This window comes from Streptomyces sp. NPDC002055, from assembly GCF_040296705.1.
Taxonomy (GTDB): domain Bacteria; phylum Actinomycetota; class Actinomycetes; order Streptomycetales; family Streptomycetaceae; genus Streptomyces.
In genome coordinates this window covers 1-57,521 of record NZ_JBEOXS010000006.1, presented here as the reverse complement: position 1 = coordinate 57,521, position 57,521 = coordinate 1, and the positions used below count along the sequence as shown (strand labels likewise).

Genomic DNA, 57,521 nt, shown 5'->3' with positions numbered 1-57,521 from the left:
GACCGGACAGCTGAGCGGGCACGCCGCGCCGGTCCGGTGAGCGCCGCCCGGACCCGTGAGGGTCCTTGCCCGATGAGCGCCCGGTGAGCGCACGACCTGGGCGGGCATCGTGCAAGGACCCCTGAGGACACCCGGCCGGTGCCGCGCATGCGAACGGCGCCGCCGCTCCCGAGGAGCGGCGGCGCCGTTGCGAACCGGCCGGAAGGTCAGCCCTTCCGGTGAAGCCGGACCGGTCAGGCCACGTCGAAGGTGGCCGGGTCCGGGCCGAGGCGCTGACCGGCGTCCAGGCCCGCGATGGCGTTCAGATCGGCGTCGTCCAGCTCGAAGCCGAAGAGGTCGATGTTCTCCTTGATCCGGGACGGGGTCACGGACTTCGGGATCACGACATTGCCGAGCTGGAGGTGCCAGCGCAGCACGATCTGGGCCGGGGAGCGGCCGTGCTTGCGGGCGATCTCCCCGAGCTTCGGGTCGTCCAGCAGGCCCTTGCCCGACCCGATCGGCGACCACGCCTCGGTGGCGATGCCGTGCTGCGCGTGGAGTGCGCGGGCCTCGGCCTGCGGGAACTGCGGGTGCAGCTCGATCTGGTTGACCGCGGGCACCACGGAGGTCTCGTCCAGCAGACGCCGCAGATGCTCGGGCTGGAAGTTCGACACGCCGATGGCCTTGGCGCGGCCGTCGGCGAGGACGGTCTCCAGCGCCTTCCACGTCTCGATGTACAGGTCGCGCGACGGCAGCGGCCAGTGGATCAGGTAGAGATCCACGTAGTCCAGGCCGAGCCGGGACAGCGATGTGTCGAACGCCTTGAGGGCCGACTCGTAGCCGTGGTCGGCGTTCCACAGCTTGGTCGTGACGAAGAGGTCCTCACGGGGCAGTCCCGAGCCGGCGATCGCCTTCCCGGTGCCTTCTTCGTTCTGGTAGGCGGCGGCCGTGTCGATGCTGCGGTAGCCCGCCTCCAGCGCGAGGCCCACGGCGCTCTCCGCCTCGTCGTTCGGCACCTGCCAGACCCCGTAGCCGAGCTGCGGCATCCGGACGCCGTTGTTCAGGGTGGTGAAGGGGACCTTGCTCACGCGTCGATCCTTAGAAAGTAGACGGTCGGATACCACTGTCAACGATCTTCGGGGTCCGCCGCATTCCCGGTGAGCCGACCGGATGTGCCGGTCCGCCGTTCCGGATGGCTCGGATCAGGCGCCGTGGGGCGTGGCCTCAGGCGTGATAGGACCTGGCCTCAGGCGTGATAGAGGGCGTCGACCTCCGTGGCGTACGCCTTCTCGATCACCTTCCGCTTGAGCTTGAGCGATGGCGTGAGCATGCCGTGCTCCTCGGAGAACTGTGCCGCCAGGATCCGGAAGGTCCGGATGGACTCGGCCTGGGACACCAAGGTGTTCGCCGCGACCACCGCCCGCCGGATCTCCGTCTCCAGGTCCTTGTCCCGCACCAGATCGGCGGGCCGCAGCTTGGGCTTGCCGCGCATCTGCAGCCAGTGCTCCACGGCGTCGGGATCGAGGGTGACCAGCGCGGCGACGTACGGGCGGTCGTTGCCCACGACGATGGCCTGCGAGACCAGCGGGTGTGCCCGCACCCGCTCCTCCAGCGGGATGGGCGACACGCTCTTGCCGCCCGAGGTCACCAGGATCTCCTTCTTCCGGCCGGTGATCGTCAGATAGCCGTCCTCGTCCAGCGCGCCGAGGTCCCCGGTCGCCAGCCAGCCGTCCTTGAGCACGGCCTCGGTGGCCTTCGGCTCGTTGAGGTACCCCTGGAACACCTGACCGCCGCGCAGCCACACCTCACCGTCGTCCGCGATGTGCACGGTGGTGCCGGGGATGGGCCGGCCGACCGTGCCGTAGCGGGTGCGCCGCGGGGGATTGGCGGTGGCCGCGGCCGTCGACTCGGTGAGCCCGTAGCCCTCGTAGACGGTGATCCCGGCACCGGCGAAGAACAGCCCCAGCCGGCGTTCCATCGCCGAGCCGCCCGACATCGCCGTCCGGATCCGGCCGCCCATGGCTTCGCGGACCTTGCTGTAGACGACCTTCTCGAAGAACTGGTGCTGCATGCGCAGACCGGCACCGGGGGCCGAACCGGTACCGAACGCCTTGTGCTCCTGCGCCTCCGCGTACCGCACCGCGACCTCGACCGCCTTGTCGAACGGCCCCTCGCGCCCCTCCGCCTCGGCCTTCCGGCGGGCGGCGTTGAAGACCTTCTCGAAGACGTACGGCACGGCCAGGATGAAGGTGGGCCGGAAGGCGGCCAGGTCCGGCAGCAGTTCCTTGGCGCCGAGGCTCGGCTGGTGGCCCAGCTTCACCCGGCCGCGGATCGCCGTGACCTCCACCATCCGCCCGAAGACATGGGCCAGCGGCAGGAACAGCAGCGTGGACGCCTCGTCACCGGGCTTGGAGTGGAACACCGGCTCCCAGCGGGCGATCAGGGTGTCCGACTCGAACATCAGGTTCGCGTGGCTGATCACACAGCCCTTGGGGCGGCCCGTGGTGCCGGAGGTGTAGATGACGGTGGCGGGGGAGTCGGGGGTGACCGCCAGCCGGTGCCGGTGCACCACCTCGTCGTCGATGTGCTCCCCGGCCGCCGTCAGCTCGCCCACCGCGTCGGCGTCGAGCTGCCACAGCCGGGTCAGCGTCGGCAGCCGGTCGATCACCGAGCCCACCGTCATGGCGTGGTCCTCGGTCTCGACGATCGCCGCGGAGACGCCCGCGTCGTACATCATCCAGTAGACCTGCTCGGCCGAGGACGTCGGATAGACCGGCACGGGCTGCGCGCCGATCGACCAGAGCGCGAAGTCGAACAGCGTCCACTCGTAGCGCGTACGGCACATGATCGCGACGCGGTCGTTGAACCGGACTCCCTGGGCCAGCAGCCCCTTGGCGATCGCGAGGACCTCCGCGCAGAACTCCCCCGAGGTCACATCCCGCCATTGCCCGTCGACCTTCCGGCCGAGTGCGACCCGGTCCGGGTCGTCGGAGGCATGGTCGAAAACGGCGTCCGCCAGGCCTCCGACCAGGGGCGCCGCCTCAACGGGAGGGACGGTGAACTCGCGCAATGACTGCTCCTAGCGTGCTCAGCACAGCGCCGCGACGGTACCCGATCCGGCCCCCGGTGGGGAGAGGCGTCCCGGAATCGGAAATGGCGACATCTGCGCTGGTCAGGCCGCGATGTGCGGTCCTGTGCGGGACAGCTTGGGTGAAACCTGACTCCGGAGTAAGGAGAGGGCGCGGCAATCTCCACCGAATCCGCCCGCGGACGTCACGGACGCTTTACAGTGCGTGCCCTCGTGGGGCAGATGGGCCGGTTACCGCCGGTCGGGGCGGCCCGCGGGGCGCGGAGTGCGGCTCGGAGCGAAATCTTCCGCTTCAGCTCTCCGCGGGGCGTGCGCTCCGGTACCGGCTCCCGGGGGTGTGTTCCGGTACCGGCTTCCGGGGTGTGCGGGTGTCGCGGCGGGTGGCCGTGGACGGTCGCTCCACCCGGGACGGGAGTGCCGGTGCGGGCCGTACGGGGAGACGGCGTCGGAGGCTCGGGGGTTGCTCCGGTCACCCGGAAATCTCGCGCGCCGCGGACCGCCGCGCCAGCAGCAGCGGACGGCGCCCCGGTGGCTCGATGGGTGGCCGACGGGAGGTCGACCGCAGGCGACGGCGGTCGACAGTCCGGGACTTCTGCCACATGCCCGGCATTCGGTGCTATCTGGTACTCCATTGGACGTCCGGCGGGGTCCACATGCCGGGTAAATGCGATGATCGGCCTGTTACTGGGTTCGTCCGATTCCGAGCGGTGGCCGTCGTGCAGCAGCGGCCGCCGTCGCTCCGTACACAGAGGAGAACCCGTGAAGTTCACCCGACTGTGCCTGGCTCCCGCCGGGGCCGCGCTGATGCTGGGGGCACTGGCCGTGCCCGCCGACGCGGCCACCACCGCCGTACCGTGCGACACCGCCCAGCTGATCGCGGCGATCAACGCCGCCAACAGCGGCGACGGCGCCACGCTCGCGTTGGCCGCCGGCTGTGCCTACCACCTGACCACCCCGGCCGACGGGGAGAGCGGGCTGCCGGTGATCGTCAAGCCGATCACGCTCGAGGGCAACGGCGTCACGATCAGCCGCGACGTGGACGCCGACGAGGCGTTCCGCATCTTCACCGTCGGCGCGGGCGGTGAACTCACCCTGGAGGCGCTCACCGTCGAGGGCGGCCTGACCACCGCCGACGGCGGGGGCATCCTCGTCCAGAACGACGGGGCCCTCACCGTGGACACCAGCCTCATCACCGGCAACACCGCCGCCGGGGACGGTGGCGGCATCGCCGTCGACGCCGGTGGCACGGCGGCCCTCACCAACACCTCCGTCACCGAGAACTCCGTGGCCGACGCCTCGGCAGCGGCCCCGTCGGCCGCCAGTAGCCCCGCCGCCGTCCCGTCGGCCGCCGCCAGTGCCGCGGCCGCCGCACCGTCGGCTGCCGCCACTCCGGCGGCCAAGGAGTCCGCCGCCAGCGCCGCCGCTGACGCGTCCGCCGCCACCCCGGCCGCCAGTGCCTCGGCCGCCGGCACCGTGGCCGCAGATGCTTCGGCCACCACCGGCGGCATGGCCGGTGGCATCCTCAACAACGGCGAGATGACCATCGACGGGGGCGTCAAGGCCGACGGCACCCGCAGCGCGTCCGCCCTGCGTGATGTGCCGAGCAGCACGAACGACGAGGACGAGAACTCGGTGACCTACCGGGACAGCCACAACAACGTCACCAGCAACGTCACCGGCAACAGCACCACGACCACCACCCCGGGCACCGGCACGCAGACGGTCTGGAACTTCGGCGTCCCGGACCTCTTCCGGGCCGACGGGCAGACGTCCCGCACCGCGACGAGCCTGCCCGAGGGGTACACGAACGTCTCCGGCTCCGTCGCGCTGGACCGCCGTCAGGTGACCACCACCACGGGTGGCACGGAGGGCGGCAGGCTCGCCCTCGGCCTCCCGCTCCCCGGGGTCGGGACCACCATCAGCGCCAACAGCCCGGCCAACTGCACGGGCAGCGCCACCGTCCCCGCCGGCTGCGTCGGCTGACCCTGCGCCCCGGCCCGTCCCCGCCCGTACCGCCCGCCCGCTGGAACAGGCGTCACGCCGGGCGGCGTCGGGCGCCGGACGGGCGGCTCCGGGGGCGGCATCACCGCCGCTCCCGGAGCCGTGGCCGCAGCCTGTCCCGCAGCCGTGCCCGCGGCCTGTCCCGGCGCCGTGCCCGCGGCCGGCTGCTCCCGGAGCCGTGCCCGGGGCCCGCCGCTCCCGAGGCCGCCGCCGCAGCCTGTTGCTCCCGAAGTCGTGGCCGGGGCCCGGCTCCCCTCCGCGCGGCCGGGCACTTCCTCCACTCGACCCGGCCCCGGTCCGCACATCGCCGCGCGTCACCTGTCCCCTCAGCCGTTTCCCCCTCAGTCCTCAGCCGTGTCCCCCTCAGTCCTCCGCCGGACGCACCCGGTCCAGCGGCAGCCACAGCACTGGGAGCCCGCCGAGGGGGCCGCCCCAGGTGCGGAGGCGTTCCAACTCCTTGCCGGAGAGCGCCCGGTCGTAGACCCGCACGTCGTCGAGCGCGCCGGTGAGCCAGGTGCGGCTGTCCGCGGACTGGCCGAGATGGACGCCGAAGGTGGAGGACCGGCTCACCGTGCCCGGCACGTCCGGCGCGGTCACCTCCGCACCGTCGACGGCGAGCAGCAGCCGGCCGCCGGTCCGGCGCAGCGCGAGATGGTGCCACGCGCCGTCGTTGTGCGCGCCCGGCGTGCTCACCGTGGCCGTCGCCGCGGGCCGCGCTCCGTCGGCCGTGGTGATGAGCCCGGTGATCCGCCCGCGGGACGGCTCGCCGCGGAGCCAGACCTGCGGATTCCGGATCCCCACGCCGCCCATCCACAGGAACGGCTGGTCGCCGGCGGTCGCGGCGTACCGGAACCATAGGCTCGCGGTGAAGTCACCGGCCCCGAGGCGCAGCGACTCCCGGAAGGGCAGCCGCACCGCGTCGTCGCCGCCGTCGAACGACAGCGCCCCCTTGAACCGGCCCGCCACCTCCGCCGCCCCGCCGAGCACGGACGCCCCGCGGGCCCACAGGGCCCGGTCCGCCGTGGTCGGGTCGGGGGCGCGGCGCGGGCCCAGCCACTCCTCGGTGAACCGGGCGAAGCGGATCTCGTCCCGGGCATCCGCCGTGCCGCCCTCGTAGAGGAGGCCGACCTCGTCGTCGGAGAGGGCCACCAGGTCGGAGTAGCCCGACCAGTCGGCGGTGACCCGCTTGCCCCGGTCGGCGCTCTCCCAGGTGCGCCCCTCGTCGTAGGACGAACGGATCGTCATGGTCCGGCGGCGGTCGGGGTCGGCGGGCGCGGAGAACAGCAGCCTGCTGTACCCGTCCCGGTCCCGGCTCCGCAGCCGCAGCGCGGCGCCCTGCACCATCGGCGTGGTGAGGTCGGGAAGGGCACGGAAGGGCGCGGCGAAGCTCTCGCCGCCGTCCCGGCTGACGGCGTACGTCCGGTGGCCCAGGTCCGTGCCGTCCTGCTCCCGCCCGTTGACGTGGACCGCGCCGTCGCTCCGCTCCAGGAGCGTCATCTCGGACGGCTTCTGACGGAACGTTCCGTCGGGGGCCACGGGCCAGGTGTCCACGGCGCCCACCCGCCAGGTCCGGCCGCCGTCGTCGCTGTGCACCAGCGCCGCGTGGTTCGCGGTGATCCGGGTCCCGTCGTGGCTCTCGGCGTTGACCCCGAACACCAGCCGTCCGGCGTGCCGTCCGCGCGTCAGCTGGATGCCGTGCACCGGGCCCGTGGCGTACCAGGAGTTCCAGGCCGGGGGCCGGATCGCCTCGGTCAGGTCCCGGGGCGGCGACCAGGTCGCGCCGTCGTCGTCGCTGTACTGGAGGTGCGGGGTGCGGTCGCAGGGCACGGCGCAGCTCAGCGAGTCGGCCCGGCCCTTGTTGTAGGTGGTCGCGACGAGGATCCGGCCGGTGCGGGTGTCCACGACCGGTGCGGGGTTGCCATGGGTGTCGCCGGCGCCGTCGTCCACGACCTGGAGCGGGCCCCAGGTGCGTCCGCCGTCCGTGGAGCGCTTGAGGACGAGGTCTATGTCGGCGGCGTCACCGCAGTTCAGCACCCGGCCCTCGGCGAAGGCGAGCAGGGTGCCTCGGACGGTCCGCACGACCGCCGGGATCCGGAAGCAGGCGTACCCGGGGTCCTGCGAGGCCTTGAACAGCACCTGCTGCTCGAAGCCGCTGCGGGCCGCGGCCGGGGAGCCCTCCGCGGCCGCGGCCCGCACGGAGACCGCGGGCGGGACGAGCAGGGCGGCAGCCAGTAAGACCCACAGCCGGTGCCACCGGAGCGGGCGTGGACGGGGTCCGGGGCGTGGACGGAGAACTGACGGCATGGCGCGTCCCTTCAGCCGATAATCCGGACATCCCACGTCCCATGTCCGGGCGTCGACGGTACGTGCCGGGCATTCCCCCTCACAAGCACCGTGCGCCCATCAGCTCGTCCGGAGTAGCCGAGGCCCGTCGGGCACGGGGGAGGCGGTGCGGCCGGGCCGGTGGACAGTTCGGCGAAGGCGCGGGTGAAGGCGCGGGTGAAGGCGAGCCCGGTGACCGGGCCCGACGGAGAGCCCGTCACGCCGGTGCAGAGCGCGGCGACGGTCCCCGCCACATCCCCGCCGAGCACCCCGGGCAGCGGCGCGCCGCCGCGCACCCGCCGCACGGACGGCAGGGGTACCCCGATGGCCTCGGTGCGATCAGCGGCTCGCCGACCTGCCGGGGCGGCTGATCCCGGGTTCGATGACGGGGGTTCCTGACGACGCTCGAAGCGGTAGCGTTCGATGACGCCCAGCGTGGTCGATCCGCCTCAACTGCACCGTCCCTACCAACTCCACAGTGGCATCAATATATTGACGCCGCATCATGCCGAGGAGCCGAACGGCCGTCGGGATGTGCGGGCTGCGGGGCGCGTGGCCCGCGGCGCGGCCGCCGTAGCGGGACCGTCCGTCCCGGGCGGTCGCGTATCGGCCTCCGCGCCCCCTCCGCTACGACGTGACCGCCGCTCCGTACCGCTGACGCGCCCGGCCGGGCCCGGCCTCCCGCCGCAGCCCGCTGTCCCAGCCGCCCTCACCCACCGAAGGGACCCCATGGACACCGCGCCCCGCAAGACCGGAGCCGCCTGCCCGCTCGGTTTCGACCAGCACGCCGACAACGCCCGGCTCCGGGACACCGGCGCCGCGGCCCTCGTGGAACTCCCGGGACAGGTGCAGGCATGGGCCCTGGCCCGGCACGACGCACTGCAACAGGCCCTCGCCGACCCCCGCTTCGTCAAATCCCCCGAGCACTGGAGCGCGCTCACCGAAGGCCGGGTTCCGCCGGGCTGGCCCCTGATGACCTTCATCATGAACAAGGGCATGACCACGGCCGACGGCGACGAGCACCGCCGGCTGCGCGGCCTGGTCTCGAAGGCGTTCACCCCGCGCCGCACCGCCGCGCTGCGCCCGCGCATCGAGGAGCTGACCGACTCTCTGCTCGACTCCCTCGCCGACGCGGCCCCCGGCCCCGTCGACCTGCGCGCGCACTTCGCCTATCCGCTGCCGATCGGTGTCATCTCCGAACTCCTCGGCATCCCGGAGGACCGCCGGGACACCCTGCACGGGCTCTGCGAGATCCTGGTCAGCAGCACCACGCCGCCCGCCGAGGCGATCGCCAACGTCCGCGCCCTGCACGCCGCACTCGGGGAGATCATCGCCCGTAAACGGCAGCACCCCGGCGACGATCTCACCTCGGCCCTCATCGCCGCCCGGGAGGACGGCGACCGGCTCAGCGAGGAGGAACTCGTCGGCACCCTGCTGCTGATGTTCCTGGCCGGGCACGCCACCACGCTCAATCTCATCTGCAACGCCGTACGGGCCCTGCTCACCCACCCCGACCAGCTCGCCCTGGTCCGGGCCGGCGAGCAGACCTGGAGCGCGGTCGTGGAGGAGGCCCTGCGCTGGGACAGCCCCGTCGGCCAGTTCCCCATGCGCTACGCCGCCGAGGACATCGAGATCGACGGCACAATCATCGCCAAGGGCGAGGCGGTCCTGGCCTCGTACGCCGCCGCCGGGCGCGACCCCCGGGCGCACGGCCGGAACGCCGAGCGGTTCGACATCACCCGCGGCCCCACCCGGCACCTCTCCTTCGGGCACGGCGCCCACTTCTGCCTCGGCGCCCCGCTGGCCCGGATGGAAGCGGAGACCGCACTGCAACGCCTCTTCCACCGCTTCCCCGCCCTGCAACTCGCCGCCGCCCCGGAGGACCTCCAGCCCCTGCCGTCCATCGTCTCCAACGGCATCCGGACGCTGCCGGTGACGTTGGGCTGAGCCGTAGGGCCCCGGGCTCTGCCTAACCGCTGATCAGGTCCGACGGTCGGCGCTTCCCCAAAGGGGCGTACCTTCCTGTGTTCCGTCGTGCCCCACGCGGAGAGGGCTACGGTGGGCGAGACCGACGCCAGACCCGTGAAGGGGGACACGCCATGGCCCGCAGGCTCCGCATGGTCGGTACGAACTCAGGAAACAACGGATGCCCCACGCTCTACGAGATCGAGGGGACGGCCGAATATCTGGTGCAGGGAGATGCGGTGACCGACCCCGCCGAGCTTGCCCAGCTCCGCAACATCAAGGACGGGGAAGCCGCTGTCACCGTGCCGCGTGAGCTGCTCGCGAACTTCGGGCCGAAGGAGGCCGTGCACGTACCGCAGGCCATCGGCTTCGAAGAGTTCGACGGCATGTTCGAGATCTTCGAGCACGCCGCATGGCGCCTGGAGTCCCGCCGGCGCTATGCCTCGGACGAGGACACCGAGACCTACCAGCAGTTCGCCCGCGGTCAGGCCGTGGCGTGGGACCTCGAGGACCCCTGGTGCGTCTCGCGCCGGGAGCAGTCCGCACAGGGCAAGCGGTTCGAGCGGGTGCGCATCGTGGACACTCCAGCAACCACGGGCCAGCTGTACCTTCTCGACAACGCCCGCCGGAACGCGGCCGTGGGCGAGGACATCCGCAACCTCTCGCGCGACACTGCGGACGGTCTTTCCCTGCCCACCGAAGACTTCTGGATCTTCGACTCCCGGGTTGTGGCGCTGCTCCGCTTCGACGACGCCGACACGATGACCGGCGTCGAGTTGATCACCAACCCTGTGGACGTCCTCCGGTACTGCCAGATCCGCGACGCAGCCTGGCACCACGCGAAGCCTCACAGCGACTTTGCGGCGCAGGTAACTTCGACCGCGTGACCACCGACTTCCAGCAGGCTCGGGCCTCCCTCGGCGCGCGGCTGCGTGAGCTGCGCACCGAGGCGGGACTCACCGGCCGCGATCTCGCCGCGCTGCTGGGCTGGACGCAGTCCAAGGTGTCGAAGCTGGAAACCGGCAGGCAGACTGCCACCGCAGAGGATCTGCGCGCGTGGGCCGAAGGCGTCGGACACCCCGAAGCCACCCCGGAGCTGAACGCCCGGGTGCAGGGGCTCGAATCACGCTCTCGGTCCTGGCGCCGCCAGCTCGCCGCCGGCCACCGCCCGGTGCAAGACGCGCTGAGCGCCGAGTACGAGCGATCCACCGTCCTGCGGGCATGGGAAGGTGCCATGGTCGTCGGCATGCTCCAGACCGCCGACTACGCCCGGCATGTCTTCACGCGGTACGCCGACCTCCACGACTCCGTGAGGGACATCGACGATGCTGTACGTGCCCGTGTGCAGCGCCAAGACGCGCTGTACCGGCCCGGACGCACCTTCCACATCGTCATGGGTGAGGCAGCGCTGCACACGGCGATCTGCCCGCCGTCCGTTCTGGCCGCCCAGCTCGACCGGCTGTCCGGGGTCTTCGGGCTCGACACGGTGGCGCTGGGCATCGTGCCTTTCGGCGCGCCTGTGAGCATCCCCCCGGCCAACGGCTTCTGGATCTATGACGAGCGGCTCGTCATCGCGGAGGACTGGCACGCCGAACTCTGGCTCAACGACGCGGACAACATCGCGCTGTACCGCAAGGTGTGGGAACTGCTGAGCCGTTCGGCGGTGTATGGGCACAAGGCGCACCGCCTCATCACCCGGGCGAGGGCGCAGCTCGTCCTCTCGTGAGCACATCGGAGAATCACCGGCTCCGGCCGGAGAATATTCGAGAATCGGGCGCGCCAGTAATCCGAGGGCTTCCCTACGGTCCTGCTCATGGGCACAGAGACATGCAGTCTGCGGCCTGAATGGCTGCCACCCGGAAACGTCCTCGGCGCGGTCGGAGACATGAACGCCGCAGGCGCGGTTCGGCTCATCGACTCGGCACCGCGGCCCGCGGAGGCGGTCGGATGACCGACACGCCTCCCCCTGAGGCCGAGGGCGCCCTCGCCTCCACCGACGAGACCGCGATTCAGGACACCATCGTGCGGTCCTTGCGAACTGCCGCCGGCCGGATCGACATGGACGAGCTGCGCCACCTCGAACAGCAACTCCTCGCCCACATCGCCGTCCTCTACCCCGCCGTCGACGCGGCAACCGACAAGCTCTGGCGCGGCAGCATCGCGTGGTACACCCGTCGCGCCACGCTCGACAGCATCCGGCGGCAGGTCGAACAGGGCCTCGGTGGCGGTCCCCTCGCCGCGCACATTCAGGTCTCCGCCCTGGCCCGCGACTGCCAGTGGCTCCTCACTCAGCACCGGGGAGGCTGATGTGCAGTACTGCTCCGGGCACCCGGGCTGTAGCAATAAGCCCACCCTGATCGCCCCGGTCGAGACCGGCTCCGGCCCCGGCGCCATCCTGTACGTCTGCTCCGACTGCATGCGCATCTGCCGGCTCCGGCCCCTTGTCCCGGCCGCGAGCGGCGGCCCCGTCTACGAAAGCCGCCGCACCTGACCGGGCCGTCGGCGGCGTTCCCCCTCCGCCGGCGGCCCGCCCCCACACCTGCCCCTGCGCCACGCCGGGGCTCTCGCCACCCCGATCACAGTGGAGGCACGCCGTGAGCACCTACAGCGAGTACGAGGAGAAGGCCGGGAAACGAGGCCGGAAGAGGCCGGGACCGGGCGGAGACCAGGGCAACGGGCAGACGAGCGGCTGTATGGTCGTGGCGCCGGTGGCCGGCCTCTTACTCATCGCCGCTGCCATGATCAGCCGGAGGCAGAGATGAAGATCAGAACCGAACGCACCATCGAGGACAACGGCGAGGTGTACACAGACGGCGAAGGTACCCGCTTCTTCGGCATCCCCGCCTGGAGAATCTGTCTCGTCCTGTGCGCCGCGATGCCGGTAGCACTGCTCACGTACACCTACTCGGTCCGCTGATCCCCGGTTCTCCGTCCTCCGGCCGTCCGTTTGCCGCCCGTGGCGGATGGCCGGGGCCTCCTCACGTGAAGAGCCCATCGACGGACGTGAACTGGGGACTCTGCCTTGTTGGGGGCAGCGCTCCACCGCTGAACTCTGCGCTCCTGAAGCGAGCGACGGGCACGGACACACACCGCTGACGGTGCGCCGTGTGCTCAGCTCAGCGCCGTCGGTTGCCGACGGCGGTCTCGGACCGGGCCCCGGCCCGGTCCGCCTCCCCGTCGTTGTCGGCCTGCAGTGCGATCCGGTCCTCCCCGGCGTACACGTTCATCGAGCTGCCCCGCAGGAAGCCGACCAGGGTCAGCCCGGTCTCGGCGGCCAGGTCCACCGCAAGCGAGGACGGTGCCGACACCGCGGCGAGCATCGGGATGCCCGCCATGACCGCCTTCTGGGCCAGTTCGAACGACGCCCGGCCGGAGACCAGCAGAATCGTCTGTGACAGGGGCAGTTCGCCGGACTGCAGGGCGCGCCCGATCAGCTTGTCGACGGCGTTGTGGCGCCCCACGTCCTCCCGCAGGTCGAGGAGTTCGCCCGTCGGAGAGAACAGTCCGGCGGCGTGCAGGCCGCCCGTACGGTCGAACACCCGTTGTGCGGCACGCAGCCGGTCGGGGAGGGCGGAGAGCAGCGCGGGCGTCACCTTCAGCCGCGGGTCGTCGGCGACCGGCCAGCGCGCCGTGGAGCGTACGGCGTCCAGGCTGGCCTTTCCGCACAGACCGCAGGACGAGGTGGTGTACACGTTCCGTTCCAGCGTGATGTCCGGGACGGGCACCCCGGGGGCGAGCTGTACATCCACCACGTTGTAGGTGTTCGAGCCGTCCTCGGTCGCTCCGGCGCAGTAGACGATGGTCCGCAGCTCCTCCGCCGCGCCGAGCACCCCCTCGCTCACCAGGAAGCCGGCGGCCAGTGCGAAGTCGTCCCCGGGCGTGCGCATGGTGATGGCTAGCGGCTTGCCGTTGAGGCGGATCTCCAGGGGCTCCTCGGTGACGAGGGTGTCCGGGCGTGTGCTGACCGCGCCGTCGCGGATCCGCAGCACACGCCGCCTGTCGGTGACCCGTCCCATGTGATCAGTCCCGTGTCTCGGTCCCGGAGGCCGGTGCGGCCCCGGCGGTGTGGTTGCCGTGGGACACCGGGCCGGGTGACGGCGAGGTGGCCCGCGCTCTCATTGTCCTGCACCCGCGCCCGGGCCGGTTGCCCGGCACGGCCTGCTGCCCGGCAGGGCGGGAGGCCCCGCCGGTCCGCCGGTCCGCCCTTTCGCCGGTCCGCCGGTTCGGGAGAGGGGCGCCGGTCCGGGGGAAGGCTGCCGGTCCGGGAGACGGGTGCCGCCTGACGACCGGGCGACGGGGCCGACGGCGGCGGGGGCGACGGGGCCGACGGGGCCGACGGCGGCGGAGGGCCCGCGGGGCACGGCCCGGGCGGCGGGACCCGGCCGGGCCCGGGCGAGGGCCCGCAGCGTGTCCGCGTCCGCCCGGCGCGCGGGGCGGGCGTCAGGCGCGGGGCTCGCGCCACATGGGCCACAGCGAGGGCCCGCCCGGGAGGTCCACGGTCCGGCCGCAGAGGACGAAGCCGAGGCGCTCGTACAGCGCCTTGCTCCGGGTGTTGCTCGCCTCCAGGTAGGCGGGCGTCCGCTCCCGGTCGCACCGGTCCAGCGCGGAGGCCAGCAGGGCGCCGCCGAGCCCCGCGCTCTGCCGGCCCGGAGCCGCCACGATGGCCGGAAGGTAGTAGTGCGCGGTGCCGGTGGGGTGCGCCTCGCCGGTCAACCGCGCGACGGTGACCACCCGCTCGTTGCCGGGATCGGCCGCGGCCAGGAGCTCGGCCATCGCCGGCTCGTCTCCGCCGTCCCCGTCGCCGTCGTCCTCGGCGCCGTCCGTGGCTCCGTCCCCGTCGCTGCCGCCGAGGGCACCGGGGGCGCCGGGGGCGCCGGCATGCGGGCTGTCCGCGGTGCTCCCGGACCCGTGAGCCTCCTCGGCGGGGATCGGCAGCCACAGGGCGGCAGCCGACACGTCCTCGCTGACGTCGACCCACCCGTCGCGCAGCGCCGCGTCCAGCATCACCCCGAAGAACCGGGGATGCGCGGTGCGCCGGTGCGTCTCGTCCGGGAACACCCAGCCGCTGACCGGGTCGTCCATGAAGGCTTCCCCCAGCAGCCGGGCTATGGAATCCCGCTCTTCCGGGCGGGCGCGGCGGATCGTGGGCTGGGCGGCGGTCGGCTGGTCCATGGGTGTCTCCCTGTGCTGCGGGGCCGGTCCATCGGCGCGTACCGACGGTCGTCCCGGGCCACCAGTGGTCGTTTCCGGTCCGGTGACAGGCGGTCGTCTCCGGTGCGCGGACGGGGCGTCTCCGGCGGTGGTGTGAGGGCCAGGGAAGGCGCGTCCTGAAGCCCCGTTCCGCCGGGCGGTGCTCAAAAGCGCCCCCAGACTAACTGCGGTGACATCAGGCCCCGTTGAGCGGTCGGATCCAGCCGGTTCCGTGTGTGGGCCGGGCCGGACAGCGCCGGGCCCGGATCTCGGGCAGCGGAACGTCCCGCCAGGCGCGGTGCCTTCGTCGGCGGAGACCTGCTGGTCCGGGCCGTGACGCAGGGCCTGGAGGGGGGGGGAGCGCCTGCCGGGAAAAGTCCCGGACTACCACCTGATGCCGGAGCGACGTGGTGATGCCGGGGCGACGTCATGCCGGAGTGGCGAAAATGCGGCCGCGCGCCGGCCCTGTACCGCCGTGCCCCGCCGTCGCCGCGGTCCGCGGCACCGCTCCGCCCGCCGGATCGGCTTCGCACCCGGCCGCCACCTCGGAATGCCGGAATGCCGGAATGACGTCATACCGGCATGGCGCGACGGTCCGTCCGACGGAACGCGGGGCGTGGAGCGGCCGATGCCTCGCCGGCCGGGTGGATCAGCCGATGCCCTGCCGGTCGGGATGCATCGAGAAGTCCTGCTCGGTGGGGTCCGGAAGGGCACGGGCCACGGCTCGCCCGAGGAGCGTCCGGTGCCGCAGCAACGGCTCCCGGCGCCCCTCGGGCGCGAGCCGCACCAGATCGTCGAGCACGGCGACCAGGCGCCGCGACACCTGTGGCGCCGCGGCTCCGGCGTGCCGGATCTCCACCAGCCCCACATCCACCAGATCGGCCCACGTCGGCAACGGCTGGGCCAGCCGCAGGGCGCCTTCCCCGTCCTTGTAATGCACCTCACCCAACGGCCGTCGCACCAGCACCGCCAGCAGTTGGTGGATACGGTCGAGTGCCTGCACCGCCGTGCTCGGATCGTTGACGGCGGGCGACAGGGCCCGCAGCGCGATGTCGGACAGCTGCCGCAGCCCGTAGCCGGGGTCCTGGTGGAAGGTGCGCTCCACCCCCACCTGGAACGCGGTCCGCACCCGCCGCCCGGTCGGGGCCGGACCGCCGTGCACGGTGCAGACCGGAGTGCCGGGCACGATGAAGTCGCCGATCCGCGGCTCCAGCCGGAGGATCACCCCGTGCCGCCGGGCCAGCCGGACGAGCCGCCCCGCGTTCACGCTCCGCAGCACCCCGGCCGGACCGGAGTACACGATCCGCCCGTCGCCCTCCGGCAGCCCGGTCCGGACCTCACCGCCGTCCGGCCCGGAGCCGGCATCAGACGGAAGCGGCCCGGAACCCGACGGAAGCGGCCCGGAACCCGACGGAAGTCGCCCGGAGCCCGGCGGAAGCGGCTGGTCGCGGAGGGCGGCCAGCGACTCGCGGGCCACCCGGTCGATCACCTGGTGCACCCGCATGAGGCGCAGGATGGCGTGCACATACGCGATGAACAACAGCAGGCTGACCATGACCAGCACCAGGCCCACGACACCGGACACCACCGGCACCGAGGTCGCCGTCCTGGGATCGTTGTTGCCCTCGTTCTGGAACTGCACCAGCAGCGTGAAGGCGAACGTGGCGAGGAAGACCGCGAACGTCACCCGGGTGATCCGGCTCCGGATGTAGAGGCGCAGCACCCGTGGCGAGAACTGGTTCGCCATCTGCAGCGCGACCAGCGAGATCGAGAAGACCACGCCGATGAAGGTCAGCATGGACGACCCGACGGTGTTCAGCAGCGTCTTGGCGTCGTCGGAGATCTTCAGCAGGTCGTCGATCTCGTCGGTCTCGCCCGCGTCCCGCAGGACGTCGATCAGCCAGGTGTCGGCGGCCGTGGTGAGGAGCGCCAGCACGATCGCGCCGAGCAGTCCCACCACCGGAGCGAACCAGAACGCCTCCCGCAGCCACTCACGCAACGGCGAGAGCCGTCTCGTCCGTCGCCGGCCCGCCACCTCGGTCACATCGTGTGTCACATCGTGCACTGTAAGTGCATGGCGTCGAGATGCTCCACGACGGCCCGTCGGAGCCCGCGCCCCCGGCGCCGGGCGCACCCCCCGGACCTCGGGATACGCAGGTGAAAGCACCTCCGGACCCCTGGTATCGTTACTCCTGTCGCCGCGGGGAACTGCGGCACGACACCTTGTCCGGGTGGCGGAATGGCAGACGCGCTAGCTTGAGGTGCTAGTGCCCTTTATCGGGCGTGGGGGTTCAAGTCCCCCCTCGGACACTTACTCCGAATACGGCGGACCGTGACTCGAGCAGTCACGGTCCGTTTCGTTTTGGGCGGCTGGCATGCGACGACGCTCATGTGACCGCGGTTGTGCGACGGCGCCTCATGGCATGGCTCGCGCGGCGACGCCACTGGACGCGAAACCGCGCGGCAGAGCCGCCGGGCATCTCCGTGGTCGATCGGCCATCGGGGGCGCAGCGACGATGACAGGATCGGCTCATGACAACCGGCGACTTCGAGCTGACCATGGACGAGCTGCGAGTCGTGGCGCGCTACGCGGCGGAGAGCGCTCAGGAAGTCCTTCCGGTGTTCGAGGAAGCCGTCCCCGGTGACCCGCGGCCTCGAGCGGCCGTCGACGCCGCCTGGGAATTCGTGAACGGCGCGAGAAGGACCAAGCTGCAGCGTGTCACCTCGTTGGACGCCCACCGGGCCGCGAAGGAAGCGGGCACGGAAGCCGCAGGTCTCGCCGCGCGCGCCGCCGGCGACGCCGCGGCAGCCGCGTACCTCCACCCGATCGCGAAGGCCACCCAGGTGGGCCACATCCTGCGCGCGGCCGCAAACGCGGCGCGCGTGGCCGAGCTGACGGCGGGCGACGACCCCGAAGCCGGGGACGAGAGCATCGAGCAGGCCCGCCAACGCGCAACGCCGGCCCTGCGGGATGTCCTGAGCCGGTACCCGGCCGCACCGAACGGCAGGGGCCGCGTGGACCGGCTCATGAGTGCCTTGGATGCTTCCTTGCGCATCTCCCGCTGAGGAGGCCCTCCTTACCGCGCTGCGGGCCCGCGCGTAAGAGCGGACAGGGTAACTCGCCGCTCGAATGAACCTGTTGGCCCACTGTCGCGCGAGCTCAGCGCCGCGCCGCTGAAGGGCTGACCAGGGCGTAGTCGGCCGGTCACCCTCGGGGCTTACCCGCGGAAACCCCTTTTCCTGCAGTGAGTTCTGCATCACTATGGGCACTCCTGTTCCCGGCAGTTACACCCATGAGAGTGCACTTGCGGCGGCGCAGCGGAAAAACCGAACGAATGGCATGAACGAGGGGTCGTGCGGTGCCCGAGCTCCACCCGATCGACCGGAACAACGACCGAAGCTCCGTGGGCGAGGGGTCCGACCACCCCGGCCTGTCGGACTCCGAACTGACCGAATACGTACGGGCCGGCGCGCCGACCGCCGAACCCGCCATGCAGGAACTCCGTCGGCGCCACCTCCCCGCCGTCCTCACCTACGCCCGCCTGTGCAGCAGAAACCAGACCGCCGGGAATCAGCTGGCCGCCCAGGCGTTCGCGCTGGCCTGGCCCGAGGTGCGCAGGGGCATCGGTCCGCGCGGGGCGTGGCGGCATTACCTGCTGACGCTCGTTCAGCAGGCGGCGGTGACCCGGGCCGCGGGCGGCCTCCGGGACCGGCTGGACGGCGACTTCGCCGACTGGATCGACGCCACCACGCAGAGCGGGCCCGACTGGGTGTCGGCCCGGCACACCGCCCTCGAGCAGCAGTCCGTCATGCTCGGCGCGTACTACACACTGCCCCAGCACCAGCAGGACGTCCTCTGGTACGCGGTGGTGGACGAGGAGCCGGACGCCGAGGCGGCCACGTTCCTCGGTGTCCGGCCGACCGGGGTGCCGGACCTCGCCGCACGGGCCCTGGTGGCGATGCGTGCGGCCTATCTCCGGACGTATCTGCAGGGCACCGAGGACCGGCGGTGTCAGGGCTTCCGGCGGCTGGTCGAGGCCGCCGCCCGGCCGGAGAACCCCCGCCGGAGCGAGGACCTGGAGCAGCATGTGGCCGAGTGCGCCGGCTGCCACCTCACCTTGGTGGAGCTCACCGCACTGGGCGCGACTCCCCGGGCGGTCCTGGCCGACGGTCTGCTCGGCTGGGGCGGCGCGGCCTACCTCGCCGCGGACCGGGTGCCGGTGCCGGCCGCCCCGGCGCCGGCGCCGGCGGACGGTTCGCCGTCCACCGTGACGCTCCCGGCGCAGCCCCCGGCACCCGAGGCGAACCACGCGAACGACACGAACGACGCGAACGCCCAGGAGACCTCGCACGCCGACGCGCCCTGGCAGTCCCGGGTCGAGGCGGGACGGCAGTGGATCACCCGCCCCGTACCGCTGGCGGCGACGGCGGCCGCGGTCCTGACGGCCGTTCTTCTCACCTTCGTGCTGGCCGCTTCGGACGGCCCCCGGCCGGGTGAGGCGGGCGCCGACATGGGGCGGGCACCGGAACCGCCCCCCGCCGCCACCGTCACCGCGACGGTGTCGTCACCGGCGAGGACGCCGTCCCCCAGCGTCTCCGTCACCACGGCCCCGCCCAAGGAACCGTCTCCGTCCCACACCGCCTCGGCCGCTTCGCCCGGCATCGTGGAGAACTCGTTCTCCCAGGTGGTCAACGCGGCGTCCGGCCTGTGCCTCGACATCGAGGACCACGAGCTGGAACAGGGCAACGACGTGGTCACCGACCAGTGCTCGGGGAGCCCCACCCAGCAGTGGCGCCTGGACTCCATCGGCCTGCTCCACAGCTACGCCGACGCGGACTTCTGCCTCGACACCCGCGGCGACGTCGACGACGGAATCGGCATCTGGACCTGCGAGTTCGTCGAGGGGGAGGACGGCGAGAACCTGCTCTGGATCTCCGACCGCGCGGGCCTCATCCGGCCGAACATCGCCCCGGACCACGCCCTCGTGCCGGACGAGGACGGACCGGGCAGCCTGCTGGACGTGAGCCCGCTGTCCGGGCTGGCCGACCAGCGCTGGCGCGCGGGTGCGGCACCGTCCCACTGAGTTCCGTTCGCCCGCAGCGCGGGGCGTCCGGGCACGGTCACCGCTGGGCCGACAACCGCACGGGCCTGCTCCAGGGACCGGACGACCCGAGCCGCATCATCGACACCAGGATCACGGGTCCGGCGGAGTCCTTCGGCTTCCACGTGGTCGTCGGAGAGGACGTGGGCGCGGGCGCCTGGATGTACCACTGCCACGTGCAGACCCACTCCGACCGGGGCATGGCCGGGCTGTTCCTGGTCGCCGAACCCGACGGCACGGTCCCGGGCCACGAGGCCCATCACCAGGTCCAGTCGCCGAACTCCCGTCGACCGCCCGGAGGGCTGTCTCCGCGGCGTCAGGTGCGTGCTCTCGGAGCGCCGGGCCCGGCCCCCCGGGACCGACCCCCAGGCTTCGGCCCCCGGGCCCGCCCCCCGGGTTCGGCCCCCGGCTTCGGCCCCCGGGGTCGGAAAGGGGGCCGGGCCCGGGCGACGTCAGCTCACCCCCGCTTGATCATGTCAGCGCATTTCTCGCCGATCATCATCGTCGTGATGCAGGGGTTGACGGCGGGCAGGAACGGCATGATGGACGCGTCGGCGACCCGGAGTCCGGTCACGCCCTTGACCTTGAGCTGGGGGTCGACCGGCGCTGTGGGGTCGTCCTCGGTGCCCATCTTCACCGTGCCCGCCGGGTGGTAGACGGTGTTGTGGGTCTTGCGGATGTAGTCGAACAGTTCCTCGTCCGACTGGGCGTCCGGGCCCGGGGCCAGCTCGGTTCCCGCCCAGTCCGCCAGCGGCGGCTGGGCGGCGATCTCGCGGGCGAGCCGGAGGCCGTGGGTCATCACCCGGACGTCGTGCTCATCGGTGAAGTACTGCGGGTCCACCCGGGGCTTGTCGCGGAAGTCGCGGGTGCGCAGCCGCACCGTGCCGGAGGACCGGGCGCGGGTGACGTTGGGCGTGAGGCAGAACGCGTTCTCCGTCGTCGGGTAGCCGTGCCGGTAGGTGTTCATGTCGAACGGCACCGAGCCGTAGTGGAACATCAGGTCCGGCCGGTCCAGGCCCGGCTGCGTGTCGGTGAAGATCCCGATCTCCCACCACTGGGTGGAGGAGGTGACCATCGGCTGCTTCGCCTCCCACATGATCAGCCCCTCGGGGTGGTCGATCAGGTGCGAGCCCACGCCGGGTGCGTCGACCCGGACGTCCACCCCGGTCTCGCGGAGGTGGGCGGCCGGTCCGATGCCGGAGAGCATCAGCAGCTTCGGGGAGTCGATCGCGCCGCACGAGACGACCACCTCGCGGCGGGCGCTGACGGTACGGGAGTGGATCAGGTCCGGATCCAGGTACTCGACGCCCGTGGCGCGGCCGTTGCCGTCGAAGACCACCCGCTTGGCCCGCACCTCCGTACGGAGCTCCAGGTTCGGCCGCTTGCCGAGGATCGGGTGGAGGTAGGAGACGGAGGCCGAGGAGCGGGTGCCGTCCTCGCGGGCGTTGATCTGGAACCAGTGCGCTCCCCGGATCACCGTGGTGCCGGTGTTGAACGGGGTGGTGGGGATGCCTGCGGCGGCGCAGGCCTCCAGGAGCGCGCGCCCGCAGGGGTCGTTCGGCGGAACGTTGCGGATGCGCACCGGCCCGGAGCGGCCGTGGTGGTCGCCGGGCTCGTCGTTGTTCTCCAGCAGCTGGTAGAACGGGAAGCACTCGGCGGCGCTCCAGCCGGTGCAGCCCATGGCGGCCCACTCGTCGAGGTCCTCGGCCGGGGCCCAGAAGGCGATGGCCGAGTTGTGCGAGGAACAGCCGCCCAGGACGCGGGCGCGGGCGTGCCGCATGAAGCTGTTGCCGTTGACCTGCGGCTCGATCGGGTAGTCCCAGTCGTAGCCCGACTCCAGCAGCGCCATCCACTTCGTCAGCTGGAGGATGTTGTCGTCGCCGACGTCCGACGGACCGGCCTCCAGCAGGCATACGCTGACCTCCGGATCCTCCGTCAGGCGGGCCGCCACGACGGATCCGGCGGTCCCGCCGCCGACGACGACGTAGTCGAACGTGTCCACGGGGGCTTCTTCGGGCATGGCGCTCTCCAGCTCGGTGCTCGGTGCGTTGGCTCAGGATGCGTTGGCTCAGGTGCTCGTGCTCACGGGGCGCGAGGCGATCGAGAGGCTCGGGACGTCGGAGATGCCCGAGACGTGCAGGATGCTCGAGGCGTTCGGGCGTTCGGGCGTTCGGGCGTTCGGGTGCTCCGGTCCGGCTCGGCGGGACGACGCCGGGTCAGGAGCCGGGCGTCTGCTCTTCACCCGGGACCCTGGCCTGGTGCTCGACCAGGATCCCGGTGCGGTGCCGCTGGACGAACCAGTAGTAGAGGAAGCCGCCGCCGGCCACGATGCCGATGAAGACGAAGGCTCCCCAGCGCAGGTACCAGTGCTGCGGACCGGTGGCGTTGTAGACCTCGGCGCGGGGCCAGGCGAGGTTGAGGGCCATCGCGCCGCCCCACAGCACCGCGAGGATGTTGACCGGCAGTCCCCACCGGCCGAGGGAGAAGCGCCCCTCCGCCGGCTTCCACTTGCCGCGCAGCCGCTTGACCAGCAGAGGGGTGGTGACCAGGAGGTAGGCCAGATAGATCATGATGACCGCGATACTCGTGATCACCGAGAAGATCTGCGGCTGATTGATGTTGATCACCAGGATGGCGACCGCGACGAGCCCCATGACCACCGCCGGCACGACCGGGGTCTGGAAGCGCGGGCTGACCCGGGCGAGCATCGACCCGGCGGGGAGGTTGTTGTCCCGGGCCATGGCGAACATCAGCCGGATCCCGGCGGCCTGGACGGCCAGTTCGCAGACGGTGATCGCGATGACCACGCACCAGAGCACGATCTCTCCGATGGTCGAGCCGAGCGTGGCGAGGACCACGTACTGCAGGCCGTCCACGGACAGCTCCTTGGCCTGCAGGTTGGGCACCGACATCAGGGCGAAGAGCAGGATGAGGCCGCCGATGAGGAACGAGGCGATGAGCGCCCGCAGGATGGCGCGGGGGGCGTTCCGGCCCGGGTCGAGGGACTCCTCGCCGAGCGAGGAGGCCGTGTCGAAGCCGTACATCACATACGCCGACGCCAGCGACGCGGTCAGGAACGCGCCGAAGTAGCCCAGGGTCTGGCCCTCGCCCAGCCCGTAGGTGTCGGTGAGCGTCTCCGCCGGGCCGCGGGTGATGTGCGCGGCCAGCAGGAGGATGAGCACGATGGCGGCGACCAGCTCGATGAAGACACCGGCCGAGTTGATCCGGGCCATCAGCTTCACCCCGTAGGCGTTCACCAGGGTGGTGAAGAGGATGAGGATGGAGCCGAGGAGTACGGCGTTGGTGGCCGCGTCGTTCTCCCCGGTGCCGTCGCCGACGAACTGGAAGAAGTCGTCGATCTGCGGCAGCGTGACCTGGTAGGCGAGCGCCACGGCGGACAGCGACACCATCGTCGCGGTCATCATCATCCAGCCGCCGAGCCAGCCGATGTGCGGCCCGCCCATCGTCTTGGACCAGTTGTAGACCGATCCGGCGACCGGATACCGGGCGGCCAGCTCGCAGAAGCAGAGCGCCACCATGAGCTGGCCGACGAAGACCATGGGCCAGGACCACCAGTAGGCGGGCCCGCCGTGGCTCACACCGAAGTAGAACAGCTGGAACGTGCCGGTCAGGATCGAGATGTAGCTGACCCCGGCGGCGAACGTGTGGAAATTGCCGAGGGTGCGTTTGAGTTCGGGGCGATAGCCGAATTCCGCGATCGAGGAGTCGTCGTCGTGGTCGTCGCCGTGCGGGCCGCCGGAGCCGGCCGGCTCAGCGGCGGTCACGCGAACCACCTCTGCGGCCGCGGCGCGGTGTTCCGCCAGATGTGTTTGGGTTCCTGGTACTCGGCCAGCCCGGCCGGTCCGAGTTCGCGGCCGACGCCGGACTGCTTCATGCCGCCCCATTCCGCCTGCGGTACATACGGGTGGAAGTCATTGATCCAGACCGTCCCGGCACGCAGCCGGGAGGAGACCCGCTGGGCCAGCTCGCCGTCCTGGGTCCACAGCCCGCCCGCCAGGCCGTAGACGGTGTCATTGGCCAGCGCCACGGCCTCGTCCTCGTCGCGGAACCGCTCCACGGTCATCACCGGGCCGAACGACTCGTCCCGTACCACCGACATGCCCGGTGTGCAGTCGTCGAGCACGGTCGGCAGATAGTAGAAACCATTCTGCAGAGCGGGGTCGTCCGGGCGCCGTCCGCCGCAGCGGAGCACCGCTCCCTCGGCCAGGCCCGCCGCGACATAGGACTCGATCTTCGCGCGGTGTTCCTCGGAGATCAGCGGGCCGGTCCGGGCGTTCTCGTCGAACGGGCCGCCGAGCGGGATCTCCCGGGCCCGCGCCACGACTTCGTCCACGAACGCGTCGTGCAGCTCCTGCTGGACGAGTAGCCGCGCACCGGCCGAGCAGACCTGCCCGGAGTGCAGGAAGACCGCCATCAGGGCGTAGTCGACGGCGGTGTCGAAGTCCGCGTCGGCGAAGACGATGTTGGGGTTCTTGCCGCCCAGCTCCAGCGCGATCTTCTTCACGGTGGGGGCGGCGGCCGCCATGATCCGGCGCCCGGTGACGAGCCCGCCGGTGAACGACACCAGGTCCACCCGTTCGTCGGTGGTGATCGGCGCGCCGACGGTGGCCCCGGACCCCAGCAGCAGATTGCCGGCGCCCGGCGGCAGCCCGGCCTCCTCCAGCAGCCGCATCAGCAGGATCGCGGTGTGCGGGGTGAGCTCGCTCGGCTTGAGGACGAAGGTGTTGCCCGCGCCGAGGGCGGGCGCCACCTTCCAGGCGGTCTGCAGCAGCGGGTAGTTCCACGGGGTGATCAGCGAACAGACGCCCACCGGCTCGTGCACCACCCGGCTGTCCACCGCCGGGTCGCCGGTGTCGATGACCCGCTCGGTGCCGCCCGCGCAGACCAGGTTGCCGAAGTAGCGGAAGCAGTTCGCGATGTCGTCCATGTCGATCTCGCTCTCCACCAGCCGCTTCCCGGTGTCGAGGGACTCGGCCCGCGCGAAGTCGCCCTTGTCCCGCTCCAGGAAGTCCGCCACGCGGAGCAGCAGCCGGCCGCGCTCGGCGGCCGGGGTGCGGGGCCAGGGACCGCGGTCGAAGGCGTCCCGCGCCGCGGCCACCGCGGCGGCGGCGTCCTTGGGACCCGCCTCGTCCACAGTGGCGACCGGCGTGCCGTCGGCCGGGCAGCGGATTTCGCGTACCTGCCCGTCGACGGCGGCCGTCCACCGGCCATCGATGAAGAGATCCGGCATATCGGGATTCCTCCGGCTCTGCCCCGGTTCCCCGGCCGACGGGGCTCGACCGGCTGCCGTGACGACGCGTACGCAGGGGATTGTATGTGGTGGATGTCACATATGCGCGAAGCTGTTGATCGGATGTTGAGTGTCCGTTGATCGGGGCTCAGCAGAGTGGGCGTCATGTTGATCGAGATCAGCGGCCCGGACGGCCGCACGGAGCCCGAGTGGCGGGAGCGGGCCCTCTGCGCCCAGACCGGGCCCGAGTTCTTCTTTCCCGAGGCGGGCGGCTCCACGCGGGAGGCCAAGCGGGTCTGCCTGTCGTGCGAGGAGCGGGTCCCGTGTCTGGAGTACGCGCTCGCGAACGACGAGCGCTTCGGCGTCTGGGGCGGCCTCTCCGAGAACGAGCGGCGCAGGCTCCGCGCCGGCTGACGCCGAAACGATTTGGTGCCACGGCCATGAGCGCGTAGAGTCGGGTTCACCGACGCGGGGTGGAGCAGCTCGGTAGCTCGCTGGGCTCATAACCCAGAGGTCGCAGGTTCAAATCCTGTCCCCGCTACTACGACAGCAGGCCCGGTGCTTTAGCACCGGGCCTGCTGCTGTGTGTGGCCGCCCCGCCGCGCGATGGCGGGCGATGCACCCCGCCGGACGAACCCCGCCGGATACGACTCGGCCCCGCTCCGGTGGGGGAGTGGGGCCGAGCCGTATCGCGGTGCGGGGCGCGCCGGGCGTCAGGAGGCGTGGGCGGCCCGCCGGGCCAGCAGGGCCTGCCGGCGCTCGTCGAACTTGGTCGCCTGGTCGTCGAGTCCGCCCATGAACAGGCCGAGCTCCTCCTGGGCCTTCAGGCCCTCGGGCCCGAGGCCGGAGATCTCCAGCACCTTCAGGAAGCGGAGCACCGGCTGCAGGACGTCGTCGTGGTGGATCCGCAGGTTGTAGATCCCGCCGATCGCCATCCGGGCCGCCGCGCGCTCGAAGCCGGGCATGCCGTGACCGGGCATCCGGAAGTTGACGACGACGTCCCGGACGGCACACATCGTCAGGTCGGGGGCGAGCTCGAACGCCTTCCCCAGGAGGTTGCGGTAGAAGACCATGTGCAGGTTCTCGTCGGTGGCGATCCGCGCCAGCATCCGGTCGCACACCGGGTCGCCCGAGTGGTGGCCCGTGTTGCGGTGCGAGATGCGGGTCGCGAGCTCCTGGAAGGCGACGTAGGCGACCGAGTGCAGCATGCTGTGCCGGTTGTCGGACTCGAAGCCCTCCGACATGTGCGACATCCGGAACCGCTCCAGCTCGTCCGGGTCCACGGCGCGGGAGGTCAGCAGGTAGTCCCGCATGACGATGCCGTGCCGGCCTTCCTCGGCGGTCCAGCGGTGGACCCAGGTGCCCCAGGCGCCGTCCCGGCCGAAGAGCGTCGCTATCTCGTGGTGGTAGCTGGGGAGGTTGTCCTCGGTGAGCAGGTTCACCACCAGGGCGGTCCGGCCGATGTCGGTGACCTTGGACTGCTCCGGCGACCAGGGCTCGCCCTCCATGACGCCGCCGAAGTTCCGGCCGTCGCTCCAGGGCACGTACTCGTGGGGCATCCAGTCCTTGGCGACCTTCAGATGCCGGTTGAGCTCGGTCTCGACGACCTCCTCCAGCGCGTAGAGCAGCCGGGCGTCACTCCATTCCCTGGAGCCGTTGAGGGGGGCAGGGCTGATGGACAAAGCGGCTCCTGGCGTACGGGGACAGGTACTACACCTACGTAGCCGTAGGTTACGAGTCCGTAGGTTAAGGCCCCGGTAAGGCGAAGGCCAATGCCGATGGAGCGGCGCCCGGCTTCGTCCCGCTATGCGTACAGATCCCGCAGTCGCACGGAGAGGCAGGTCACGCAGCCCTCCAGCTTCTCGAACTCCGAGATGTCGACCGGCACCGGTTCGTAGCCGAGGCTCGCGAACAGCTCCGCGCTCTTCGGCGCGCTCGCCGCCATCAGCAGCTTTCCGCCGCCGAGCAGCACCACATGGGCCCCGGACTCCTCGGGGACCGGGAGGAAGTGCGGGAACACCGCGGGGTCGTCGACGAGCGGGGGGTAGCCGATGACCGTGCCGTCCGGCAGCGCCGTCACCGCGGACTTCAGATGGAGGACCTTGCTCACCGGCACCGCGACCACCCGTGCCCCGAGCGGCTCGAAGGCGGCCCGCAGCTGCTGCACCCCCGCCGCGTTGGTCCGGCCGCCCCGGCCCACGTAGATGGTCTCGCCGACCTTGAGGATGTCGCCGCCGTCCAGCGTCCCCGGTGCCCACACCCAGTTGATCGAGCAGCCGAGCCGGGCCACGGCCTCCTCCACCGCCGCCGTCTCCGGCTTCCGGGAGTCGGCGCCCGGGCGGGCGATCAGGGCGACGTTCCGGTGGATCACCACCGTGTCCTCGATGAAGACGCTGTCCGGGCAGTCGTGGGCGGGCTCCACCTCGAACGGCTCCCAGCCGTGCGCCAGCAGTGCCTGCACATAGCCGTCCCACTGCTGCAGTGCGAGGGCCGGATCGACGGGCGACCGCTCGATATGGGTGACCAGGCCTTCCGCGAGGCGGGGGCTGGGGCGGCGGATCAGCGCCTTCTTGCTGGGCACAGGGGCTCCCTGGGGTCGGCGGACGACTGCTGGTGGCCCCATCCTGAACGTCACCCGGCGCCTGCTCCACCGTCCTCATCCGCCCAGCGGGCATCATTCCCGGCGTTTGCGCGGATACCGGGCCTCGCCCTGTCGACCCGCCGGGTGACCCGTCGGTAACCTGCGGCGGACTGACGTCTCGTCATGGAGGTGGTCGGTGTGGGCCCTTGGTTCGGGCGTGCGGCCCCGCGGGCCGGACCGGCCCGCGGCCGGACCGGCACCGTGATCCTCGTCGCTCTGCTGCTCACCGCCGGGGCCCTGGCCGTGCTCGCCGGGGGCAGTACGGGCGACGGCGCGCCGTCGCGGTGCCCCGGCCTGCGGATCGCCTCCTGGTCCGCCGACGACCGCACCACCGGGGCGTTCGCCCGCTACGGCGACGACCCCGGCCGCCTCGACGACTGGACCGGGGGCGACGGCACCCACTCGGTGCGCCTCCCGGACGGCCGGATCCTGTGGCTGTTCTCGGACTCCTTCCTCGGCCGGGTCCACGGCCCGCCCAACCCGGCGGGCCAGCCGCACGCCTGGCGCGAGGCGCCGGCCGGCGGGCCCGGCTGGGTGCGGAACTCCGCCGTGGTGACGACGCCGTCCGGCCGGCCGGAACGCACCCTCACCGGCGGTACGGCCGCCGCCCCCGCCCCGCTGTTCCCGGATGTGTCGGCCCGTCCGCGGCACTGGCGCTGGCCGGTCCAGGCGCTCGTCGAGCCGCGGACGCCCGGCGCGGCGGAGCGGGTCGTCCGGGTCCTGCTGTGGACCCGGACCGAGGGGCCGCCGCCCTGGCTCTACGGGGTGCCCGAGGCCACCGAGGTCGCCACCCTCTCCCTCCCCGGCCTGCGGCTGGAGGGCATCGAGCGCATCTCCGGGCCCGGCGGGCCGGATCCCGGCCGCCGGGTCCTCTACGGCACCACGGCCGTCCGCCGCGGCGGCACGACCTATGTCTACGGCGGCGACGAGGGCTCCGGCGCCACCCCGGCCCGGCCGTCCTCGTACGCCTATCTGGCGCGGGTGCCGGCGGGCTCCCTCGCCGACCGGTCCGCATGGCGCTACTGGGACGGCTCGGGCTGGCGGCGGGAACCGGCGCGGGCGCACCCGGTGCTCGGTGACGGCGCACGCCACGGAGTGGGCAGCGCCTTCACCGTCGTGCGCCGGGGCCGTACCTGGGTGCTGCTCACCATGGACGCGGGCGGTCCGCGGGCGGCCGGGCTGTCCACCGTCGCCACCTACTGGGCGTGCTCACCGCAGGGGCCGTGGCACGGCCCGGACCGGGGCTTCCGTGCGCCGCTGCCGCCCGACTCGGCGCCGGACCCGAAGACCGCGGCCTACAACCCGCAGGCGCATCCCGGGGTGGGGTCCGGCGGCAGGCTGCTGCTGAGCTACGACGTCAACTGGCTCGGACCGGACTCCGCCGCCCTGGCCCACGTCAACCGCAATGTCTCCCTCTACCGGCCGCGCTTCGTCCGCCTGCGGTTCGGCGGGACCGCCGGGGGCCCGCCGGCTCCGGTGCGGGTGCCGCGGTGAGCGCGCCGGAGCCGTGCCGTGGCCTGTTGCCGTGCCCCCGGGGTCCGTCATGCCTCGCGCAGCAGCGCGGTCAGCTCGCCGTCGAGGTCGAACTGCGCCGACTCCTGGCCCGCGGGCACCACGAGATAGGAGCGCTGGAGGAAGCGGCGCAGGTCGGCGGCGTCCATCCGGACCATGGCCGTGCCGACGGTCGCGTGGAACTCCAGGACCGTGGTGTCGGCGCCGAACGGCCGCACATGGACGTCCCCGTCGCCGGCCGGCTCCTTCAGCCCGGCGGCCAGCAGGTCGCGGGCGAAGACCCACGCCACGTCGGAACCGGCCAGCGAGGCCCGCGGCGGGAAGCAGATCCGGACGGCCAGGGGGTCGTCGCGCCGGTAGCGCAGCACCGCCGGGATGTCGAGCACCTGTGCTTCGGCGGTGATCAGACCGGCCTGGACGGCTTGGTCAATGACAGGGGACAACGCCTGGCTCCTCGCGCTCGTGTCGGGTCCGTGTCGCGGCACCGGGTGAGACGCCGGACGAAGCCGTTCCGTGCATTCGAGGGGGGCGTGACCTCGGTCACGGGAAATTCAGAGGCTGTTGCGGACCTCACGGGCGAAACGGGCAGGTCCGACGGTTTCTCCACGGCCCGTCAGCACCGTGAGAGGGGCGCCGTCGAGCTGCACCGTGGGGGTGCTGGAGACCCCGCTGGTGTAGAAGGCCTTGGACACCTTCTTCACCCAGGGCATCCAGTGCTCCCGCTCCACCGCGCGGTCGAAGCCGGGGGCCCGCAGGCCCTCGACCCGGTCCGCGAGCTCCAGCAGGGTGCGGGGGGAGCCGAAGGCGTCGTCGTTCCGTGCCGGTTGGTGGGCGGAGAGGACGTGCAGATAGTCCCCGAACGTCCGCTGGCCCCGGTCGGCCGCGGCCCCCAGTGCGTTCAGCGCGCGAGCGGATCCGCTGCCGCCGAGCGAGCCGTCCAGGAACGTCGCGAAGTGGTACTCGATCTTGAACATGCCCTGGTCCGCGAGCTTCCGCATGGTGGGGCCGAGCGCGGTCTCCGCCTTGCCGCAGTGCGGGCAGCGCAGGTCGAGGTAGACCGCGAGGACATGCGCGGCGTCGGCCTTGCCGTACACCACCGCCGTCCCCTCCCGGTTGGTGTGGGCGGGAGCGGAGACCGGTGCGCTCACCACCGGAGCGTCCATCGCCCCGGCCCGGGCGTCGTCACCGGCGCCACCGCATCCGGCGGTCAGCGCCGGCACCAGCGCGGCGACGATCAGGGGCCACTTCTTGGCTCTCACGGACGGCCCGCTTTCCTTCGACAGATCAGGAAAAAAGGTTACCGCCGACCGGGGTGCCGCCCCGGGCCGAGCGGTACCGGATACCCCCTTCGAACGCATGCCGCAAGGAAGCCGCCCGGGCCCTACCCTGCGCGTGGTGCCCACCCGTTCGGCCTGATAGGACAGGCACATGGGATGGACTGTGGGGGAATGGCCGCGCACCGAGGACGAGGCGGTCGCCGAGCAGCGACGGCTGCGCGGGCTCGTCGACCTGGACAGCCCCGGCCCGGTGCCGGGCGCCGCGGGCCGGGTCGCCGGGGTGGACGTGGCGTACGACGAGAACTCCGGCCGGGTGGCCGCCGCCGCGGTGGTCCTGGACCTGGAGACCCTCGCGGTGGTGGACCGGGCCACCGCGACCGGCACGACCGGGTTCCCCTACGTCCCCGGCCTGCTGGCCTTCCGTGAGCTGCCGTCCGTCCTGGCGGCGTTGGAGAAGCTGAGCAGCCTCCCCGACCTCGTCGTCTGCGACGGCTACGGCATCGCGCACCCGCGCCGTCTCGGGCTCGCCAGCCATCTCGGCGTCCTCACCGGCATCCCGTCCTTCGGGGTCGCCAAGACGCCGTTCTCCTTCACCTACGAGCAGCCGGACACCCCGCGCGGCGCCTGGTCGCCGCTGGTGGACGGCGGCGAGACGGTCGGGCGGGCGCTGCGCACCCAGGACGGGGTGAAGCCGGTCTTCGTCTCCGTCGGACATGCCGTCAGCCTCGACCACGCCTGCGCCCACACGCTGCGGCTGTCCCGGCACCGCCTCCCGGAGACCACCCGGCAGGCGGATGGGCTGTGCCGCCGCTCGCTGGCGGCGGCTTCGGGCTGACGGCGGCCACCGGGTGACGCGGACACGGGCTGACGGCGGACACCGCGTGGGCGGTCTCCGAAGGGGCCGGTGAGCCGGTAGTCCGGGGTCGGTTCTCCGTCACCGGAGTCCGGACGAGGGGCGTGGCCCGGCGGTGGCCCGCCGGAGCGTAGGCTCGGGATCATGTTCGTACTCGAGCTGACCTACACAGCACCCCTCGATGAAATCGATGCCCTGCTTCCCGCCCACCGGGAGTGGCTGAACGAGCAGTACGAGGCGGGCGTGTTCGTCGTCTCCGGGCGGAAGAACCCGCGCGACGGAGGGCTCATCATCGCGGTGGGCGAGGACCGGGACCGGATCGAGGCCGTGGTGGCCAGCGACCCGTTCGTCCAGGAGGAGGTCTGCGCCTACCGGGTCACCGAGGTCGTCGTCACCCAGGTGGCGCCGGGATACGAGGAGTTGCACACCCAGCCGGTCGGCTGAGCCGTCCCGGTCGCGGGGTGGACGGGGCACCCCGGGTGGGCTAACTTCCGGCGCCATGACGTTACCCAGCAAGGTGAGGCACATCGTCGCCGCCGGGATCTGCGGGCTGCTGCTCGCGGCCTCCCCGGCCCAGGCCGGCGTCACTGGAACCACCGGCGCCACCGGAACCACCGCGGCCTCCGCGGCGACCGGGACCGGCTGGCAGCTCACCGACACCGGCAGCACCGCCCGGTTCCGCGGCCTCGCCGCCGTCGGCCCGCGCACCGCCTGGGCGGCGGGATCCCAGGGCACCGTCCTGCGCACCACCAACGGCGGACGGCAGTGGCGCAACGTTTCACCACCGGGCGCCGCCGCACTGGAGTTCCGGGACATCGAGGCCTTCGACGCCCGGCGCGCCGTGGTCCTGGCCATCGGCGAAGGCGAGGCCTCCCGCATCCTCCGCACGGACGACGGCGGGGCGAGCTGGACCGAGACCTTCCGGAACACCGACGCCCGGGCCTTCTACGACTGCATGGCGTTCTTCGACCGGCGGCACGGACTGGCGCTCAGCGACCCGGTCGACGGCCGGTACCGGCTGCTCTCCACTGCCGACGGCGGACGGTCCTGGTCGGTGCTCCCCTCCGCGGGCATGCCCGAAGCGCAGCCGGGCGACGCCGCGTTCGCGGCGAGCGGCCAGTGCCTGACCGTCTCCGGTTCCCGGGATGTGTGGCTGGCCACCGGGGGCGGGCCGACCGCCCGCATCCTGCACTCCGCGGACCGCGGCCGCACCTTCGAGCCGGCCGAGTCGACCGTCCCGGCGGGCGATCCGGCCCGCGGCGTCTTCGCGGTGGCCTTCCGCGGCCGGCACGGCATCGCCGTCGGCGGCGACTACCGGCCCGGTCAGCCGTCCCCGCAAGCCGCCGCCACCAGCCGGGACTCCGGCCGCGGCTGGAACCCGTCCCGCCGTCCCCCGACGGCCTACCGCTCCGGCGTGACCTGGCTCCCGGGTGTGCGCACCGCCGCCATCGCGGTGGGCCCCACCGGCAGCGACCTGACGACGGACTCCGGCCGCACCTGGCGGACCTTCGACCCGGGCTCCTTCGACACGGTCGACTGCGCCCCGGGCCGCTCCGCCGCGTACCGGGGGCGGGACGGCGCCACGGCGCGGCGCGTCCCGGAGGTGCGGCACGCCGCGGACCGGGCCCGGGCGGCGCACCGCGGCTGCTGGGCAGCGGGCGAGAAGGGACGGATCGCGCGCCTGGCCCGGTGACGGTCGTCGGCGGGGGCGTACCGCCTCTTCCAGGGGCGCGCGTACCGCCCCTGGAAGAGGCGCGGGGCGGTTGCGCGCCCCGCGCGCGTCAACCCGTCCGCCTCATCCCCCCCCGGCTCATCCCGTCCGGACGATCCGGAACGTCAGCCCCGCCGCCACCAGCCGGCCGGTCAGCGCCTCGCCCATCACCATCGCGGTCGTCACCTGGCCCCGGCCCCGGGAGCCCAGGTCGGGGAGGTCGTCGAAGGCCAGGCACAGTGCCGACTCCGCGAGCATCTTCGCCGTCTCGTCGTAGCCCGGGTCGCCGCCGGAGACCTCCGTGACCACCGAGCGCCCGCCGCCCTCCCCGACGAAGCGGACCGCGAACCAGCTGTCCGCCCGCCGGGCCGGGCCCGGCCCCTCGCCCGGCTTCCGGCGCTCCGACAGCCACTGCCGTGCCGCCGGGAGTTGCGCCAGTGCCCCCACCGCGCCGACCGCCGCCACACCCGCCACCGCGACGGGCAGCTGGGCCACCGCGGCGTGGTGCCGGTAGCGGAAGTCCGGTCCGTACCGCTCCAGCGCCGCCGCCGAACGGGCCACGATCTGCGGATCGATCGTCGGCAGCGGCAGCGCCCAGGCGCGCATGCTCCGGCTGCGCCGCGGCGGGGCCAGGGCCGCCCGCACCCGGCGGCCGGCCGCCGGGCGGGGCTCGGAGTGCCGCCGGTCCCGGGCCGCCCGCGCGGTCTCCCGCGGCCGGGAGAGTGCGGTGAGCGCGGAGGCGAAGGTTCCCCCGGAGAAGGTCGCGTTGGAGCGGACGAAGCCGTCGATCCGCAGCGGTACGCCCTCGGGCAGCTGCCCGACGGTGAAGTACACGCCCAGGTCGTGCGGCACGGAGTCGAAGCCGCAGGCGTGCACCAGCCGGGCCCCGGTCTCCCGGGCCCGCGCGTCGTGCCGCAGATACATCCGGTCGACGAACTCCGGCTCCCCGGCCAGGTCGACATAGTCGGTTCCGGACTCGGCGCAGGCCGCGACCAGCGGCTCGCCGTGGGTGCTGTACGGGCCGACCGTGGTGGCCACCACCCGGGCCGAGCCCGCGACCGCTCGAAGGGCGGCCGGGTCACCCGCGTCGGCGCGCAGCAGCGGCAGACCGGCGCAGGCGGGGTTGACGGCGGCCAGCCGGTCGCGGAGCCGTTCCAGCTTGGCGGTGCTCCGGCCGGCGAGGGCCCAGCGGCAGCCGGCGGGGGCGTGCCGCGCCAGGTACTCGGCGGTCAGCCCGCCGGTGAAGCCGGTCGCGCCGAAGAGCACGATGTCATGGGCCCGCTGATCCGGTGTTCCGGTGTCCGTCACTCGTCACTCCAACGTCGTGCGCCGCTCGCCGCACCCACCACCGCGAACGGGGGAGCACGGCGGGCGGAACGTGGCGGTCGTCCCTTGCCGTCCGCACGCGGGGCGGGGCGGCCGGGCGTCCTGCCGGGGCCGTGATCCCGTCGCCGCGGCGAGCTACGCCACGGTAGGGACCTGGGAAGGTGCGGTCAACAGGGGTGGGGGTTGGTGACGGCGCTGCTGAGAGGGAGGGGCCCGGCAGGAATGGGGGCCGGCCACCGCGCGCGGGCCCCACCGCGCGCCGCCCCCGCCGCGCGCGGGCCCCACCGCGCGCCGCCCCCGCCGTGCGCCGCCCCACCGCGCGCCGCCCCGCCGTGCGCCCGCCCCACCACGCCGGACAGCCGCGCCCGGCCGGGGCTTGACGAGGAGTGACGGCTCGGGCACTGTCGGCACAGGACATGGGACGTCCAACGTCCGTAATGTCAGCACCTGGTGATGGTTGTCGGACCGTTGGAGCCCCCATGCCCCTCCCCGCCCCGCTGTCCGGCGTCGTCCCGCCGCTGTGCACGCCGCTGACCCCTGACGGCGAGATCGACGTCCGGTCGCTGCGCGCGCTGGTCGAGCACCTCGTCGGCGCCGGGGTGACGGGGCTGTTCGCGCTCGGCTCCAGCGGCGAGGCCGCCTATCTGAGCGACGGTCACCGGCGCACCGCCCTCGCCACCGTCGTCGAGGCCGCCGCCGGGCGGGTCCCCGTCCTCGCCGGAGCGATCGACACGACGACGGCCCGCGTGCTGCACCACGCACGGACCGCGGCCGGGCTCGGGGCCGACGGGCTGGTGGCCACCGCGCCCTTCTTCACCCGCACCCACCCGGTGGAGATCGCCGACCACTTCCGGCGTATCCGGGCCGGCGCCGGCCTGCCGCTGTTCGCCTACGACATCCCCGTCGCCGTGCACACCAAGCTCCCCGCCGCGACCGTGCTGGACCTCGCCGCGGACGGCACCCTCGCCGGGCTGAAGGACAGCAGCGGCGACGACGGAGCGCTGCGCCGCCTCCTCGTCGCCCTGCGCCGCCGCGGACTCGACCGGACCTTCACCGTGCTCACCGGCTCCGAGCTGGCCGTCGACGGCGCGCTGCTCGCCGGGGCGCACGGCGTCGTACCGGGCCTGGGCAATGTCGACCCGGCCGGATACGTGCGCCTGTACGGCCATGCCCGCGCCGGCCGCTGGGCCGAGGCGGCCGCCGAACAGGACCGGCTCGCCGCCCTCTTCGCCCTCACCGACGTGGGGGAGGAGTCCGCCATGGGCCGCAGCTCCTCCGCGCTCGGGGCGTTCAAGGCGGCGCTGCACCTGCTCGGGGTCATCGACTGCCCGGCCACCGCCGCGCCGCAGGTCCCGCTGGGGGACGCCGCCACCAAGGCCGTGTGCCGCTTCCTCGAGGAGGCGGGCCTGCGGTGACCGGGCAGCGGGCCGGCGGTGCCGATGTCCGGGCTGTCGTCCGGGCTGACGGCCGTGGTGGCCGTGCCGCTCGGCGGCGACGTCCCGCACCGGCCGCACCGGCCGGCCGGCAGCGGGGCCCGGGCGGACCGTCTGCTGCCCGCGCCGTTGTCGGTGTCCGGGGTTAGCTTGGGCCGTACCGGCCGGTCCGGCGAGCTGCCGGGCCGGTCGCGAACCAACGACCGCCGGCCGCTCGGCCCACCGGGTACGCCTCCGGCCGGCCGACCCCGGAGGACGACATGGCCGCGGCGAAGGACCCTGCCGAGACCCGAGTGGAAGCGGCGCTGGAGGTGCGGGAGCAGGTCAGGGAGTTCGCTCTCGGGCTGCCCGGCGCGGGGGAGGAGTTCCCCTGGGGTGAGAGCGTCATCAAGGTGAACCGGAAGGTGTTCGTCTTCCTGGGCACCGGCGACGGCAGTTGGCCGCCGGGCATCACCGTCAAGCTCAAGGACGACGCGGTGCACGAGCACGCGATGACCTCGCCGGGCGCGGAGCCCGCGGGGTACGGGCTGGGCCGCGCCGGATGGGTGTCGGTGCCGCTGGCCGAACGGGGCGCTCCGGCGGCCGAGCTGCTCTGCGACTGGGTGGAGGAGAGCTACCGGGTGATCGCCCCCAAGCGGCTGGTCGCCGAGCTGGACGCCCGCGCGTAGGCGCTGCCCCCGTCGGCGTTCCCGCTTCGGGCACCAGGGCCCGCGGCGGGGGCGCGCGGCCGGGCAGCGGGGGTGATCCGGACCACCGCGTTTCGCGGCCGCCGGGGCTTGTGCGAAGTGGAACACGTTCTTAGCATCGTTGATGTTACATCAAATGTGTCACATGCCTGGGGGCTTGATGGGACCATCGGGGAACGGCCCGCTGGCCGGGGTGCGCGTCGTGGAGCTGGCCGGCATCGGGCCGGGCCCCTTCGCCGCCATGCTCCTCGCCGACCTCGGCGCCGACATCGTCCGCGTCGACCGCCCCGGCGGCTCGGGGCTGAGCATCGACCCGGCGTACGACATCACCAACCGCAACAAGCGCTCGGTGCTGCTCGATCTGAAGTCCCCGGACGGCCCCGCGGCCGTACTGGACATGGTGGACCGGGCCGACGTCCTCATCGAGGGCTACCGCCCCGGCGTCGCCGAGCGCCTCGGCGTCGGCCCCGACGACTGCCTGGCCCGCAACCCGCGCCTGGTCTACGGGCGGATGACCGGCTGGGGCCAGGCGGGCCCGCTCGCCGAACGGGCCGGCCACGACGTGGGGTACATCGCCATCACCGGCGCCCTCGGCATGATCGGGCGCGCCGACGAACCGCCGGTGGTGCCCGCGAACCTCCTCGGCGACTACGCCGGCGGCTCGCTCTACCTCGTCATCGGCGTCCTGGCGGCGCTCCAGCACGTCCGCGGCGGCGGCACCGGCCAGGTCGTGGACGCCGCGATCGTCGACGGCACCGCCCACCTCACCTCGATGATCCACGGCATGGTGGCGGCCGGCGGCTGGCGGGACCGCCGCGGCGCCAACCTCCTCGACGGCGGCTGCCCCTTCTACGGCACCTACGAGACCTCCGACGGCGGCCACATGGCGGTCGGCGCCCTCGAACAGCGCTTCTACGACGAATTCGTCCGGCTCCTGGGCATCGCGGACGAAGCGCCCGCCCGCAAGGACTTCGAACGCTGGGGCGAGCTCCGCGCCCTGGTCGCGGCCCGCTTCCGGACCCGGACCCGGGAGGAGTGGACGGCCGTGTTCGAGGACTCCGACGCCTGCGTCGCCCCCGTCCTCTCGCTGAGCGAGGCGCCCCACCACCCGCACCTCGCCGCCCGCGGCACCTTCGTCGACCACGGCGGCATCACCCAGCCCGCTCCGGCACCGCGGTTCTCCGTCACCCCCGGCGCCGTCCACCGCCCGCCCGCCCAGCCCGGCGCGGACACCGCCGAGGTGGCCCGCGACTGGGATCTCCCGCACCTCACCGGCAGGGCCGCGCAGGCCCCTCAGGAGGACCGTTGAAGCGCCAGATCTTCACCGCCGAGCACGACGCCTTCCGCGACACCGTCCGCACCTTCCTCACCAAGGAGGTGCAGCCGCACTACGAGCAGTGGGAGCGGGACGGCATCGTCGACCGCGCGGTGTGGCGCGCCGCCGGGCGCCAGGGGCTGCTCGGGCTCGCCGTGCCCGAGGAGTACGGGGGCGGGGGCACCACGGACTTCCGCTACGCCGCCGTGCTCCACGAGGAGTTCACCCGGGCGGGGGCGGCCGGTCTGGCGATCGGCCTGCACAACGACATCATCGGCCCGTATCTGACCTCGCTCGGCACCCCGGAGCAGCGGCGCCGCTGGCTGCCCGGGTTCTGCAGCGGCGAGCTGATCACGGCGATAGCCATGACCGAGCCCGGCGCCGGCTCCGACCTCCAGGGCATCCGCACCACCGCCACCGACGAGGGCGACCACTGGCTGCTCAACGGCTCCAAGACCTTCATCTCCAACGGCATCCTCGCCGACCTGGTGATCGTCGTCGCCCGGACCACCCCCGAGGGCGGCGCGCGGGGCCTGAGCCTGCTGGTCGTCGAGCGCGGGACGGAGGGCTTCGAACGCGGCCGCAACCTCGACAAGATCGGCCAGAAGTCCCAGGACACCGCCGAGCTCTTCTTCCACGACGTCAAGGTGCCCAAGGAGAACCTGCTCGGTGAGCTGAACGGGGCGTTCCTCCACCTGATGACCAACCTCGCCCAGGAGCGGCTGGCCATCGCCGTCGCCGCGATCGCCGGCGCCGAGCACCTGGTGGAGATCACCACGGAGTACGTGAAGGAGCGCGAGGCGTTCGGCCGGCCGCTCTCCAAGCTCCAGCACATCCGCTTCGAGGTGGCCGAGATGGCCACCGAGTGCGCGGTGACCCGGGCCTTTCTCGACCGCTGCGTCGAGGACCACACCCGCGGCGAGCTCGACGCCGCGCACGCCTCCATGGCCAAGTGGTGGGCAACCGAGCTGCAGAAACGGGTCGCGGACCGGTGCCTCCAGCTGCACGGCGGGTACGGCTACATGACCGAGTACCGGGTCGCCAGGGCCTTCACGGACGGCCGTATCCAGACGATCTACGGCGGCACCACCGAGATCATGAAGGAGATCATCGGCCGTTCCCTGCTCGACTGACCCCAGCACTCCTCCCGTGGACCGGACCCCAGGACCGGTCCGCGCCCCCTCTTGTGAAAGGCCTGACGTGAGCACCGAAGCGTATGTGTACGACGCCATCCGCACCCCCCGGGGGCGCGGCAAGGCGAACGGTTCCCTGCACGGCACCAAGCCCATCGACCTCGTCGTCGGGCTGATCCACGAGCTGCGCGGCCGGTTCCCCGGCCTGGACCCCGCCGCCATCGACGACATCGTCCTCGGCGTCGTCAGCCCGCTGGGCGACCAGGGGTGCGACATCGCCAAGATCGCCGCCATCGCGGCCGGGCTGCCGGACACGGTGGCCGGCGTCCAGGAGAACCGGTTCTGCGCTTCCGGGCTGGAAGCCGTCAACCTGGCCGCCGCCAAGGTGCGCTCCGGCTGGGAGGACCTGATCCTCGCCGGCGGCGTCGAGTCGATGTCCCGCGTCTCCATGGGCTCCGACGGCGGAGCCTGGGCCATGGACCCGATGACCAACTTCGAGACCGGCTTCGTGCCCCAGGGCATCGGTGCCGACCTCATCGCCACCGTCGAGGGCCTCACCCGGCACGACGTGGACAGCTACGCCGCCACGTCGCAGGAGCGGGCCGCCGAGGCGTGGAAGGACGGCCGCTTCGACCGTTCCGTGGTCCCCGTCCGCGACCGCAACGGCCTGACCGTCCTGGACAGGGACGAGCACCTGCGCCCCGGGACCACCGCCGAGAGCCTGGCCGGGCTGAAGCCCTCCTTCGCCACCATCGGCGAGGCGGGCGGCTTCGACGCCGTGGCGCTGCAGAAGTACCACTGGCTCGAGAACATCGACCACGTCCACCACGCCGGCAACTCCTCGGGCATCGTCGACGGCGCCGCCCTGGTCGCGATCGGCAACCGTGAGGTGGGCGAGCGCTACGGGCTGACCCCGCGCGCCCGGATCGTCTCCGCCGCCGTCTCCGGATCCGACCCGACCATCATGCTCACCGGCCCGGCGCCCGCCGCCCGCAAGGCACTCGCCAAGGCCGGGCTGACCATCGACGACATCGACCTCGTCGAGATCAACGAAGCCTTCGCGGCCGTCGTGCTGCGCTTCGTCCGGGAGATGGGCCTGAGCCTGGACAAGGTCAACGTCAACGGCGGCGCCATCGCGCTGGGCCACCCGCTCGGCGCGACCGGGGCGATGATCCTCGGCACCGTCATCGACGAACTGGAGCGGCGCGACCAGCGGTACGGCCTGGTCACCCTCTGCGTGGGCGGCGGCATGGGCAGCGCCACCGTCGTCGAGCGCCTCTGACCGTCCCGTCCCATCCCCTTACGGAGCACACCACATGAGCGAGTCCACCACCATCCGCTGGGAACAGGACGAGACCGGCGTCGTCACCCTCGTCCTCGACGATCCCGATCAGTCGGCGAACACCATGAACGCCGCCTTCAAGACCTCCCTCACCGCGGTCGCCGACCGCCTGGAGGCCGAGCAGGACTCCATCCGCGGCGTCATCGTCACCTCCGCCAAGAAGACCTTCTTCGCGGGCGGCGACCTCAAGGACATGAGCCGGATCGGCCCCGAGCACGCGCAGACCGCGTTCGACATGGGCATGGGCATCAAGCGCGACCTGCGCCGGCTGGAGACCCTCGGCAAGCCCGTGGTCGCCGCCGTCAACGGGGCGGCGCTCGGCGGCGGTTACGAGATCGCCCTCGCCTGTCACCACCGGGTCGCCCTCGACGCCCCCGGCTCCAAGATCGGTCTGCCCGAGGTCACCCTCGGCCTGCTCCCGGGCGGCGGCGGTGTCGTCCGCACGGTACGGCTGCTCGGCATCACCGACGCCCTGCTGAAGGTGCTGCTCCAGGGCACCCAGTACCCGCCGCGCCGCGCCCTGGACGCCGGGCTCGTCCATGAGGTCGTGGACTCCCGGGAGGAACTGCTCGCCCGGGCCCGCGCCTTCATCGACGCCCACCCCGATTCGCGGCAGCCCTGGGACGTCAAGGGGTACAAGATCCCCGGCGGCACCCCGGCGCACCCCAAGTTCGCCGCCAACCTCCCCGCCTTCCCGGCCAATCTGCAGAAGCAACTGGCCGGCGCGCCCTACCCGGCGCCGCGCAACATCCTCGCCGCCGCCGTCGAGGGCGCCCAGGTCGACTTCGAGACCGCCCAGACCATCGAGTCCCGCTACTTCACCGAGCTGGTGACCGGCCGGATCTCCAAGAACATGATCCAGGCGTTCTTCTTCGACATGCAGGCCGTCAACTCCGGCGCCAACCGGCCCTCGGGGATCGAGCCGCGGCCCGTCCGCAAGGTCGCGGTGCTCGGCGCGGGCATGATGGGCGCGGGCATCGCCTACTCCTGCGCCAAGGCCGGCATCGAGGTCGTCCTCAAGGACGTCTCGGCGGAGGCGGCCGAGAAGGGCAAGGCGTACTCCGCCGGGCTGCTCGCCAAGGCCCTGGAGCGGGGCCGCACCACCGAGGCGAAGCGGGACGAACTGCTGGCCCGGATCACCCCCACCGCGAATCCGCAGGACCTCGCGGGCTGCGACGCCGTGATCGAGGCGGTGTTCGAGGACCCGGCGGTGAAGCGCAAGGCCTTCCAGGAGATCGAGGAGATCATCGAGCCGGACGCGCTGCTCTGCTCCAACACCTCCACCCTGCCGATCACCCTGCTCTCCGAGAACGTCCAGCGCGCCGAGGACTTCATCGGCCTGCACTTCTTCTCGCCCGTCGACAAGATGCCGCTGGTGGAGATCATCAAGGGCGAGCGGACCGGCGACGAGGCCCTGGCCCGCGCCTTCGACCTGGTGCGGCAGATCCGGAAGACCCCGATCGTGGTCAACGACTCGCGCGGCTTCTTCACCTCCCGCGTGATCGGCCACTTCATCAACGAGGGCGTGGCGATGGTGGGGGAGGGCGTCGACCCGGCCTCCGTCGAACAGGCCGCGGCCCAGGCCGGCTACCCGGCCAAGGTGCTGTCGCTGATGGACGAGCTCACCCTCACCCTCCCGCGCCGGATCCGCAACGAGTCGCGGCGCGCGGTGGAGGAGGCCGGCGGGGTGTGGGAGCCGCACCCGGCCGACGCCGTCATCGACCGCCTGGTCGACGAGTTCGACCGCCCGGGCCGCAGCGGCGGCGCCGGCTTCTACGACTACACCGACGGCCGGCGCGCCGGGCTGTGGCCGGGGCTGCGCGAGCACTTCACCCGGTCCGAGGTCTCCGTGCCCTTCGAGGACCTGAAGGAGCGGATGCTGTTCGTCGAGGCGATCGACACCGTCCGCTGCCTGGAGGAGGGCGTGCTGACCTCGGTGGCCGACGCCAACATCGGCTCCATCCTCGGCATCGGCTTCCCCGGCTGGACCGGTGGCGTCCTCCAGTACATCAACGGCTACGAGGGCGGTCTGCCCGGCTTCGTGACCCGCGCCCGGGAGCTCCGGGCCGCGTACGGCGACCGGTTCGCGCCCCCGGCGCTGCTGGTGGAGAAGGCGGAGCGGGGCGAGCGGTTCCAGGACGCCTGACCCGGGTCGCCACCCCGCCGTTCGTGCCGCGCTCGTGGGTGCGGCGGTGGGGTGGCGGTGCGGTGGTGTACTCGTGCAACGGCGTTCGCCGGGCACGGGAGAGGCGGTCCGGCCGCGGGGTTCTGTGGCCGGACTGTGTCCGTGAGCGGCCCAATGTAACCGTTCCTGATCGATCCCCGCCCGGCACCCGAACGAGTTTGCGACGGTAGGGAAGGGTCCGCTTGGATCCTTGCATGAGTGAACACCCGCCGCCGCACGGCGGTTACGGCCCTCCGCAGCCACCGCAGCAGCCCCACGGTCATCCGCAGCCGCCGTACGGCTACCCGCAGCAGCCGCCCGGGGCACCGTACGGAGCCCCCGGCCCCTACGGAGGTCCGCAGCAGGGTCCGTACGGTGGGCCGCAGCAGGGCCCCTACGGCGGTGCTCAGCAGGGCCCGTACGGCGCCCCGCCGCCGCAGCCGCCGTACGCCGGGTACTACGCGCCCCCCGGAGCGCCGATGGGCGGCCCGCCCCAGGAAGCCCTGGCCAACCAGGGAGCCCGGCTCGGCGCGCGTTTGCTCGACGGCCTCATCCTGATCGTGGCGTTCGCCGTGGTCCTCGGCATCGTCGTCCTGCTCCAGCTGCCCGGGCGCGACAACGACGCCTACATGATCACCATCGCCGTCCTCGGCATCTGCTGCTGGGTGGCGCTGCTCTTCTACGAGCCCGTGATGACCTGGAAGTACGGCGCGACGCTGGGCAAGCGCATCTGCGGAATCCGGGTGGCACGCCTGGAGGACGGCCAGAACATATCCTTCGGCCGCTCCATGGGCCGCTTTGGGATCACCTTCGCCATGGGCTTCGTCCCGCTGCTGCCCCTGCTGAACGTCCTGTGGTGCTGCTGGGACGAACCGTTCCGCCAGTGCCTGCACGACAAGGTCGTGACCACGGTGGTCGTGAAGAACCCCTCCTGACGGCGTTTCCCGTGCCTTCCGCCCGGCACCCCGGCGGAAGGCACGGAGGGTTCCGGCGGATCCCCGCCGAGCGGGGTTGCGACGGCCGGACGGAGCGGGTGGAGGCCTGTCCCGGCGCTCCGGAGTCCGGGCACCCGCGTGCTCAGTGCTTGCGCTCCGCCCCCTCCGCGCCCAGCCAGCCCCGGAGTTCCTCCTTCATCGACCGCTGGAAGGCCGTGACCAGCGCCTGGACGACGAGCGGCTGCATGTGGGCCGACAGGGACTTCGTCCGGGCAACCCGCTCCGGATCCGGCGCCCCGTCCTGGGCCGGGCCCCACACCTCCTGCCGGAAGAGATGGCTCAACTCCCGTGCCGCGGAGCGGGTGTGCTCCACCATCACCGCCCGGGCGGTCAGGATCGCCTCCGGCGATATCGGCACGTCCAGCAGCTGTACGCCGAGGTGGAGCAGGCCCGGGTCGGCCTGGAACACGTCCGTTTCCTCGGTCCGGACGAGGATGCTCATCGCCGTGAGCCGGTCGAGGTCCTCCTCCGTCAGGGCGCGCCCCGCCCGCCGTTCCAGCTGCTCCCGGGTCGTCCGCTCCGCACTGTCCGGCACCCAGGAGGCGACGAGTGCCCGGTGGATGGCCAGGTCGTGCGGGCTGAGGTCCGGCGGCAGTTGCTCCAGATAGCGTTCGATGGCGGCCAGCGTCATGCCCTGGTGCTGGAGTTCCTCGATCAGGGCGAGCCGGGAGAGGTGCTCGGGCCCGTACCGGCCCACCCGGCGCGGGCCGATGGCGGGCGGCGGCAGCAGACCGCGGGTGCTGTAGAAGCGGACGGTGCGGACGGTGACGCCCGCGCGGGCCGCCAGTTCGTCGACGGTGAGAGAGGGCTCCCCCGAGCCGACGTCCGGAGTGGTCTGCTGGGTCATCGGACATACCCTTCTTCTGCTGCACCGAACGAGTGCAACAGTATTGCTGTCTCACCACCGATGTGAAACCGGTCGGCGGGAGACGGCTCCGGCCCCGGGCCACGGTCGGCACTCGCCCGACCCCCGGCCGGCCTGCCTCATCGCCGGGCGCGCAGCCACTCCGCGAAGGTGTCCAGGGCCGGCTGCGGGTCGCGCCGCCCGATGCCGATGCGGAAACGGTCGGTGGGCGTGGCGGTGAGCTCCGACTGGTAGATGCTCGCCGGCAGCAGCAGGACACCGGCCTGCTCGACGAGCTCGGTGCAGAACGCCTCGACGCCGTCCGAGCCGAGATAGCGGGGGAACGCCACACAGCCGCCGTCGGGGGCCTGCCACTGGAACAGGCCGTCGAACTCGGCGAAGAAGGCGTCGAAGGCCGGGAGGTTGCCGGCGATCAGGGCCCGGTTGCGGTCCAGGATGCGGTCGCGGGCCCGCAGGGCGATCCGGGCGAGGAGCTCGCTCGGTGCGGAGTTGCAGATGGTGGTGTAGTGCTTGGCGCGTTCCAGCCGGGAGCGGAGTTCCCGGTCGCGGCAGGCGATCCAGCCGACCCGCAGGCCGGGCAGGCCCAGCGACTTCGAGGTGACGTTCAGCGACAGCGCCCGCTCCGACAGGTCGGCCGCCTGCGGAAGGGTGCGGGCGGTATCGCGCTCCAGGCCGCGGTAGACCTCGTCGCTGAAGAGATGGATCCCGCGCTCGTCGCAGAGCTCGGCCAGGCGCGCGAAGTCCTCGGCAGCGATCACCTTTCCCGTCGGGTTGTTGGGGAAGTTGACCGAGACGACTCGGGTGGTGGGGCGGAGGGCCGCCGCCACCCGGTCCAGGTCCAGCGCCCAGTCCTCCTGCGGGTCCAGGGCGACTCCGGTGACCTCGCACAGCGACAGCGGGACCGTCTCCGCGGCCTGGTAGTTGGGCGTGATCACCACGGCGTGGTCGCCGGGTTCCAGCAGCACCTGCATCGCCAGGTAGAGGGCCTCCTCGGCACCGGCGAAGCAGATCACGTCGTCGGCGCCGGCGTGGGTGTACGTCTCGGCGATCACCCGGCGCAGCTCCGGGTCGCCGAAGGTCTCGGTGTAGCCCAGGGACAGGGTCTCCCAGGCGCACCGGTCCTCCTCGCCCGCCAGCGACAGCAGCTCGGCCATGGTCATCGTCTGCACGTCGGAGGCGGTCAGATGGTGCCGGGCGGTGAACTCCCAGCGGGAGAAGTAGGTTTCCAGACGGAAGTCCGGCAGCCGGGTCATGGGATGTCCTTCCGGGCCTTGAGGTCGGCGAGCAGGGCATAGACGGTGGACCGGGACGCCTTCAGCTCCCGGGCGACGACCGGGACCGCCCGGCGCACGGCGAAGACGCCGGCCCCGTCGAGTTCGGCGAGCACGGTGAGCCGGTCCTCGCGCCCGAGGCGCTCCACCGGCCGCCCGCGCTCGCGCACGAACGTGCCGATGATCTGCTGCACGCGCTCGGTCCAGTCCTGTTCGAAGAGCGGCTCCGGCCGGGGCGCGGTGGGCGCGGCGAAGCCGGCGAGTACGGCCGCCGCCCGGTCCAGCGGCGTCCGGTCCAGATTGACGCAGAGCACGGCGGACGGCTCGCCGTCGGCGGTGCGCAGAACCGCGCTGACGGACGACAGCCGCCGCCCGTCGGCCAGCAGCTTCTCGTACGGCCCGTAGACGTCTTGGGCGGACGGGTCGAGCGCGTCGAGCTCGCCGAGCAGTGACGGGTCGCCGGGCTTGCGTGGGCCCATCGGGTTCCACAGGGCGAGCACCCGGTCGGTCCCGGCGTCGTGCAGGACCACTTCCGCGTACGGGCCGAGGAGCAGGGCCACGGCCTGGCATACGGGAGCCCACATGCGGACCCGGGGGTCCGGGTGGTCGGCGTGGCTGGTGGGGCCGGTGGGGCCGGTGCCGGCGTGGCCGGTGCCGGTGGGGTCGCCGTGGCCGACCGGGGTGCCGGGGGCCGGGGCCGCGTCGTCGTACGCGGGATCCGGCGGGCTGCTCTCCGTCGTCATGGCTGGATCGTATGTCCAATCTGGATTTTCTGTCCATGTGGGGATCGGGTGCCTGGCCGGGTGGGGATGGGGTGGGGTGGGGTGGCTGCGGGGGTGTGGCCTTGGGGAGGCATCCCGAGGGGGCGGTGCCGGCGGATCGGTGTGGCACTCCGGGAGGGGGTGGCCGTCGACCGGCGCGGGGAGAGGGCGGTGGGTTTCCGTGGGCCCGGACGCTCGGACGTCCGGCCGCTGCGTGCATCCCGCTGCATTCCGCAACTGCCGTTACTGGCCGAAAAGTTGTCGCGTTCAGGTGTTCGACGCCGAGATCCGGTCGGGTAGGGCTGGAGTATGAAGCTGATCCCCATGGATGTCGGACCGCTCAACCCCGAACTGCTCGACGTCGTCGTCGGCCTGGTGTGTTTCGGCGTCGCCTACGGCGTCCTGTCCCGGGTGCTGCCGCGCATCGGGAAGGTGCTGTACGAACGCGAGCAGGCCACCGAGGGCGTCCTGCGGTGTTCCGAAGACCTGGAGGCAGAGGCCGAGCGAGTGCGCGAACGCTACCTGCAGGCCCTGGCCGAGGCCCGGCACGACGCCGCGCGGATCCGCCAGGAGGCGAGGGAGGAAGGCGCCGAGCTCATCGCCGCGGCCCGCGCCGAGGGCATACGGGAACGCGACGAACTGATCGCCGCGGGCCGCGCCCGGATCGCCGCGGAGGTCGAGGCGGCCGAAGCGGCGCTGACCGGCACGGTCACCGAGCTGGCCACCGAGCTCGCGGACCGGATCCTCGGCGAACCGGCCGGCGTGGGCGGCAGCCGCAGGGGGTAGGGCGGGCCGCACGAACGCCCCGCGTACCTGCCGGGCGGGTTCCGTGCGGGCGACCGGATCCGGTGCGCCCCGGAACCGGTGCTTCGAGCCGGGCTCGGCCCGAGTCGTTCCACGAACCTCCGTACACGGACGCCGATATGCCCGCGGTTCGCCCCGGCAGCGTTCCGTCCGCCATCCGGCCGCACCCTTGTCCGGGCGCCCCTGGTGCCCGGACGCTGTGGCATTCCCCGGACCCGGCCCCGCGGAGGCGTCCCGCACCCCCGGGAGCCATCATGGACACGTGACCACCGCACATCGCGCCTCCGCCTCCCCCGCCCGCGACGCCGATCCCGAGCCGCCGCCCGTGGGCGGCCTGCTGTGGGAGATGGCGGGGGAGATCCGTTCGGTGATGGCGCTGCCCGCCGCGCTCACCATGCAGGTCGCGCACCCGGCCATCGGCGCGGGTGTGGACGAGCACTCCGTCTTCCGCACCGACCCCTGGGGCCGCGGCGAGCGGTCGCTGGCGTCCGTGCAGCTCTGGGTCTACGGCGGTCCCGAAGCGGCCGAGGAGGGCCGCAGGCTGCGAGCCCTGCACCGGACCATCCAGGGAACCGACGCCCACGGGCGCAAGTACCACGCCCTCACCCCCGCCAACTACGGCTGGGTGCACGCCACCGGCTTCCCCGTCTACCGGTACGCGCAGAGCGTGCTGGCCCGCCGCCCGTACACCGAGGCGGAGGAGCACCGGCTGTACGCAGAATGGCTCCAGGTCGGGCGGATTCTGGGCATCGCCGACCGTGACATGCCGCAGACGGTCGAGGAGTTCTGGCCGTACTACCGCAGGGTCCTGGACGAGCAGTTGGAGGCCACCGTCGTGGTCCGGGAGCTGCTGGACACCGACGCGTCCGTGCCCGCGCCCGACCGGGGCCCGAGGGCGGCCCGTCTGCTGCTGCGCGCCCTCTGGCCGCTGTTGCTGCCGCCGTTCCTGCGGCTGCGCCGGTTCCTCACCATCGGGCTGATGCCGCCGGACGCCCGCGAGGTGCTCGGACTGGAGTGGACCGACCGGCAGGAGCGCCGGCTGCGGCGTTTCGGGCGAGTGGTGAGCGTCGTGGTGCCGCTGCTGCCCGAGCGGCTGCGCTACCTCCCCTACGCGCGCCGGGCCCGCCGCGCCGTGCGGCGCGGCGGGGTCTGACAGCTCAGAGCAGGCGGCTCTCCAGCGGTCCTCAAGACAGCGAGACCGCTGTGGGGCGGAAGTCCCACCCACGCGCCGTGGGGGAGGTGGCACATGGGCTGGGCCGATCGTGGGCCGGCCCGTCGGAAACGGGCGAGCGTGGACCACGGAGATTCACCATCGAATCCGCTCCGCGTCTCCGCCGACGCAGGTGGGGCACGGTCGTTTGCCAGTCCCGCTGCACACTGCGCACCCGGCAAATCCGCAGCATCCATCGCACCAGACCTCACGGTGTCCCGCACAGGTGCCGCAATAGTGCGCCTCCCGGGTCGGCTCCCACGGATTCCGGGATTCGGGGAGCCGCGTTCCCGTCTGCGGGCCGTACGCGGCCCTTTCGGGGCCGCTGACACCTAGTGCCCCTCGGGGTGCTTTCGCAGGAATTCGTTGCAGTAGTGCACGCTGGTGGTGTCGCCGCCGATGCGTGCACGGTCCCGGATTCTGGCCAGTTCCAGACATCCGGCGCATCCGTCCACGGGCGTGGGCTCCAACTGAGTCAGACTCGGCACCATCTTGTGTTCCTCGCTGCGCTTCACGGGCATTGCGGCACCTCTGGCAGTGGCATGCCGGTAGTCGCGATGGCGAGTCCTGGGAAGCGCCCTGGCCGCTGTGCCGTTCCGCGTCGCTCGGAGGCAACCGGAGGGGCACGGACGAGTCCATCGTCCCCGCCCCTCGGCGCGGGCACCCGGCTCTCCTCGACGGTGGGAGCGGTGGGGGATCCGGGGATGGCTGGGTGTCGCCCCTCAGCGGGAAGCAGGAATCGGAGGACCTGCCGTAGAAGCCTGGCTGTAGCTCGGAACACGTCGTCAGCAACTCGGAACACGTCGTCAGCCTTCTGCTGTGGGTGGTCACGCCCCGGACGCTCGCCGCGTCACAAGGCCTTGTGCCTGCCATACTTCGATGCGCAGGACTCACGCGGGAGTTGACCAGGGTTGACTACGCTGACTGCACCACCCGTCAACCCACAGAGGTTCACGATGCGTGACTTTGTTGATCTTGCCAGTAGGGCATTGCGGGACAGCGGTTATTCCATGAAGGCTGCCGCACGTGCCATGAATTATGACGTCGCCTATGTGTCCCGAGTGCTCAACGGGAAGCAGAATCCGTCGGCAAAGCTTGCTGCCTCGCTGGACGAGCTTGTCGGGGCAGGCGGTGCCTTGGCGGCAACCGTTCTTGGCGATGACGAAGAGTCGAAGGTAGCCCGCAGTGCCGCCAACCCCTCCCGACTGGACTCCGGCGCCGTGGACGCGCTTTCGTCCGTCCTGACTGCCTACCGGCGATTGGACGACACGGCACAGCCGGCATTGGTGATCCCGGCCGCCATGGTGCAGATGAAGGAAGTCACCCGGATACTCCGGGGTGCTCGTGGGCCCCATCGGGACCGGCTGGCGGCAGTCGCGTCGGAATGGATTCAGTTCTCGGGATGGATGTTCGCCCAAGTCCGTCAGGACGACAAGGCTGTGCGGCTCCTCAACGACGCTTTAGAGCTTGCCGATGAGATCGGCGACGGAACTCTTGCGGCGCAAGCCCTGAATTTCAAGGGCTACATCGCACGTCAGCAGAACCGGCCCCAAGGTATCGCCCGCTGGTTCGCTGCGGCAGCACGCACTCCGGGCGCGCATCCTGCTCAGCGCATCGGGGACTTTCTGCAGGCGGCAGCCGGTATGGCGGCTCTGGGGGAACGCGACTCGGCCCTGCGGATGGTCGAAGAGGCGGAGGGGCTGACCGGCAGAGCGGCTGCCCTGCCTCCGCCGGATACCGCCTACTGGCTCACTCCCGCGTTCAACCGCCTGAACATGGGGCTCTGTACCCTCGCGCTCGGACGCTTCAGCGAGGCGGCCGACCATTTGCAATCAGGGCTCGCCGAACTGCCGGAGGACCTGCGGGATGCTCCTTGGTCGTGGGAGCACAAGGAAGCGTTGCGCAGAGCGGTGGAAGCGGTCTGAGACGGTGAGGTGGCCCGTGCTGTCTCCTATGCGCGCCGGGCCCGCCGCGCCGCACGGCGCGGCGGGCCCTGATGGCCTGCGCAGGGTGCCTGGGGCCTGGACCTGAGGTCGGTGACCTTCCCAGGTCATCGGCCCTCGGGCCGGTGACCCCAGGTCCGGGATCTTCAGACCACTGCCCCGGGCCACCGGCCGTCCCACCTCAGGGGCGACCCCACCTCAGGGGACGACCCCACCTCAGTGACGGCCCCCGCTCAGTGACGACCGCCCGGCCGCGCGTGGTCGTGGACCGAGTGGGTGGCGCTGATCTGCTTCCAGGACTTCGGCTCCGCCGGGTGGCGCTTCGTGCTGAGTCCGGCGCGGGCCGCCGCGGGGGCGGCCGGCCTGGACTCGTCGTAGAGCCAGGTCTGGAAGAGGTCCGCGAGCGGCTTGCGCGACACCTTCTCCGCGTACCGGATGAAGTCGCCGACCTTGGCGTTGCCGTACGCCCGGTCCTTCTGCCAGCCCTTCAGGATCTTGAAGAACGTCTTGTCGCCGACCTCGGTGCGCAGCGCCTGGAGCGCGAGGGCGCCGCGGTCGTAGACGGCGTCGTCGAACTGATTGTCCGGGCCCGGGTCGCCCGGTGCGACCGTCCAGAACGGGTCGTCGGCCGGGTGCTCGGCGTAGATGTAGTCGGCCAGCTCCTGTGCGGTGCCCTCGCCCTCCTTCTCGGACCAGAGCCACTCGGCATAGCTGGCGAAGCCCTCGTTGAGCCAGATGTCCTGCCAGCCGCGGACCGAGACGTGGTCGCCCCACCACTGGTGGGCCAGCTCATGGACGATCAGGGAGGGGTTCGCGCCCCGGGAGAACTGCCGGGGGCTGTAGAACGGCCGGGTCTGGGTCTCCAGCGCGTAGCCGGTCTTGGTGTTGGGCACATAGCCGCCCAGTGCGTTGAACGGGTACGGGCCGAAGACCGTCGACGCCCACTCGACGACCTCGGCCGACCGCTCGACGCTCGCCCGGGCCGCGCCCGCGTTCTCGCCGAGGTCCTTGCTGTACGCGTTGAGCACCGGCAGGCCGTCGGCGGTCTTGTCGGTGGTGATGTCGAACTTGCCGACGCCGAGCGTGGTCAGATAGGTGGCCTGCGGCTTGTCGGAGCGCCAGGTGCTCCGGGTCCAGCCCGACCGGGTGCTCTCCGAGGTGCGGACACCGTTGCTGACTGCCTGGGTGCCCTTCGGCACCGTGACGGAGACGTCGAACGTCGCCTTGTCGAGCGGGTGGTCGTTGCTCGGGAACCACCACCAGGCGGCCTCGGGCTCGTTCGCCGCCACGGCGCCGTCGGGTGTGCGGTGCCAGGCGGTGTAGCCGTTGACCTTCACCTTGGACGGCGTGCCGGAGTAGCGCACGACGACGCTGATCCGCTGCCCCTTCTCCAGCGCGGCGGCCGGGGTGATCTCCAGCTCGTGCTTCCCGGAGCGGGCGAAGGAGGCCTTCTTGCCGTTCACCCGCACCTCGCTCACATCGAGCGCGAAGTCGAGGTTGAAGCGCGACAGCGCCTGCTTGGTGGTGGCCACCAGCGTCGCGGTGCCGTCCAGCCGGTCGGTGGACGGCCGGTACTTCAGACGCAGGTCGTAGTGCGAGACGTCGTAGCCGCCATTGCCGTAGTCCGGGTAGTAGCGGTCGCCGATGCCCGGGGCCCCGGGCCGGCCCGGCTCGGGGGCGGCGGTGGCGGCCGACGCCGGGATCGCCAGCAGCAGGCAGGAGGCGAGAGCGCTCGGGGCGAGGAGTCTGCGGTGCACGAGTCCTCCAACTCGTAGGGGCGGGGGAGCGGTTCGAGACTATTCGGCACCATGAGTACCGGACGTGTCCATGGTCATTCCTGTCACATGATCGCCATACGGGGGACATCGTCGCGCGTGTCCACCCGGTCCCCCCGGTATCGACTCGCCCTCTTCTGCGCGGGAGTTGACCGGAGTACCGTCCGCCCGTGGCGATACGTGCGCGGGTCACCCGCATCCCGAGGAGAACGTTCGTTGCGGCGGTCTGTGCCGCCCTGATGGCCGTGTTCGTCCAGCCGGCCGGAGCCGAGGCCACCCCGGCCCGAGACGGGGCCACCACCCCTTCCAGGGCCGAGGCCACCCAGTCCGGGGGCCAGTCCACCCCGACCCGGGCTGAGGCCACCACCCCTTCCAAGTCCGACGCCACCCCGTCCGAGGGCCAAGCCACTCCATCCCGGGCCGCGGCCGCCCCCTCCCGAGCCGAGGCCGGCGCGAAGCAGAGCCGGCCCGTGTACTCCTACGACCGCGCCATCCGCGAGTCCGTCTGGGTGGACACCGGGCTCGACGGCGACGCGGACGGCCGGACCGACCGGGTCGCCGTCGACATCGTCCGCCCCCGGGAACCGGCCCGGCAGGGCCGCCGCATCCCGGTCATCATGGACGCCAGCCCGTACTACTCCTGCTGCGGGCGCGGCAACGAGAGCCAGAAGAAGACCTACGACGCCGCCGGCCGCCCGGTGCAGTTCCCGCTCTTCTACGACAACTACTTCGTGCCCCGCGGCTATGCGAGCGTGCTCGTCGACCTCGCCGGAACCAACCGCTCCGACGGCTGCGTCGATGTCGGCGGCCGCTCCGACGTGCTCTCCGCCCGCGCCGTCGTCGACTGGCTGAACGGCCGGGCCCGCGGCTACAGCTCCCGGACCGGCGGCCGGGCCGTCACCGCCCGCTGGTCCAGCGGACCCGTCGGCATGATCGGCAAGAGCTACGACGGCACCGTCGCCAACGGCGTCGCCGCCACCGGCGTCCGGGGCCTGAAGACCATCGTGCCGATCGGCGCCATCAGCTCCTGGTACGACTACTACTTCGCCAAGGGCGCCCCGCTCTACGACGGCGGCCCCGACTGGCTGTCCGACTACGTGGAGAGCCCCGACGCCAAGGCCCGCTGCGCCGCTGTCCAGAAACGCCTCGTCGACGGGGCCCCGCGCACCGGCGACTGGACCGGGCTGTGGAGCGAGCGCGACTACCGTCCGGACGCGGACCGGGTGCGCGCCAGCGTCTTCGCCGTCCACGGCATGCAGGACCTCAACGTCCGCAGCCGGCACCTCGGGGCGTGGTGGCAGGCCCTCGCCCGCAACGGTGTCGAGCGGAAGATCTGGCTCTCCCAGACCGGCCACGTCGACCCGTTCGACTTCCGCCGCGCCACCTGGGTGAAGACCCTGCACCGCTGGTTCGACCACTACCTGCTGGGCATCGACAACGGCATCGAGCGCGAGCCGATGGCCGACGTCGAACGCGCCCCCGACCGCTGGTCCACCGACCGCGTCTGGCCCGCCCCCGGCACCCGGAACGCCACACTCCGGCCCCGCACCGGCAGCGCCCCCGGCGTCGGCACCCTCGGACTGCGCCCCGCCCGCCCCGGCAGCACCGAGACCTTCACCGACGACCCGAAGCTGAGCGAGACCGACTGGGCGGAACAGCTCGGCACCTCGACCCCCGCCAAGGCCGGCTTCAGCACCGGACCGCTCCGCCGGGACCTGCGGCTCTCCGGCTCCGGCAAGGTCACCGTCACCGCGACCCCGTCGACCCGCAGCGCCCATCTCTCCGCCGTGCTGGTGGACATGGGCCCGGACACCGTCCGCGACTACGCCGGGAGCGGCGAGGGCATCAGCACCCTGCCCGAGCGCACCTGCTGGGGCAGCAGCTCCGACGGCGACAGCGCCTGCTTCAAGGAGACCCGGGCGAAGACCGCGGACGTCGGCCACACCGTCGTCAGCCGCGGCTGGGCCGACCTCGGCAACCACGCCTCGGAGCACACCGGCCGCCCGCTGACACCGGGGCGGAAGTACACGATCACCCTGGACCTCCACGCGAGCGACCACGTCGTACCGGCCGGCCACCGGCTCGCCCTGATCGTCGCCGGTACCGACGCCGGGCTGATCGAACCCCCGGACACCACACCGCGCCTGGAGCTCGACCTCGCCCGGACCTCCGCCAAGCTCCCGCTCGTCGGCGGCGGCAGGGCCTTCCGGGAGGCCACCGCGGGCGGGCCCTCCGCCGCTCCGGAGAAGGCTCCGTCGCGCGGCATCCGCATCCCGCACACCCTCCGCCCCGTCCCGTTCGCAAACAGCCAGGGAGGCACGACCTCGTGACACCGCGCGCCCTTCTGCTCGGCGCCCTCGGCGCCGTACTCGCCGCACCGATGCTCGTCGCCCCGGCGCGGGCCGACTCCACCCCGGCGCCGCCCCGTACCGGTTTCGAGCGCAGCGGCGGTGCCCGCTGGACCACCCAGCCGGAGGAACAGGAGCTGCTGGCGCGGCTGGACCGGGACAGCCGGCGGGTGGCCGTCGACCGGATCGGCAGTACGGGGGAGGGCCGTCCGCTCCAGCTCGTCCGGATCGGCGCCGACACCCCGCCGGACGCCGCGCAGACCGCCCGCGGCAGCTCCGTGCTCCTGCTGTGCAGCCAGCACGGCGACGAACCGTCGGGGCGGGACGCCTGCCTGTCCACCGTGCGCGACCTCGCCTACACCGGGGACCGGGCGACGCTGCGCTTCCTGCGGCACACCTCCGTCCTCGTCGTCCCCACGGCCAACCCCGACGGGCGGGCGGCGGACACCCGCGGCAACGCCGACGGCACCGACATCAACCGGGACCACATCGCCCTGCGGACCCCGGAGGCCCGCGCCGTCGCGGCCGTGATCCGCGACCACCGCCCCGACCTCGTCTACGACCTGCACGAGTACGGCCCGACCGCGCCGTACTACGTCAAGGACCTGCTCTCGCTCTGGCCGCGCAACCTCAACACCGCCGGGCCGGTGCACCACGAGGCGCGCACGCTCTCCGAGCGCTACGTCCGCCCGGCCGCCGGGGCGGCGGGCTTCAGCACCGGCATCTACGGCATCTGGACGGACCCGGTGACCGGGGAGCCGGTCAAGCAGGTCGCCGGCGACGGCCAGGAGCGGATCCTCCGCAACACCGCCGGCCTCAAGCACTCCGTCGGTCTCCTGGTCGAGACCCGCACCGATCCGCTCACCGAGGAGGAGCAGGCCGACCCGGCACGCAACAACCGGCGCCGGGTCCACTCCCAGCAGGCCGCCCTCGCCGGGATGCTCGACTTCACCGGTGACCGGCGTCACCGCATCGAGGCGGCCACCACGGCGGCACGGCTCGCCGGATACGCCGACCGCGGGCCGGTGTACCTGGGCGGCGCGGACAACGAACCGGCCGGTGAGGAGCAGATCCTCCGGGACCCGCCGTGCGGCTACCGCCTCACGGGAGCCCAGTACGCGGAGGTCCGGGACGAGCTCGCCCTGCACGGGGTGCGCTCACGGCCGGCGGGCGACGGGGCCATGGTGCCGCTGCGCCAGCCGCTGCGGGCCCTGGTGCCGCTGCTGCTCGACGAACGGGCCGCGTATCACCTCGCCGCGGGGAGGCCCGCACCGAGCTGCTGAAGGGGCGCGCGAGGATGCCCGGTGGCGTAGTGGCCAAAACGTTACCAATAGCAATGGAATGATTTTCTGCAATCGGGTTAGGGGCAGCGAGCAGGAAAGTTTCAAGCCATGAAAGGGTCACCACGTGCCGGATCAAGAAAATGACGCGGGGAGTGCTGCCGATGCGGTGGTGGTGCAGGACTTGCCCGGTCCGCACGAGACCCACCGCCCCCGCACCGACCGGACTGTGTTCGGTGTCACAGCTGCCCTGACGCTGGCCTTCGTCCTCTGGGGCGCGCTCGCCAGCGACGCCCTGGAGAGCGCGTCCAGCTCCATGCTCGACGGGCTGATGCACAACGCCGGCTGGGCCTTCGTCCTCGCCGCCTCCGGTTTCGTGGTGTTCGCGCTGTGGCTGGCGGTCAGCCGCTACGGCAAGATCACCCTGGGCAAGGAGGGCGAGGAGCCGGAGTTCCGCACCGTCTCCTGGGTCGCGATGATGTTCAGCGCCGGCATGGGCATCGGCCTGATGTTCTACGGCGTCAGTGAGCCGCTCTCGCACTTCACCGCCCCGCCTCCGGGCACCAACCCGGCCGACGCGGCCGAGGCCATGGACACCGCCATGGCCACCACGCTCTTCCACTGGACGCTCCACCCCTGGGCGATCTACGCCGTGGTGGGCCTGGCGATCGCGTACAGCACCTTCCGCCGCGGCCGCCGCCAGCTGATCAGCTCGGTCTTCGAGCCGCTCCTCGGCAAGCGCCGCGCGAACGGCTGGGTCGGCCAGGTCATCGACATCCTGGCGATCTTCGCCACGCTCTTCGGCTCCGCCGCCTCGCTGGGCCTCGGTGCCCTGCAGATCGGCAGTGGCCTGAAGGAGCTGCACTGGATGGGCTCGGTCGGCACCGGGGTCCTCGTGGCCGTCATCGCCGTCCTGACCGTGGCGTTCATCCTGTCCGCCGTGTCCGGTGTGGCCAAGGGCATCCAGTGGCTGTCCAACATCAACATGGTGCTGGCGCTGGTTCTCGCGCTCTTCGTGTTCGTGGCCGGCCCGACCATCCTGATGCTCGACCTGCTGCCGACCACGATCGGCACCTACCTCGGTGACCTGCCGCAGCTCGTCGGCCGCACCGAGGCCTCCAGCGGCAAGGGCGTCGCGGACTGGCTGTCCAGCTGGACCGTCTTCTACTGGGCCTGGTGGATCTCCTGGACGCCGTTCGTCGGCATGTTCATCGCGCGCATCAGCCGCGGTCGCACGATCCGGCAGTTCATCGGCGGCGTGATCCTGGTCCCCAGTGCCGTCAGCCTGGTCTGGTTCGCCATCTTCGGCGGCTCGGCCATGAAGCTGCAGCAGCTCGGCAAGCTCAAGGACGAGTCGACGCCCGAGGGCCAGCTGTTCGGCGTGCTCCAGCAGTACCCGCTGGCCAGCGTGATGTCCCTGCTGGTGATGGTCCTCGTGGCGATCTTCTTCGTCTCGGGTGCCGACGCCGCCTCCATCGTCATGGGCACGCTCTCCCAGCGGGGCTCCTTCGAGCCGACCAAGCCGGTCGTCATCTTCTGGGGTGTGCTCACCGGCGCCGTCGCCGCGATCATGCTGTTGATCGGCGGTGGTGAGGGCGACGCCCTCACGGGCCTGCAGAACCTCACGATTCTCGTGGCCGCGCCCTTCACCCTGGTGATGATCGGACTCTGTTGGGCCCTGCTGCGCGACCTGCGCACGGACCCGCTGATCGTCCGTGGCGAGATCGGCGAGGAAGCCGTGGAGACCGCGGTGATCGCCGGACACGAGAAGTTCGGCGGCGACTTCGAGATCCGCATCGGCCCCGCGCCGACGGACGACGGGCCGGCCGAGAAGGAGCCCGTGAAGAACGGCTGACGCGTCCGGGGCCGGCGGACCACCACGGTCCGTCGCCCCGCCGCCCGCTCGTACGGCGCCGCGGCCGGCGTCACGAACGGCTCCACGGACGGCCCCCGGCGGCAGGAGCCCGGTCCTCCCGGG

47 protein-coding genes, 2 tRNA genes and 1 pseudogene (1 of these 50 running past the window's edge) are annotated in these 57,521 nt (G+C 72.4%); 31 read left to right on the top strand and 19 right to left on the bottom strand.

Annotated features, from left to right (window positions below):
* Positions 1 to 14: the final stretch of a class I SAM-dependent methyltransferase gene (locus ABT112_RS04835; RefSeq protein WP_351505584.1), read on the top strand. It extends 859 nt beyond the left edge of the window; the window shows 14 of its 873 coding nt (coding positions 860–873); the start codon falls outside the window, past its left edge; the stop codon is at positions 12 to 14.
* Positions 15 to 233: 219 nt separating this feature from the next.
* Here ABT112_RS04835 and ABT112_RS04830 read toward each other — a convergent pair whose 3' ends face one another.
* A complete protein-coding gene (locus tag ABT112_RS04830) occupies positions 234 to 1,067 on the bottom strand; it encodes an aldo/keto reductase (RefSeq protein ID WP_351505582.1) in 834 nt (277 codons plus the stop codon).
* Between the two features lie 158 nt (positions 1,068 to 1,225).
* Positions 1,226 to 3,049 carry an AMP-dependent synthetase/ligase gene (locus ABT112_RS04825; RefSeq protein ID WP_351505580.1) on the bottom strand — a complete coding sequence of 608 codons (1,824 nt, stop codon included), beginning with the start codon at positions 3,047 to 3,049 and terminating at the stop codon, positions 1,226 to 1,228.
* A gap of 777 nt (positions 3,050 to 3,826) precedes the next feature.
* Between ABT112_RS04825 and ABT112_RS04820 the strand changes: the two genes are divergently transcribed.
* Positions 3,827 to 5,050, top strand: a complete 1,224-nt coding sequence (locus ABT112_RS04820) for a right-handed parallel beta-helix repeat-containing protein (protein WP_351505578.1) — start codon at positions 3,827 to 3,829, stop codon at positions 5,048 to 5,050.
* Positions 5,051 to 5,431: 381 nt separating this feature from the next.
* On the opposite strand, the gene ABT112_RS04815 is transcribed toward ABT112_RS04820, so the two are convergent.
* Complete coding sequence (locus tag ABT112_RS04815; RefSeq protein WP_351505576.1) at positions 5,432 to 7,372, bottom strand: exo-alpha-sialidase; 1,941 nt, start codon at positions 7,370 to 7,372, stop codon at positions 5,432 to 5,434.
* Between the two features lie 747 nt (positions 7,373 to 8,119).
* Between ABT112_RS04815 and ABT112_RS04810 the strand changes: the two genes are divergently transcribed.
* The 6 genes from ABT112_RS04810 to ABT112_RS04785 all read left to right on the top strand — a co-directional run bounded on the left by ABT112_RS04810 (position 8,120) and on the right by ABT112_RS04785 (position 12,272).
* Positions 8,120 to 9,337 (top strand): cytochrome P450 family protein, encoded by a 1,218-nt coding sequence (locus tag ABT112_RS04810; protein WP_351505574.1) that lies wholly within the window; start codon positions 8,120 to 8,122, stop codon positions 9,335 to 9,337.
* Positions 9,338 to 9,489: 152 nt separating this feature from the next.
* Positions 9,490 to 10,242 carry a DUF6879 family protein gene (locus tag ABT112_RS04805; RefSeq protein WP_351505572.1) on the top strand — a complete coding sequence of 251 codons (753 nt, stop codon included), beginning with the start codon at positions 9,490 to 9,492 and terminating at the stop codon, positions 10,240 to 10,242.
* Complete coding sequence (locus ABT112_RS04800; RefSeq protein WP_351505570.1) at positions 10,239 to 11,081, top strand: helix-turn-helix domain-containing protein; 843 nt, start codon at positions 10,239 to 10,241, stop codon at positions 11,079 to 11,081. The genes ABT112_RS04805 and ABT112_RS04800 overlap by 4 nt, the downstream gene beginning before the upstream one ends.
* A 221-nt stretch (positions 11,082 to 11,302) precedes the next feature.
* Positions 11,303 to 11,662, top strand: coding sequence for a DUF6415 family natural product biosynthesis protein (locus ABT112_RS04795; RefSeq protein WP_351505569.1), 360 nt, complete (start codon positions 11,303 to 11,305; stop codon positions 11,660 to 11,662).
* Position 11,663: 1 nt separating this feature from the next.
* A complete protein-coding gene (locus tag ABT112_RS04790; RefSeq protein WP_351505567.1) occupies positions 11,664 to 11,846 on the top strand; it encodes a hypothetical protein in 183 nt (60 codons plus the stop codon).
* 267 nt (positions 11,847 to 12,113) lie between these two features.
* Positions 12,114 to 12,272, top strand: coding sequence for a hypothetical protein (locus tag ABT112_RS04785; protein WP_351505565.1), 159 nt, complete (start codon positions 12,114 to 12,116; stop codon positions 12,270 to 12,272).
* A gap of 199 nt (positions 12,273 to 12,471) precedes the next feature.
* Here the strand turns inward: ABT112_RS04785 and fdhD are convergent, their stop codons facing one another.
* The 3 genes from fdhD to ABT112_RS04770 form a co-directional block, all read right to left on the bottom strand.
* Positions 12,472 to 13,371 carry a formate dehydrogenase accessory sulfurtransferase FdhD gene (gene fdhD / locus ABT112_RS04780; protein WP_351505563.1) on the bottom strand — a complete coding sequence of 300 codons (900 nt, stop codon included), beginning with the start codon at positions 13,369 to 13,371 and terminating at the stop codon, positions 12,472 to 12,474.
* A 424-nt stretch (positions 13,372 to 13,795) separates the two neighbouring features.
* On the bottom strand, positions 13,796 to 14,527 hold the full coding sequence (locus ABT112_RS04775; RefSeq protein ID WP_351505561.1) for a GNAT family N-acetyltransferase: 732 nt from the start codon (positions 14,525 to 14,527) through the stop codon (positions 13,796 to 13,798).
* Positions 14,528 to 15,194: 667 nt separating this feature from the next.
* Positions 15,195 to 16,601, bottom strand: coding sequence for a DUF2254 domain-containing protein (locus tag ABT112_RS04770; RefSeq protein WP_351505559.1), 1,407 nt, complete (start codon positions 16,599 to 16,601; stop codon positions 15,195 to 15,197).
* 169 nt (positions 16,602 to 16,770) lie between these two features.
* Between ABT112_RS04770 and ABT112_RS04765 the strand changes: the two genes are divergently transcribed.
* The 4 genes and pseudogenes from ABT112_RS04765 to ABT112_RS04750 all read left to right on the top strand — a co-directional run.
* Positions 16,771 to 16,855: transfer RNA gene (locus tag ABT112_RS04765), tRNA-Leu, on the top strand.
* 222 nt (positions 16,856 to 17,077) lie between these two features.
* Positions 17,078 to 17,611 carry a putative immunity protein gene (locus tag ABT112_RS04760; protein WP_351505557.1) on the top strand — a complete coding sequence of 178 codons (534 nt, stop codon included), beginning with the start codon at positions 17,078 to 17,080 and terminating at the stop codon, positions 17,609 to 17,611.
* Between the two features lie 293 nt (positions 17,612 to 17,904).
* Complete coding sequence (locus tag ABT112_RS04755; protein WP_351505555.1) at positions 17,905 to 19,629, top strand: ricin-type beta-trefoil lectin domain protein; 1,725 nt, start codon at positions 17,905 to 17,907, stop codon at positions 19,627 to 19,629.
* Between the two features lie 32 nt (positions 19,630 to 19,661).
* Positions 19,662 to 19,910: pseudogene (locus ABT112_RS04750) on the top strand (multicopper oxidase domain-containing protein); the annotation flags it as partial.
* Positions 19,911 to 20,104: 194 nt separating this feature from the next.
* Here the strand turns inward: ABT112_RS04750 and ABT112_RS04745 are convergent.
* The 3 genes from ABT112_RS04745 to ABT112_RS04735 form a co-directional block, all read right to left on the bottom strand.
* The gene (locus ABT112_RS04745) at positions 20,105 to 21,667 is read right to left on the bottom strand and encodes a GMC family oxidoreductase (RefSeq protein ID WP_351505553.1); all 1,563 of its coding nucleotides are present in this window, start codon (positions 21,665 to 21,667) and stop codon (positions 20,105 to 20,107) included.
* 196 nt (positions 21,668 to 21,863) lie between these two features.
* Entirely contained in the window at positions 21,864 to 23,432 is a 1,569-nt protein-coding gene (locus tag ABT112_RS04740; RefSeq protein WP_351505551.1) for an APC family permease, read from the bottom strand.
* The gene (locus ABT112_RS04735; protein WP_351505549.1) at positions 23,429 to 24,898 is read right to left on the bottom strand and encodes an aldehyde dehydrogenase family protein; all 1,470 of its coding nucleotides are present in this window, start codon (positions 24,896 to 24,898) and stop codon (positions 23,429 to 23,431) included. The genes ABT112_RS04740 and ABT112_RS04735 overlap by 4 nt, the downstream gene beginning before the upstream one ends.
* A 165-nt stretch (positions 24,899 to 25,063) precedes the next feature.
* On the opposite strand from ABT112_RS04735, the gene ABT112_RS04730 reads away from it, so the two are divergent.
* Complete coding sequence (locus ABT112_RS04730; protein ID WP_351505547.1) at positions 25,064 to 25,312, top strand: WhiB family transcriptional regulator; 249 nt, start codon at positions 25,064 to 25,066, stop codon at positions 25,310 to 25,312.
* 53 nt (positions 25,313 to 25,365) lie between these two features.
* Positions 25,366 to 25,439: transfer RNA gene (locus tag ABT112_RS04725), tRNA-Met, on the top strand.
* 172 nt (positions 25,440 to 25,611) lie between these two features.
* On the opposite strand, the gene ABT112_RS04720 is transcribed toward ABT112_RS04725, so the two are convergent.
* Both ABT112_RS04720 and ddaH read right to left on the bottom strand, forming a co-directional pair.
* Positions 25,612 to 26,580 carry an acyl-ACP desaturase gene (locus ABT112_RS04720; protein ID WP_351505545.1) on the bottom strand — a complete coding sequence of 323 codons (969 nt, stop codon included), beginning with the start codon at positions 26,578 to 26,580 and terminating at the stop codon, positions 25,612 to 25,614.
* A 122-nt stretch (positions 26,581 to 26,702) separates the two neighbouring features.
* Entirely contained in the window at positions 26,703 to 27,479 is a 777-nt protein-coding gene (gene ddaH / locus ABT112_RS04715) for a dimethylargininase (protein ID WP_351505543.1), read from the bottom strand.
* Between the two features lie 198 nt (positions 27,480 to 27,677).
* Between ddaH and ABT112_RS04710 the strand changes: the two genes are divergently transcribed.
* Positions 27,678 to 29,033 carry a DUF5005 domain-containing protein gene (locus tag ABT112_RS04710; protein ID WP_351505541.1) on the top strand — a complete coding sequence of 452 codons (1,356 nt, stop codon included), beginning with the start codon at positions 27,678 to 27,680 and terminating at the stop codon, positions 29,031 to 29,033.
* 47 nt (positions 29,034 to 29,080) lie between these two features.
* Here the strand turns inward: ABT112_RS04710 and ssgD are convergent, their stop codons facing one another.
* Positions 29,081 to 29,494 carry a spore wall synthesis regulator SsgD gene (ssgD, locus tag ABT112_RS04705; RefSeq protein WP_351505539.1) on the bottom strand — a complete coding sequence of 138 codons (414 nt, stop codon included), beginning with the start codon at positions 29,492 to 29,494 and terminating at the stop codon, positions 29,081 to 29,083.
* A gap of 108 nt (positions 29,495 to 29,602) precedes the next feature.
* Positions 29,603 to 30,310 (bottom strand): thioredoxin domain-containing protein, encoded by a 708-nt coding sequence (locus ABT112_RS04700; protein WP_351505537.1) that lies wholly within the window; start codon positions 30,308 to 30,310, stop codon positions 29,603 to 29,605.
* 169 nt (positions 30,311 to 30,479) lie between these two features.
* Here ABT112_RS04700 and ABT112_RS04695 point away from each other — a divergent pair, with 169 nt between their 5' ends.
* The 3 genes from ABT112_RS04695 (at position 30,480) to ABT112_RS04685 (ending at position 32,874) form a co-directional block, all read left to right on the top strand.
* Positions 30,480 to 31,163 (top strand): endonuclease V, encoded by a 684-nt coding sequence (locus ABT112_RS04695; protein WP_351505535.1) that lies wholly within the window; start codon positions 30,480 to 30,482, stop codon positions 31,161 to 31,163.
* Positions 31,164 to 31,325: 162 nt separating this feature from the next.
* The gene (locus ABT112_RS04690; protein ID WP_351505533.1) at positions 31,326 to 31,625 is read left to right on the top strand and encodes a YciI family protein; all 300 of its coding nucleotides are present in this window, start codon (positions 31,326 to 31,328) and stop codon (positions 31,623 to 31,625) included.
* 55 nt (positions 31,626 to 31,680) lie between these two features.
* Positions 31,681 to 32,874, top strand: a complete 1,194-nt coding sequence (locus tag ABT112_RS04685) for a WD40/YVTN/BNR-like repeat-containing protein (RefSeq protein ID WP_351505531.1) — start codon at positions 31,681 to 31,683, stop codon at positions 32,872 to 32,874.
* 117 nt (positions 32,875 to 32,991) lie between these two features.
* On the opposite strand, the gene ABT112_RS04680 is transcribed toward ABT112_RS04685, so the two are convergent.
* Entirely contained in the window at positions 32,992 to 34,200 is a 1,209-nt protein-coding gene (locus ABT112_RS04680; RefSeq protein WP_351505529.1) for a saccharopine dehydrogenase family protein, read from the bottom strand.
* 497 nt (positions 34,201 to 34,697) lie between these two features.
* Between ABT112_RS04680 and ABT112_RS04675 the strand changes: the two genes are divergently transcribed.
* The 7 genes from ABT112_RS04675 (at position 34,698) to ABT112_RS04645 (ending at position 43,226) form a co-directional block, all read left to right on the top strand.
* Complete coding sequence (locus ABT112_RS04675; protein ID WP_351505527.1) at positions 34,698 to 35,633, top strand: dihydrodipicolinate synthase family protein; 936 nt, start codon at positions 34,698 to 34,700, stop codon at positions 35,631 to 35,633.
* A 278-nt stretch (positions 35,634 to 35,911) separates the two neighbouring features.
* Positions 35,912 to 36,319 (top strand): MmcQ/YjbR family DNA-binding protein, encoded by a 408-nt coding sequence (locus ABT112_RS04670; protein ID WP_351505525.1) that lies wholly within the window; start codon positions 35,912 to 35,914, stop codon positions 36,317 to 36,319.
* A 163-nt stretch (positions 36,320 to 36,482) separates the two neighbouring features.
* On the top strand, positions 36,483 to 37,646 hold the full coding sequence (locus ABT112_RS04665) for a CaiB/BaiF CoA transferase family protein (protein WP_502975242.1): 1,164 nt from the start codon (positions 36,483 to 36,485) through the stop codon (positions 37,644 to 37,646).
* A complete protein-coding gene (locus ABT112_RS04660) occupies positions 37,643 to 38,785 on the top strand; it encodes an acyl-CoA dehydrogenase family protein (protein WP_351505523.1) in 1,143 nt (380 codons plus the stop codon). The genes ABT112_RS04665 and ABT112_RS04660 overlap by 4 nt, the downstream gene beginning before the upstream one ends.
* A 67-nt stretch (positions 38,786 to 38,852) precedes the next feature.
* On the top strand, positions 38,853 to 40,067 hold the full coding sequence (locus ABT112_RS04655; protein WP_351505521.1) for an acetyl-CoA C-acetyltransferase: 1,215 nt from the start codon (positions 38,853 to 38,855) through the stop codon (positions 40,065 to 40,067).
* A gap of 34 nt (positions 40,068 to 40,101) precedes the next feature.
* Positions 40,102 to 42,273, top strand: a complete 2,172-nt coding sequence (locus tag ABT112_RS04650) for a 3-hydroxyacyl-CoA dehydrogenase NAD-binding domain-containing protein (protein ID WP_351505519.1) — start codon at positions 40,102 to 40,104, stop codon at positions 42,271 to 42,273.
* A 233-nt stretch (positions 42,274 to 42,506) separates the two neighbouring features.
* Positions 42,507 to 43,226 (top strand): RDD family protein, encoded by a 720-nt coding sequence (locus tag ABT112_RS04645; RefSeq protein ID WP_351505517.1) that lies wholly within the window; start codon positions 42,507 to 42,509, stop codon positions 43,224 to 43,226.
* A 142-nt stretch (positions 43,227 to 43,368) separates the two neighbouring features.
* Here ABT112_RS04645 and ABT112_RS04640 read toward each other — a convergent pair whose 3' ends face one another.
* From ABT112_RS04640 to ABT112_RS04630, 3 genes are all read right to left on the bottom strand, one after another.
* Entirely contained in the window at positions 43,369 to 44,133 is a 765-nt protein-coding gene (locus ABT112_RS04640; RefSeq protein WP_351505515.1) for a MerR family transcriptional regulator, read from the bottom strand.
* A 137-nt stretch (positions 44,134 to 44,270) separates the two neighbouring features.
* Positions 44,271 to 45,404, bottom strand: coding sequence for an aminotransferase class I/II-fold pyridoxal phosphate-dependent enzyme (locus ABT112_RS04635; protein WP_351505513.1), 1,134 nt, complete (start codon positions 45,402 to 45,404; stop codon positions 44,271 to 44,273).
* The gene (locus tag ABT112_RS04630; RefSeq protein WP_351505511.1) at positions 45,401 to 46,165 is read right to left on the bottom strand and encodes a helix-turn-helix transcriptional regulator; all 765 of its coding nucleotides are present in this window, start codon (positions 46,163 to 46,165) and stop codon (positions 45,401 to 45,403) included. The genes ABT112_RS04635 and ABT112_RS04630 overlap by 4 nt, the downstream gene beginning before the upstream one ends.
* A gap of 327 nt (positions 46,166 to 46,492) precedes the next feature.
* Here ABT112_RS04630 and ABT112_RS04625 point away from each other — a divergent pair, with 327 nt between their 5' ends.
* Both ABT112_RS04625 and ABT112_RS04620 read left to right on the top strand, forming a co-directional pair.
* Positions 46,493 to 46,969, top strand: a complete 477-nt coding sequence (locus ABT112_RS04625) for a F0F1 ATP synthase subunit B family protein (protein ID WP_351505509.1) — start codon at positions 46,493 to 46,495, stop codon at positions 46,967 to 46,969.
* A 364-nt stretch (positions 46,970 to 47,333) separates the two neighbouring features.
* Entirely contained in the window at positions 47,334 to 48,140 is an 807-nt protein-coding gene (locus tag ABT112_RS04620; protein ID WP_351505855.1) for an oxygenase MpaB family protein, read from the top strand.
* Between the two features lie 389 nt (positions 48,141 to 48,529).
* Here the strand turns inward: ABT112_RS04620 and ABT112_RS04615 are convergent, their stop codons facing one another.
* Positions 48,530 to 48,688: a hypothetical protein gene (locus tag ABT112_RS04615; RefSeq protein ID WP_351505508.1), complete on the bottom strand. Its 159-nt coding sequence runs from the start codon at positions 48,686 to 48,688 to the stop codon at positions 48,530 to 48,532.
* Between the two features lie 465 nt (positions 48,689 to 49,153).
* On the opposite strand from ABT112_RS04615, the gene ABT112_RS04610 reads away from it, so the two are divergent.
* Entirely contained in the window at positions 49,154 to 50,122 is a 969-nt protein-coding gene (locus tag ABT112_RS04610) for an NsdA family TPR-like regulatory protein (RefSeq protein ID WP_351505506.1), read from the top strand.
* A 251-nt stretch (positions 50,123 to 50,373) separates the two neighbouring features.
* On the opposite strand, the gene ABT112_RS04605 is transcribed toward ABT112_RS04610, so the two are convergent.
* Positions 50,374 to 51,897 carry a M1 family metallopeptidase gene (locus tag ABT112_RS04605; RefSeq protein ID WP_351505504.1) on the bottom strand — a complete coding sequence of 508 codons (1,524 nt, stop codon included), beginning with the start codon at positions 51,895 to 51,897 and terminating at the stop codon, positions 50,374 to 50,376.
* Between the two features lie 257 nt (positions 51,898 to 52,154).
* Between ABT112_RS04605 and ABT112_RS04600 the strand changes: the two genes are divergently transcribed.
* From ABT112_RS04600 to ABT112_RS04590, 3 genes are all read left to right on the top strand, one after another.
* The gene (locus ABT112_RS04600; protein ID WP_502975245.1) at positions 52,155 to 54,245 is read left to right on the top strand and encodes a Xaa-Pro dipeptidyl-peptidase; all 2,091 of its coding nucleotides are present in this window, start codon (positions 52,155 to 52,157) and stop codon (positions 54,243 to 54,245) included.
* 50 nt (positions 54,246 to 54,295) lie between these two features.
* Positions 54,296 to 55,546 (top strand): M14 family metallopeptidase, encoded by a 1,251-nt coding sequence (locus ABT112_RS04595; protein ID WP_351505853.1) that lies wholly within the window; start codon positions 54,296 to 54,298, stop codon positions 55,544 to 55,546.
* Between the two features lie 172 nt (positions 55,547 to 55,718).
* Complete coding sequence (locus ABT112_RS04590) at positions 55,719 to 57,398, top strand: BCCT family transporter (RefSeq protein WP_351505851.1); 1,680 nt, start codon at positions 55,719 to 55,721, stop codon at positions 57,396 to 57,398.
* Positions 57,399 to 57,521 lie beyond the last annotated feature (123 nt).

Coding starts and splice junctions, on each gene's coding strand:
- ABT112_RS04665 (WP_502975242.1), top strand. CDS start 36,483: ATGCCTGGGGGCTTGATGGGACCATCGGGGAACGGCCCGCTGGCCGGG.
- ABT112_RS04630 (WP_351505511.1), bottom strand. CDS start 46,165: ATGACGACGGAGAGCAGCCCGCCGGATCCCGCGTACGACGACGCGGCC.
- fdhD (WP_351505563.1), bottom strand. CDS start 13,371: ATGGGACGGGTCACCGACAGGCGGCGTGTGCTGCGGATCCGCGACGGC.
- ABT112_RS04795 (WP_351505569.1), top strand. CDS start 11,303: ATGACCGACACGCCTCCCCCTGAGGCCGAGGGCGCCCTCGCCTCCACC.
- ABT112_RS04650 (WP_351505519.1), top strand. CDS start 40,102: ATGAGCGAGTCCACCACCATCCGCTGGGAACAGGACGAGACCGGCGTC.
- ABT112_RS04685 (WP_351505531.1), top strand. CDS start 31,681: ATGACGTTACCCAGCAAGGTGAGGCACATCGTCGCCGCCGGGATCTGC.
- ABT112_RS04815 (WP_351505576.1), bottom strand. CDS start 7,372: ATGCCGTCAGTTCTCCGTCCACGCCCCGGACCCCGTCCACGCCCGCTC.
- ABT112_RS04635 (WP_351505513.1), bottom strand. CDS start 45,404: ATGACCCGGCTGCCGGACTTCCGTCTGGAAACCTACTTCTCCCGCTGG.
- ABT112_RS04645 (WP_351505517.1), top strand. CDS start 42,507: ATGAGTGAACACCCGCCGCCGCACGGCGGTTACGGCCCTCCGCAGCCA.
- ABT112_RS04730 (WP_351505547.1), top strand. CDS start 25,064: ATGTTGATCGAGATCAGCGGCCCGGACGGCCGCACGGAGCCCGAGTGG.
- ABT112_RS04670 (WP_351505525.1), top strand. CDS start 35,912: ATGGCCGCGGCGAAGGACCCTGCCGAGACCCGAGTGGAAGCGGCGCTG.
- ABT112_RS04785 (WP_351505565.1), top strand. CDS start 12,114: ATGAAGATCAGAACCGAACGCACCATCGAGGACAACGGCGAGGTGTAC.
- ABT112_RS04745 (WP_351505553.1), bottom strand. CDS start 21,667: ATGCCCGAAGAAGCCCCCGTGGACACGTTCGACTACGTCGTCGTCGGC.
- ABT112_RS04775 (WP_351505561.1), bottom strand. CDS start 14,527: ATGGACCAGCCGACCGCCGCCCAGCCCACGATCCGCCGCGCCCGCCCG.
- ABT112_RS04810 (WP_351505574.1), top strand. CDS start 8,120: ATGGACACCGCGCCCCGCAAGACCGGAGCCGCCTGCCCGCTCGGTTTC.
- ABT112_RS04595 (WP_351505853.1), top strand. CDS start 54,296: ATGCTCGTCGCCCCGGCGCGGGCCGACTCCACCCCGGCGCCGCCCCGT.
- ABT112_RS04760 (WP_351505557.1), top strand. CDS start 17,078: ATGACAACCGGCGACTTCGAGCTGACCATGGACGAGCTGCGAGTCGTG.
- ABT112_RS04690 (WP_351505533.1), top strand. CDS start 31,326: ATGTTCGTACTCGAGCTGACCTACACAGCACCCCTCGATGAAATCGAT.
- ABT112_RS04640 (WP_351505515.1), bottom strand. CDS start 44,133: ATGACCCAGCAGACCACTCCGGACGTCGGCTCGGGGGAGCCCTCTCTC.
- ABT112_RS04620 (WP_351505855.1), top strand. CDS start 47,334: ATGGCGGGGGAGATCCGTTCGGTGATGGCGCTGCCCGCCGCGCTCACC.
- ABT112_RS04675 (WP_351505527.1), top strand. CDS start 34,698: ATGCCCCTCCCCGCCCCGCTGTCCGGCGTCGTCCCGCCGCTGTGCACG.
- ABT112_RS04625 (WP_351505509.1), top strand. CDS start 46,493: ATGAAGCTGATCCCCATGGATGTCGGACCGCTCAACCCCGAACTGCTC.
- ABT112_RS04735 (WP_351505549.1), bottom strand. CDS start 24,898: ATGCCGGATCTCTTCATCGATGGCCGGTGGACGGCCGCCGTCGACGGG.
- ABT112_RS04805 (WP_351505572.1), top strand. CDS start 9,490: ATGGCCCGCAGGCTCCGCATGGTCGGTACGAACTCAGGAAACAACGGA.
- ABT112_RS04610 (WP_351505506.1), top strand. CDS start 49,154: ATGCGTGACTTTGTTGATCTTGCCAGTAGGGCATTGCGGGACAGCGGT.
- ABT112_RS04695 (WP_351505535.1), top strand. CDS start 30,480: ATGGGATGGACTGTGGGGGAATGGCCGCGCACCGAGGACGAGGCGGTC.
- ABT112_RS04615 (WP_351505508.1), bottom strand. CDS start 48,688: ATGGTGCCGAGTCTGACTCAGTTGGAGCCCACGCCCGTGGACGGATGC.
- ABT112_RS04600 (WP_502975245.1), top strand. CDS start 52,155: ATGGCCGTGTTCGTCCAGCCGGCCGGAGCCGAGGCCACCCCGGCCCGA.